This is a genomic window from Gillisia sp. JM1 (assembly GCF_000424645.1).
GTDB lineage: Bacteria > Bacteroidota > Bacteroidia > Flavobacteriales > Flavobacteriaceae > Gillisia.
On record NZ_AUKH01000007.1, the window covers coordinates 57672 to 115342 of the forward strand.

The following is a 57671-nucleotide window of genomic DNA, read 5'->3' on the forward strand; positions in this document are numbered from 1 at the left end:
AGAGACCAGATAATCTTCAATCTTAAAAAGCAAAACTTCAGCAAAGATGAACTTGCTGTAATCCAAGCTTTGTTATTAGGCCAGAGACAAGAATTATCTCCCGAGCTTCAGCAGAACTATGCAGCTGCGGGAGTTATACATATTCTAGCAGTTTCTGGGTTACATGTAGGGATTATCTTATTCCTGCTCAACTCGGCTTTGAATTTCATGGATAGATGGAAATACGGAAAATCCACTAAAACACTGTTCCTATTAATTTCTCTATGGGGATTTGCTTTGATTGCGGGTCTCTCACCCTCTGTAGTACGCGCTGTAAGCATGTTCTCCTTCGTGGCTATTGGAATGCAATTAAACAGAAGAACAAGCATTCTGAACACTTTATTTGCTTCACTACTAATCCTTCTGCTTATTAATCCTTTCTATCTGTTTCAGGTCGGGTTTCAATTAAGTTATTCCGCAGTTTTCGCAATTGTGGTTTTTCAGCCAGCAATTATGAGAATAATAAACACTAAAAATAAATTTTTTAGATATCTATGGAAAATAGTCTCGGTAACCCTGGCAGCGCAAATTGGGGTTTTGCCTTTAAGTTTATATTATTTTCATCAGTTCCCTGGTTTATTTCTTGTTTCCAATATTCTTATTCTACCATTTATGGGATTGATCTTGGCTGCAGGAATCATTTTAATTTTATTTGTCCTCATTGGATTAAATCCTATACTATTATCCAAAACCTATGCTTGGATGATTTCAGCTTTAAATAATTATGTAGCCTATATTGCTTCCAAAGACACATTTATAATTAGAGATATTTCATTTTCGCTGATGCTCTGTGTTGTATTCTTCGTTTTTCTAATCTCTATTTCCTTTCTTCTGAAAAAGAATAGTTTTAAAAACATAGTGTTTGTATTTAGCTCCATAATATTTATTCAACTTGTCTTCATTTATGAGAAATATCAAAAGCCGATAAATGAGTTTGTAATCTTTCATAGAGCACGAAACACAGATATTGGAATAACCCACAACAATACTTTTAACTATTACACTACCAATATTCAGCAAAAGCCATCTTTTATAAATGATTATGAAATTGGAAATAAACTAAAAGTGGACACTAGCTTTAAAGTTGAAAATATATATTCATTTACTGGAAAAGACATTTTAGTAATAGATAGTCTGGGAATTTATGATCTGCCTAACTTTTATCCGAAGCTTATCTTACTTACAAATTCTCCAAAAATAAATCTCGAGAGACTGATTATAGAGTTAAAGCCTGAACAAATAATTGCAGATGGAAGTAACTACAAAAACCTTATTGAGAAGTGGAGGCAAACAGCATTAAATAAAAAGCTCCCTTTTCACGCAACTGGCGAAAAGGGAGCTTTTATTATAAAATCTATCCTCACCCGGACCTACCGAAAATAGGAGCTACGATCTCTCTTAAGGAGAGGTAAATCGGAAACCCCGAGACAAAGTCACCGGGAATTTATTAAGATAAAAACTACTGAAGGTAACTAACTAACACTTAATCTTTAAAAGTTCCTTTGAACTCTTTTTCGTATTTACCCCAAGCATCTGCCGAGGTTAATTTTTTATAATCGTTATTCGCTATCATCTTAAGAAAGATCTCTAATTGCTCCGGAGTTCTATAACCTACAACTGGGGCAATTACATTAGATTTTTCATCAAAGAACACCAAACTAGGGTATCCACTAATTTTTAAGGCATTTGCTAAAAAATGCTGACTATTTCTACCTTTTCTATTAGGATCGTAATTAGGATTTGTATACTTGAAATCTTTATACACCACTTCTTCTGTACCCTCTGCATCAAATTTAACAGGATAGAAATGCTTGTTCACATAATTCACCACATCTTTATTGGTAAAGGTGTTTTTATCCATCAACTTACAAGGCCCACACCAAGTGGTATAAGCATCCATCAAGATCTTTTTTGGCTGCTTCTTCTGTGCTTCCAATGCTTCGTTCATACTCATCCATTTGATCTCCTGCGCTTGAATTCCAGTAAAGGTCAATAAGACAAGTAAACCAGTAAGTAATAATTTCATGTTTGCTATTTTTCTACACATTTTCAAATATCATTCCGAATTCGATCTTCAATAAGGATTAAATTTAATAAATATTGAAGACATTCAAAAATGAATTATTTAATCCATCATATCAGCATTTTATGTAATGGCTACAACATGATAATAAGTACTCCCGCTGCAGCCATAAATATAAAGATCAATAAAAAGAGGCCGAAAGAGATTTATCAACAGCCATGATTCTAATTAAACAAAATCTTTTTCACCAAGATCATACTGTTCTTGTTCTGGTAATTCCCTTTCATCATCTTCTGCACCATGTGTAAGTCTCTTAAGAGGTTTTAGCATGAATAAAACTATAGATGCAAAGATTACAGTAAAGATGGTTATTCCTAAGAAGGTTCTAAACTCCATTTCTGTTTGAACTTCATCAATTATTACAATTCCAGAATAATCCAATTGTTCATTAGACAATTCTTCATCATTATTTCTAAAGCTGAATACAGCATAGTAAGGATCTTCTTGAGTTACATTCTCTTCTTCTAGCAGTTTGACGATCTCATTCTCGCCATTTTCATTTTCGAATTTTACTAAATCTAAAACCGATTCATTTGTATTGAGGTCTATTGCCTTAAATTCTCCGTTTTCTGGATAAATTTTTGTCTTTATTTCAAAGTTTTCCCTGTTTTCCAGGATGCTATCGTTAGCATTTAAAAATGTGCTTAGTTCTCCGCTAGATGCAATCAATTCAATTTTCGTAGGTTCTCCTTGTGAAAATTCCCCTATTACTCCTGCAACTTTATTTCCTAAACCAGTAGCCGCAAAATAAACCCCCATCATTAAAGAGGCATATCTCATTGGTGCAAGTTTAGTAATGAAAGATAAAGCAACCGGTGAAGAACAAAGTTCTCCAATAGTGTGAAGTAAATAGGCCAATACTAGCCAATACATTGCTGCTGATCCATTAGATGCATATTCTTGAGAAGCAGCAGCCATAAATACAAACCCAAGTCCCATGATAATTACACCTGTTGCCATTTTGAAAATGGAAGAAGCTTCTTTGTTCTTAAGTTTTCGTTTCGCCCAATAATTAGCGACAATCACACCAAAGAGTATGATAAATAATGCATTTAAGGATTGAAAAAAGGAAGCTGGCACCTCATTTCCTATCAAGGGTAAGCTAAAAGGTAAGATCCTATCGGTCTTATCTAAGGCATAAATATTCATTAAACCACCCGCTTGTTCGAATGCACCCCAGAAAACAATTACCAAAGTAAAAGAAAGTAGCATTACCACATATCTATCTTTCATTACCTGGCTGGTAAGATCTTTATAAACCATTAGCATCATAGCTACTACTAAAGTCAAGAATATGAATAAAAGTCCATATCCAAATCCCCATGATAACCAACCCCAAATTGAAGCTCCAAGTAAAATAATTGAAATTATCAATTGAACTGGTGATCTAAATAACTCACTAAATAAATTCCCTAAAGAAGCTCCCTCATCAAGCTCTACTTTTGATAGGAGGTTTCCAACATTAGTAAGATATTTTTGCCCCCAAAGATATACTAGAAGACCTAAAGCCATTGCAATTCCTGCAAGTCCAAATCCGTAATGCCATCCAATATTTTCACCTACATAACCTACAATTAAACTGGAAAGAAAAGCTCCAAGATTGATCCCGATATAGAAAATCGTAAAACCTTTATCACGCCTAATATCACCTTCTTTGTAAAGGCCACCAACCATAGTAGAAATATTCGGTTTTAAAAGTCCAACCCCAGCTATAATTAAACCAAGGCCAGTATAAAATGCCCACATTTCCTCTACAGCAAGGATTCCATGTCCACAAACTAAAATAATACCTCCTATTAAAACGGCCTTTTTCTGGCCGAAGACTTTATCGGCTAAAATACCTCCCGGAATAGAAACAACATAAACTAACATTGTGTACCAACCATATAGAGCAAGAGCTTCCGTAGAAGTCCAACCCAAACCAGCATTACCGCCAGTTGTTGCACTTACTAGATATAGTACAAGAATAGCGCGCATCCCATAATAGGAAAAACGCTCCCACATTTCTGTGAAGAATAAGATATATAATCCTAGTGGATGCCCGAATAACTCTTTTTGATTCGCCGGAGGTGCAGTATTTGCCATAAAATTTTATTAGTTTATTGGTAAGATTATTATAAATTTTCTTTAATGAAGTTTGTCATCTTAGTGTACAAGTGCAATCTTGTATTCCCACCGTAAATCCCATGATTCCTGTCTGGATAGATCGCCCAATCGAACTGCTTGTTAGCTTGTACCAAAGCTTCGATCAATCTCATAGAATTTTGCACGTGCACATTATCATCTCCAGAACCATGAACCAAAAGATAATTCCCTTTTAATTTATCTACATGATTTATTGGAGAATTCTCATCATATCCACTAGCATTTTCTTGCGGAGTGGTCATATACCTTTCAGTATAAATAGTGTCATAAAATCTCCAGCTAGAAACAGGCGCTACAGCAATTGCCATTTTAAACACATCGTTTGCTTTTAAAATAGCATTTGTAGACATAAAGCCACCAAAGCTCCATCCCCAGATCCCTATTCTTTCTGAATCTATATATTCTAGCTCCCCTAATTTCTTAGCTGCTGCAATTTGATCTTCCAACTCAAATTTACCCAATTCATTTTGAGTTACTTTTTTAAATGCTGCTCCTTTAAATCCTGTACCTCTTCCATCTACTGAAACTATGATGTAACCCAGGTCTGCAAGCATCTGATACCAGTAATCATTGGCACCAAAATAAGAGTTAGAAACAGTTTGAGATCCCGGTCCAGAATACTGATACATTAAAAGTGGATATTTCTTTGTAGCATCAAAATATGAAGGCTTAATAGTCCACATATTCAACTCGTTCCCATTGATCTCTATAGTAGACAATTCTTTTGGAGAAAAATCAAAGGCTTTCTCTAATTCTAATAATTCTGAATTATCCTTGATCTTTCTTACCAGTTTACCGGACTTCGCATCATGAAGTGTATATTCATTTGGAGTGGCTGTACTATTATAAGTATTTATGAAATACGTGAAATCTGCACTAAAATCTGCATTATTTGTACCCGTCTTCTGTGTTAAACGTGTTTTTTTAGAACCATCTGTTTTAATAGAATACACATCTCTATTCACACTTCCATTTTCTGTGCTTTGGAAATAGATTCTCTTGGATTTAGGATTGAAACCATAGTAATTTGTTACTTCCCAATCTCCTTTTGTAATTCTATTCAGCAGCTTTCCATTTTTATCATAATGATAAATATGATTGTAGCCATCTTTCTCGCTGGTCCAGATAAAACTGTTATCAGCTAAAAAGGTCAGGTTATCGGTAACATCTACGTAGGCTGCGTCTTTCTCATTTAAAACGACCTTTACTTCGTTCGTTTTAGCATTTAAAAAAATAAGATCCAGATCATTCTGATGACGGTTAAGAACTTGTACACTTATCACATCAGGATTGTTGGTCCATTTAATTCTTGGAATATAAAAATCCTCATAATCCCCTAAGTTGATATCACTTGTTTTCGCAGTCGCTACATCATACATATGTAATGAAACAATAGCATTTGCTTCTCCCGCCTTAGGATATTTAAAAGTTGTTGCTGTAGGATATAAATCTTTCCCTATTATATCCATAGAGAATTCGGGAACGTCAATTTCATCAAATCTTAAAAAGGCTACTTTTGTTCCATCTGCATTCCAATCAAAACCTCTTACAAAAGCAAATTCCTCTTCATACACCCAGTCTGTAATTCCATTAATTACTTCATTTTTATTACCATCTGTAGTGATCTGAGTTTCTTTTCCTGAAGCTAAGTCCTTTACAAAAAGATTATTTTCAAAAACATAAGCTACTTTAGAATTATCAGGAGAAAATGTTGGCTCCTGAACTTTATTTTCACTTAATTTCTTTAGTTCTTTAGATTTTACATCGTAGACATAAAAGATCCCTTGAGAAGAATGACGATAGATCTGGTCTACATCTGTAGCCAATAAGATCATATTCTCATCCTGGCTAAGTTCATAAGATTGAAATCCGGACAACTCAGATAGATCTGAACTGTTTAAAAGACTGCCCTTTTTCTCTCCAGACTTATAATCGTAAACATCTATGCTAGAAGATCCAGCCTGTCTATCTTGGTTAAGAACGATATATTCTGTTCCGTTATTCAAAGATTTCAAAGATTCAAGTCGTTCCTGGCTAAAAGTGCCGCTCCATATATCTTCTAATGTAACTTGTTTTTCTTGTGCAAAAATCGCAGAAGTTCCCACCAAAAATAGGGTAAGGACAAATTTTGGTATTCTCATAAATGTATTAAATAAATTTTGTAGGCCAAGTTTACTAAAAATTCAGCAAAAAATGCTGTTTTAGGTTGTTAAATACTAATGGTATGTTAAATCTAAAAAAAACACCAAAGTCCATTTTTGCTATTTGTGACGACACTTGTTTCTTCAATAAGTGCAGTAATTGTATCTTTGAAGCACAAATCTATTATCTAATGATCACACCTATTACCGGTTTTTCTAAATTGAAGAAAGAAGAAAAAATTGACTGGTTGCTAAAAACATACCTACAGGATTCCGAGAATTCCAAAAAAATTCTAAAACAGTACTGGAATGAAGATGATGCAGTGCAACAACTGCATGAAGAATTTACGGAAAACACCCTGAGTAATTTTTATTTACCCTTCGGCATAGCCCCTAATTTTTTAATTAACGGGAAACTAATGGCAATTCCCATGACCACCGAAGAGAGCTCTGTAATTGCCGCCGCTAGTAAAGCCGCAAAATTCTGGCAAACTCGAGGTGGGTTTAAGGTGGAGGTTCTAAATACTACAAAAAACGGTCAAGTTCATTTTGTATTTAATGGAGATAAAGATAAATTAAAGAATTTCTTTAATGCCTCTAAAGAGTCTCTTATAGATTCTGTTAGTATTATTACAAAGAACATGCGTAAGCGTGGAGGTGGCGTTTTAGATATAGAACTGTTAGACAAGACCGAGTTGCTAGAGGGTTATTACCAGTTGCATTGCACTTTTGAAACTAAGGATTCTATGGGCGCTAATTTTATAAACTCCTGTTTAGAAAAATTTGCTGATACTTTAAAAGAAGAAGCTGTGAGTTTTCAGGATTTTAATACTGAAGAAAAACACTTGGAAGTGATCATGAGTATACTTTCCAATTATGTACCAGAATGTTTAGTTAGAGTTGAGGTTTCTTGTCCAGTTTCAGAATTATATGATGATAATAGCATAACTAATGAAGCATTTGCCGAAAAATTCGTAACAGCCATTAAGATCGCTGAAGTTGAACCCTATCGCGCGGTTACTCACAATAAAGGGATCATGAATGGAATAGATGCAGTGGTATTAGCCACAGGTAATGATTTTAGAGCAGTAGAAGCAGGAATTCATGCCTATGCTTGCAAAGACGGGTCTTATACTAGCTTAACGCATGCCAGTGTAGAAAATGGAGAATTTAAATTCTGGATGGAGATCCCATTAGCTCTAGGAACAGTAGGCGGACTTACAAATCTTCACCCACTTGTAAAAGTAGCATTAGAAATTCTTCAAAAGCCTTCTGCCAGAGAATTAATGGAGATCGTAGCCGTAGCAGGTTTGGCTCAAAATTTTGCCGCTGTGAAGTCTTTAGTAACAAATGGGATACAACAAGGACATATGAAAATGCATTTAATGAATATTCTAAATTCTCAGAAGGCAACTCCAACTGAAAAGCAGGAGCTTATCCAATATTTCACAAAACACACGGTTACCCACAGCACCGTTGCAGAACAATTAGAACGAATCAGAAATTAAGCTTTTGCATTTATGACTACTTTTAGAAGTAACGGGAAACTATTGATCACCGGAGAATATGTTGTTTTAGATGGAGCTGTTTCATTAGCGCTACCCACTAAATACGGCCAGAGTTTAAATGTTGAAAAGACACACAAGAGTGGAATACAATGGACTGCTTATGATAATGAGAATAAAATTTGGCTTAAGGTTTTTTTTAAAATTGATGAGTTATTCTTAAAACCCGCTGTTTCATCTTTATCAACTATTTCAGAAGAAGCCTCTCTCTTAAAAATATTACAAGCTGCACATTCATTAAACCTAAAACTGCTCCAGGAATCAGAGGGATTTAATATAACTACCAATCTAGATTTTCCGAAGATTTGGGGACTCGGCACCTCTTCAACATTGATAAATAATATAGCTCAGTGGTTTAATATAGATGCGTATAAATTGCTGGAGTTAACCTTCGGAGGTAGCGGATATGATATTGCCGCTGCACAACACAATAATGCCATTACGTATGAGCTATCCAGTGAGAAAAGCAATGTTTTGAATGTAGAGTTCGATCCTATTTTCAAAGAGGAGTTGTTTTTTGTGCATCTCAACCAGAAACAGAACAGTAGAGACTCTATCCAACATTATAGAGATCAGTCTAAGGCTGAATTACAAAACAATATCTCCAAGATATCTGGATTAACCAGCCAGTTTCTTACTTGCGAATCATTAAAAGAATTTGAACTATTAATAGAAATTCACGAAACCATTATTTCTAAAATAATAAATACTCCAAAAGTAAAGTCAGAGCTTTTTCAAGATTTTGACGGAGCTATTAAAAGTCTTGGAGGATGGGGAGGAGATTTTGTATTAGCAACAGGCGCAGAGTATGCTAAAAACTATTTTAGAGAAAAGGGATATAACACCATTATTCCATTTACTGAAATGGCTTTATAAACTAGTTTGTAATTATAATATCAATTGCCTTTTTACTTTCTAAATAGTGCATCAAAATAATTTGTAGTAGCCAGATATTCTAATCTCTCCTTTTTAAGATAATTTATAACCACTTCTCTATCCCCATATTTTGGATCTAAACAATCGTTCAATTTAGAATCTGATACCGTTAGAACTATATACCAGTTTCCAGTTCGTGAAAATTGATGCTCTTCCAATAATGGAGAAATCCCCTTGGACTCAAGTCCGGCATCAATCATAATTGGGACTAAGTTTATGGTTTTAGTTTGAATTTCAACTTCATGAAAAGAAAGAAAATATTCATATCCATTAATTAAAATAGGCACGTTATGTTCAACATTTTCATGATTTAAAACATACTTAGTGTTTATAAAATTATAAAATTCATCTTCATCTTTAGGGTCCTCGAAGACATAAGAGTGTTTCCTGGGAAGTGACCTTTTGAATTTTTTAGCGACTATAAGTTTTTCCTCCTTTATATTTGGTGCAATTCTCAATGGAATACAGGAAGTGAAAAGCATTAGAGAAAGCAAGAGTAAAAGTAATTTCATATGATTCTTGGTTAATCCTTTGCATTATCATCAAACAACGCGCCATTATTTTGTAACTAAACACCAAAAAGGGGTGTTAATCACCGTTTTGTTTTATTTTGGAGATCGAAAAAAACCTTTAGTCTAGAATAGATTTACTTATAAATCCTTAGTCCTTTTTGAATAAGTTCCCCCATCGCCGGGATCACAAGCTCTCTTGGTGCCTTTCTGAAAGATCCTTCGACAGGCTCAGGATGACATAGAGCTGTCACATTGAGCTTGTCGAAATGTGTGCTTAAGGTTGAATTCTTATATAGAATAATTTTTAAACAAAAAAAGCCCTTAACAGAGTCAAGGGCATTTTTATAAATATATAATTTATTCTCTAGTAGAAACGAGCTCTGTTATCCTCGATCTCTGCATTTTCCTTTAATGCTTGGAAAACTCTAGAAACTACTGCTTGTCTTCTTTGGGAAGCTTCTCTCATTGCATAACTCTTATAAGAATCCATTTCTGGTGCTGCATTCATTGCCGTCATCTCTACCACATAAACTCCTTTATCTCCAGAAATTGGCTTACTTACCGCTCCTGGCTTTAAAGAAAATGCAGCTCCTACAACTTCTGGCTCATTTCCAGCTCCAGCTAGTGTTGGATTATTTAAGTTAATAGCACTTGCAGTTTGAACACTTACATTATTATTTTTTGCGATCTCAGCTAAGGATGCTCCATTAGCTTTTTCTTTTAAAAGATTAGCTTTTTTCTCTTTCATCAAAATAGGTGATACTGTTGCAGATGCTTCTTCTGCAGACATTACGCCTTTCTTTTTAACAGCAGTAACTTGGGCAACAACATATCCTCCCTGAACTTCAAATCTTTTAATATCTCCTGCTTTCACATCATCCTCAAAAGACCATTGTACAATTCTTCTTTGTGCACCAACTCCAGGGATATTCTCCTCTAAAACTTTCATACCTCTTACGGTTTTCACTTCGTAATTATTGGCTTTTGCTACTTCAGTAAAATCTTTATCCTTGTCCTTAGCAGCTATTTCAAACTTTGTAACTTCAGTATAAAGATTATTCAATGATTCTTCTGAAGGCTCGATCTCTCTAGCAATAGTTGCAAGTTTAACTCCGCGCTCTTCAGCAGTTTTGTCTTCAATAGAAATTACATGGTATCCAAACTCAGACTCTACAACCCCGATATCTCCTTTGTTATTATTGAACACATAGTCGTTGAAATTCTTGATCATAGAACCAGGTCTAAAAAACCCAAGATCTCCTCCTTTATCTTTTGAAGCGGCATCTGCCGAATATTTAGCCGCTAAAGCTTCAAAACTTGCTTTATCTTTTCTTAAAACTCCAGCTATACTATCTGCTAAAACCTTTGCTTCTTCTTTTGTTCTTAAAGTTTCAGCAGCAGTTGGCAAACCCTCCCAAGAGATCATGATATGACTTGCTTGTGCAGAATCTGCAATTTGAACAGCTTCTAACATTTTAGTTACTTTCCAGTATCCTCCTTCTTTGTAAGGCCCATAAGTTTCACCTTCATTCAAATTGAAAATTTGATCGGCGAAAGATCCTTTTAAATCGCTTTTGAATAAAATTCTATCTTGATATTGAATGTCTGAATTCTGATTAACAAATGCTTCCACATCAGTTGCTTCCGTAAAACTCGGTAATGTATCATTCGAATTAGAACCTGAATTAAATTCTACTCTACTATTAAGAACACCCGCAACAACAGCTTTTGCTTCAGAATCATCTTCTGAAGATGCTTCTTCAGGGAAATACACAAATTGAATATCTCTGCTTTTCTCTACTTGAAATCTTTCTGAATGCTTCTTAACATAGTCTTTAATTTCATCTTTAGAAACACTCACTTCAGAATCTGCAATGCTAGAATACGGTAATTGTATAAATTTAAGATCGATATTATCGTTCTCCATTCTATAGGCTTGCTCCCCTTCTAATAAGGTAGCGCCAATTCCAGCTCTTACCATATTATAGTAGATATTCTCTTTTGCGTTCTCTGCAATAGAATTCTCGTAAGCAACCCATTGCTCATATGCTTGAGGAGAAGTAGCTTTTAAATTAGCTACATATTCCTGCAATTTGTTTTCATCGAACATCCCTACCTCGTTCACGAAGTTTGGATTTTGAGCCAATTGAAGACGAAGCAGTTGTCTAACCTGAGCTTCTCCAACATTAATTCCAAGCTTTTCAAACTCTTCTTGCAAAACAACTTCACGAAGTTTTAGATCCCAAACCTGACTTACAACCTGAGATGTAGTTGCATTAGGCCCCATGTTTTGCTGGTAAGCGTCTACCTGTCTGGCAAAATCTTCCCTACTTATATCTTCTCCATTAACGGTTGCAACCACATTTTGTGATTTCTGTGAGCTTAAGCCTCCATTACGAATCACATCGGCAAGAACGAATGAGAATAATGCCAATGCAATAATTACGATAAGGAAAACAGACCGTTGTCTAATTTTATTTAATACTGCCATTTGTAGTTGTTATTTATCTAATATAGTGGGCGAAAATAGTGTTTTTAACCTAATTATAAAACTTAATATTTGCAAAATATTAACGCAATTTATTTTTTAGATTTTGTCTTTTAGTTGAAACTCCACCAATTCAATTTTAGTGTTGGTAGCTTCAAGGATCTTAAAGTGGTAGTTATTGATCTTTACTTCTTCATCTATTTGCGGAATCTCCTCTGTGTGATTGGTAATAAAGCCACCTAGGGTTTCATAATTCTCACCTTCAGGAATATCCAATTTGTAGGTTTCATTTAGATAATCTACTTCCAATCTAGCAGAAAATTTATAATGATCTTCTCCAAGTTTTTCTTCTATAAGGATAACAGAATCATGTTCATCTTCTATTTCTCCAAATAATTCTTCTACAATATCTTCAAGTGTGATCATTCCACTGGTTCCTCCATATTCATCTATCACAACCGCAATACTTTTCCTTTTCTTGATCAAAATACTAAGTACATCCTTCACCCACATGGTTTCTGGAGCATAAACTACAGGAAGAAGAATAGATTTAAGGGTTTTAGGTTTTTTGAAGAGCTCGAAAGAGTGAATGTATCCAATGATATCATCTATCGTTTCATTATAAACAAGAATCTTAGACAAACCGGTTTCTGTGAAAATTTTCACCAGATCTTTAGGCTCCACATTCTGATCTACCGCCACGATCTCTGTCCTTGGCACCATAACCTCACGGGACTTGATATCTGAAAATTCCAAAGCATTTTGAAAGATCTGTATTTCTGAATCCACTTCGCCATCAGACTCTACGGTTTCCAGTTGCTCACTTATAAAATTCCCAAGTTCTAGTTTGCTGAAGGCTAATTGCACCTCGTCTCCTTCGGTTTTAAAGAAACGCTTCAGAATAACATCTGAGATCCAGATCACGAAGGAAGAAACAAAACTGAACAAGAAATAGAACAAATATGCAGGGATTGCAAAAATCTTTAAAAAAGAGTTTGCATAGATCTGAAAGAACACCTTCGGAAGAAATTCTGCTGTAAAAAGAATAACCAGTGTAGAAATTATAGTTTGAGTTATTAAACTAAAATCCGTAACAATAGCGGTTACAAATCCACTTTCCGATGGTAAGAGACCGAGTAGGAGCCTCATAATTAAATCTCCCATATAGAAACCATAAACTACCAATGCAATATTATTGCCGACCAACATGGTAGCAATAAACTTTGAAGGTTTTCTGGTTAATTTTTTAAGAACATTCGCAAGTATACCCGACTGCCTTTTTTCAATTTCAATAAAGATTTTATTGGAAGAAATGTATGCTATTTCCATTCCTGAGAAAAAGGCTGAAAGAATAAGACAACATACAATAATTAGAATTTCAACTTCCATAGTAATTAATGCTTGTCATTTTCTAGTTTCTGCCTAAAACGCCTTTTAAAAAAGAACATAAATATGGCAATAACTACAAAGAAAATAAAAAGATATGCGCGATTACGCTCCTCATTCCAAATCCTGAAAGCTTCGAAAAGAAAAAATGCTGCAATGAATAAATATGCATATTCAAAATATTTAAAAAACTTCATCATTCTTTTTTTCTTCTATTATTTGAATTCCCACGTTAGTACGGGAACGAAAATTAGTGAATTTTAAATCGGAATCAAAACCTTGTCCATCATTCCGGGCACCATTCGCAAACTGAATTGTATTGGGTTTATCGGTAAAGATCCATCCCGCTTTTTGATCCCAAAACAATTGTTCTGCTCTTAATTTAGTGCTGTCACTGGTAACTAAAACTACATTATCCTGAAGATCTATAAGTCCGGTTTCATCATATATGATCCCATAATCAGCAGTAACAGTACTCTTTTTTTTGTTTTCATCAAAAAATTCTACTTGTACTCCATCTGGGAACTCTCTATAGGGAAATTCCATATTTGTAAAATCCAGCATTTTCGGACTTTTAAGAGTAGCTACAACTCTTCCAGAGTCGGTGTATTTTAAATTTAATCCCACCCCAATTGCTTGCGGGTTCTCATCTGGCAAATTTAGAGCTCTAACACGGTTTAAATTACCTTCACATGAAAAAAGCATTGTCACGGTGATAGCCGTGACAATGCTTGTAATTATTTTTTTATATGTGATCATTGATTTACAATGAAGGTACTCTAACTGTTTCTCCAATCCAACATCCTATTCTCACGCTTTGACCTTCTTTTCCAGCTTGAAAAATGTCAGCTTTTTGTGGAGCTCTACCTTTATAAGCTGCAACTGTTTGGTTTGCAACACTACTTAAAGATGGGTCTACACGACCTGCTCTAGAAGCATAATCTGCAGCTAACCAATAAACAGCTCTCTTATCAAAAGTGGTTTCCCCACAGTTGTTTGCGCTTTTCGCAATCATATCTGCAATTTGTAAATATGCTCTACCTGCAGATGGCCTAGCAGCAAGTGCTTTATTGTAATAATTTCTTGCTTGTCCATAGCTACCTTTTCTCTTATAACCATCTGCCAACTTCATATATACTCTTGATTTATCTGAAGGATTTGTTTCCAATTCAGCAGACTCATTATAGTATTTCAAAGCTTGAGAAGCATTTCCTTTAGCTTCTGCTAGCTGTCCTAAATAAAGGGCAGATTTTGCAGAAGGTTCTGCTGTGTGTAATGCTTCAGATAATTTAAAGAAGATAGGGTCTTCAGTACAATCTTTAGCAGACAATCTTCCAGAGGCCACCTTTAACCAGGCTACATCTGTTTTTCTTTCAGCAAAATCTTTGTTGTATAAAGGAATCAAGTTATCACAATCTGCTCTCTGACCTAATTTACCATTTATACTACTTTTTACAGTACTATAAGCTTTAAGGTTAATTTCAGAATTACTAACAAGTACTTTTTCTTTTGCAGTTAATTCTTCTCCCGCATCTTGCTTAACTAAAAGCGGTGCAAGAAATTCTGCCATTTTATTTTCTTCTTCTTCTACTTTAGAGATCACTACATCGTAGTTTTCAAAAACATCTTCTAAGGTTCTTGTTCCTTCATCCTGAAGATCTACTAATAAAGAGAAATAAGCGTACAATGCTCTAGCACTAGTAAAACTTGCTTGGTCTGCTTTAAAAGCTGCATCAAAAGCTTCAAACTGCTCTTTTTTAGTTCCTATTCCATTATCGTACTTAAGCATTGCGATATCACCTTCCACTTCACCTGCACTTGTTTTAGCAGGGAAGTACTTTAAACGATCGTTCTTAAGATCTATCATCTTTTGAACCAAGGCGGTTTTATCCACACCTTCAGCTCTAGACATTTTATCTTTTAAAATACGATCTAAGTATTGGAAAGTTGCCAAACTATAAGTTGGGCATTTCTCTTTTACTTCCATTAAAGGAGCATATGCCTGCTCGTATCTTTGTGCTTTTGCATCATCATAAGCAAGCGCTGCTTTAGTAGCACAGTCTACGTTAGATTGAGCGTTAACTAGACCAGAGCTTAAAAGCACTCCTGATAATAGTAATATAATTTTAGTTTTCATTTTTCTTGTTTTTATAGTGGTTAATCAAATTTGCGTTGCACGAACCATTTATCATTTAAAGACAAACTTATTGAAAGTTTAAAAAAGTTCTCCTGTATTAAACCGGAATTTGTTGTACCGCGCTGTCCGTACTCAATCCCTATGTTTGCATTTGTGAAGTTTCGCCCTGCAGGTAATCCTACTCCAAAAGATATGCCAAACTCATTTATCCCCTCATTACTAAGGTTGAGACCAGTTTCTTCAAAACGCAAACCTGCGCGATAGACCACTCTACTAAAATAACTAGTTAAAGAATTATATTCTGGAATATAAAATCCTCCTAATCTATATTGGGAGGCATTGTCATATTGCACTTCTGCAAAAGAGTTTCCGGAATTAAAATTATAATCACTGGCAGATACTCTTCCGTACTCTGCCCCCATGAACCATTTGTTACTAGCACCAATTCCTGCACCAATTGTCAATTCTGATGGTAAGGAGAGGTCTCCTTGCGGAAATGTTATATCGTTCTCCTCAATCACCGATTCACTTCCGTCTGCCCTAAAAGTTACTGTAGCTAAATTGCTCATTTTCTCTGCAGTAATATCCATCTGTGGAGCATATGTAGCAACAGTATATAATTTAAGCTTTTCATTTAATTGTCTTTGGTAATCCAATCCAAAATTTAAACTAAACCCACGAAGATCCGTTCTATTGATCTGTCGAGAGCCCAATTGAACACCACTCTGAAACGTAGTAAATTTATTTTGAATATTCCCAAAATTGTAATTTACATCTACTCCAACACTCAAATTGTCGTTTACAGCATAACCTCCAGTTAAGAAAACTTTATTCATTCCACCACGACCGGTAAACCTATTTGAAGTTTGCTCATTGGTTTCCAATATTCTATACCCTACAGAAGTATATGGAATTAAACCAACTCCAAAATTCAATCTCCCAGTAGGAAGACCTATCGCCAAATAGTCTAATGAAGTTGTTCTGCTAGACTCGCTCTCATCATCCGTTTTTAACGCTGTACTTTGGTGGCTTCCCCCAACAGTGAAGGTGGTTAATTTAAGTCTACCGTAGGAACCAGGATTTCGTAAGTTTAAATGTATACTATCTGAGAACATACGAATTCCCCCCATAGACTGGTTTTCTACAGTACCTTTGAACTTGGTAAGGCCAATTCCGTAAAATGAATAAGGGGATGATGTTCCTTCTTGTGCAGCCGATGCAACCGTAGTTAATAAGGCCACGATTATTATAAATCGTTTAATCATTGAGATTTATTAAATTCTAAAATGTAATTCAACCCTTGAAGGAGGAAATTTGAGTTCGCAAAGATGCTATTTTTTAATCGTTTACACAAAAATTGTGAGTCCCCTCCTGTCAAAATTATTGTTAAATCTTTAAACTGAGAGTTATACATTGAAATTACCCCATCAATTTCCGATGTAATCCCAAAAATCACACCAGATTGCATACTTTTAATAGTGGTATTTCCAACCAGATCTACATCTTCCTCCGGTTCTAATAACGGTAAGTTCTCAGTAAACGTATTCATTGCCTGATATCGCATTTGCAAACCGGGAGAAATAGCGCCTCCCAGATACTCATTTTCGCTATTTATAATATCGAATGTAATACAGGTTCCAGCATCAATTACTAAAACGTTTTGAGAAGGATACAATTTACTGGCAGCAGAAACCAATGCAATTCTATCATTCCCTAAAGTTTTAGGAGTCGCATAGAGATTTGAGAATACCTGAGGCAGCTCGTTATCCAAAACATACATTTTATAGTCTTCCTGGAGTTTTTGCAACCACTTGGGAGGTGTTTTTGATACCGAAGAGACCAAAACATCCTTGATATCTGGAAAGCTTTGATCTAATTCTTCAAGATTTTTGAAAAAATTTTGTTTGAGTGCTGTTTTCTTTTTGATTAACACATCACCCTGAAATACAGCCATTTTCACAAGTGTATTTCCTATATCTACCACTAAATTCATAGATTAAAATTGAAAAAGCGAAGTTACAAAAGCATTTTTTTAAAATTTCCTTTGTGGGTTAATAAAAATGAAATTATATTTGCACCCGCTTGAAAGGCTTACTGCAAGTTTTAAAGCAACTGGTGCCTTAGCTCAGTTGGTAGAGCAAAGGACTGAAAATCCTTGTGTCCCTGGTTCGATTCCTGGAGGCACCACCCAAGAAACCCGTAACTATGTTGCGGGTTTTTTTGTTTTTATTCTTCTCAGCTCGCATTATTATTGAGTTTATGACATTGATAACTTAGCATTATCTGCCCTTACATTTTCGATTAAAATCAGTGCTGCTTCGTAATATACTCGAGTTTCCTTCGCAAGTATTACCAATTAAGACTTTCCAGAGATTCGCTATTTTTCTGAAAACTAAACCTGATGAAAAACTGAGAGCTGGGTAACATTAAACTTTATTCTCGTTAAACCATTATATTTGGTGGACTTAAAAGCTAGAAAAGTTTTGATTTATGAAAACCACTCCAAACCAAAAATTAAGCTATGAGAGAATCGTAGATGGGTTTCCTCAAAAATATAGGAATGAGTTGGTAATGTTATTGGAAACTACGGATTCTACTGAGGATTTTTTGAGGTTGAAAGTATTAGAATTACCAAATTCGGATCGATTAGGTTTCATTAACTATTTGCAAGATTTTATCAAGGATGAAGTTTATAGGATTTATTACTCAGCAAAATATGTAATTCCTCGAGCCCATATTAAAATATCCCGTAACACAAATGAAAGTCAACTTGAATTTGTGCATAGATATATAAGCCAGCGGCCTAAAAAGTATTCATATCTAGAGGACAAAGAGTTAGATTTGCTTTGTTGCAAATCAGAATCCATAAAACAGCAGATTGAGAATCCTTATACGGTAATCGATATTTCCGAACATTTCTATCCTCTTGAGCATCCTCAAATTGATTCATGGATACTCCTTAAAATTGAGGACTTTAGGAGAATCCCTCAAATATTGAATAACTTTTCGTTTGTGAGTAGTCATAATTTTTTGGTTGAAGAGACATCACTTAATTATCAATTCCCAGAGTATCTCGTTGATAATGAATTTAAGCACAATTTTGAGATTTCTGATAGAATACAGCTTGACCAATCTTTTGATGAGATTCTTAAAATTCACAGAAGACCTTTTCATTTTATAAAGCAGTTTTTAAATCCAAAAGATTTCACTGCCTTCATCTACAACACTTTTAATTTCAAGGGTAATCAAACTGAACTTCAGTTTTTAAATATTCCATTACGAAATAAAGTTACTATTTCCTTATTAAGAAATTATTTGTTTGACTTGTACGTGGATTTAGGGTTTGAAAAACCCAAGATTGGATTAATTCAACTGATTAACTTCAATTATGCGAGAAAAGATCTTTCAAATAAATTGAAAAACAATATTGATCAGAGTAAGGTGTTTAGAACCCATTATTTAAATATTTCAAAAAACAAAGTTAGTCTCATTCCAAAAGAGCTAGAAAAATTTGAAAAAAGAGCATCTATTTTTCCATTCAATGAATAATTGAAATACGTATAATACGCACAATACGCGATTAAGTACGTGAATATTAATCATCAGTTTTTAAAGGTTTAAATCCCATAACCTTACGTCGAATATAAAATTATATACGATGTATTTAGAAAAAAACACCTACCATTTCTCTCAAATTTGGGAGAATTTAAGACAAGAGCTTCGGGAAGACATAGATACTTCTATCAGCTCAGCGCTTCAGCAATTTAAACCTGTCAAACCTTCCTTTGAGGAGGAGGCTTTCCTCAATATTCGACAGGTCTGCTCAATCTTTAAGATTTCCAAAAGCCAAGTTTACAGTTTGAGAAGAATTCATAAGAACTTCCCTTATCATCAGATTGGCAAAGCCGTAAGGTACAAGCAATCTGAGATTCAATCATTTCTAAAAACTGTTCAAGATGGTAAATAGACTTGATTTAAAGAGTTATCTCCACGCACGAGACTTCGTTGCTCAGCTTGAAAAAGAAAACTTAGTCTTCTGGTATTATAAGAAAGGTTCGATCCATCTTAAATATTACATACTGATTCGGTTCATAAATAAGATTCTTGGAGTTTATCTGGTAGATATTTATGGCACAAAATATATGTGTGAAGTCACCAATAATAGAATTCAATTGATAGAGGGCACTGAGTTAAGCAAGTTAATTGTCAACTACGTCGAACAATATTTTCCAAATAGTTCAAATGAGTTTAATAGATATGATCTACTAGATATTATTACAGAAACTAGTAATATATCATTAGAAAAAAAAGCTTTAAGCTTTCTTCCTCAAATTACTGCTCCTACTAAGCATGATTCTAAAGATTATTGCAACTTATTTTATCAGGATCGCATCATTAGAATTACCGCATACAGTGTCCAATCTATTTGCTATGATAAATTTGATTCGATGGTTTTCGAAAGTAGTGTTCTTCCTAGATGCTACAGAAGAAAACTAAAGAGGAGCCGAGGTGAATTCAAACAGTTCGTTTGGAATATTTCTGGTAGTAAGAAGCAGCGTTACATGTCATTGATGGCTGCATTAGGATATCTAATGCATCAATATAAAGATCCTGCAAATCCCAGAATTATCGTGCTGATCGATCAAATTATTGGTGAGTTGGAAACTCACAATGGTGGAACGGGTAAAAGTCTATTGTTTGGAGCTTTAGCTCACATGAGAAATGTAGTTGAAATAAGTGGAAAAAGGAAGGGATCCGCTCGCTTCTTAATGCAAAGCGTTAATTCCTTTTCCGATATCATCTTTGTCAATGATGTTGGTAAGTACGAGTCTATTGAGAATTGGTACAATTATGCTTCAGATAAGTTTATTATTGAAAAAAAGTATAAGACTGAGATTGTGATACCCGCAGATCAATCTCCAAAAATCTGTATTACAACTAATCACATGATTAGACGTCCTGAAGGAAATAGTTCTTCAAGACGGTTAAGTGAGTATGAGGTATCCGATTATTACGGAGCTCAACGTAATCCACAAGATGAATTTGGTCATAGTTTGTTTTATGATTGGGACGAAGTTCAATGGGAACTTTTCGATGATTTCATGATTGACTGTGTTCAGCTATTTCTGCAAAACGGACTCATATCTCCTCCTAAGATTAACATTGAAAAGAGAAAGTTGCTATTGGAGGTTGGTACCGAACTTAAAGAGTTTCTAGATGAAAAGATGGCACAAGGGCAGAAAAAATTTCACAAAAAAGACACTTACGATGAATTTCGTAAAGGAGGCTTCATCAGCGGAAAATATCTTCCTATGCGGAATGCTTTTACACGAAAGGTAAAGAAGTATATGGAGTACAACCATATCTCCTACCGTGAGATCCCTTCAGACAGCAAGTTGTATGTCGAAATCATTACTGAAGATACCATTGAGAAAGAATCTGTGAAGTCGCTCAAGGATTTTGATACTGATTACAAATTAGTCGACACCGAAAATAAATTCAACCGAATGTCAAACTCCTTAAAAATCTAAAAAATGAAAAAATTATGCTTTGATTTAGAGACAACTGGTCTTGATGTACACACTTGCAGAATTCTCGGTATAGCCTTCTGCTGTATGCCATTAAAAGCTTTCTACGTGAGCTTTTCAGAGGATGAGCAGAAAACAAAAAAATATTTAGAAAGGCTTAGACCAATCTTCGAAGATGATTCAATTACTAAAATTGGTCACAACCTGAAATTCGATATGAATGTGCTGAGGTCTTATGGTATTAAAGTAAAGGGACCACTAATAGATACAATGGTAATGGACTATTTAATTCATCCAGATGATAAAAAGCATGGCCTAAAGAAATTGTCGCTTCAACATCTAAACTATCAACAATTAACATTTAATGATGTAGCAATGAATAGTAATAGAAATGAAAAAACCCTCGAGGGAGTTCATTCAAAAATAGTGACAAATTATGCTTGTGAAGATGCAGATCAAACCTTCCAGTTATATAATCATTTTAATCCATTAATAGGTAAGTACAAATTAGATACGGTTTATAAATTAGACTGCCAATTAGTTTCTGTGCTTGCTGACATGGAGTACAATGGTGTGTTGATCGATAAGAAAGAATTAAAAAAAATAGAGAAGGATGTAGAACTTAAAATTGGAGATGCTAAGCTGAGAATCGAGCAATTTACTAAAGGAACGGTCTTAATCTCTTCGCCTCCTCAGATAAGTATGTTTTTATTTGAGGAGCTTGCCCTAACTCCAATGGGTGAAAGGGGTGAAAATGGTCATTATAGTGTATCACAGAATGTTCTGCACAAGCTGGTAGGGGAACACCAAATTATAGGTGCCCTTCTGGATTACAGAGGGTCAAGTAAGGTCAAAACAACATTTATTAAGGCACTTAAAAATATAAATCCAAAGACAGGGAGATTGCATACTTCGTATAATCAAACAGTTGCTGCAACTGGACGGTTAAGTAGCTCAAAACCTAATCTTCAAAACATTCCTTCACAAACAATAGGGAAACAACTTCGAGCATGCTTTAAAACACCAAAGGGATATTCTTTAATTGGCGCAGATTATTCTAATATAGAATTGAGGGTTACGGCTCATTTAAGTCAGGATAAAAAGATGTTGAATGCATATAGAACAGATGTTGATTTGCACACTCTCACAACTAGTAAAATTTTCAACATACCATATGAAGAAGTAACTAAAGAGAAACGTGGTGTTGGAAAAACAGTAAATTTTGGTCTACTGTATGGAATGAGTGCGTTTGGTCTATCTGAAAAGCTTTCGCGTGAGGGAACTGGTTACACTATTGAGGAATGTACACAGTTCATTAATGATTTCTTTGAACTGTATGAGGGAGTAAAAAAGTTTAGTGATGATCTGATCTATAGAGCTACTACTAAGGGCTATGCTGAAACAATGATTGGTAGAAGGCGTCCACTCCCTGAGTTACAATCGAATGACACTTCAGAAAGAGAAGCAGGGAAACGTAAGGCTCTTAATACTCCGATTCAGGGAACTGCGGCAGATATTTTGAAGATTGCGATGGTCAGTATATACAATCGTCTTAAGAAGGAAGGCTTAAAATCAAAAATGCTATTACAAGTTCATGACGAGTTGCTGTTTGAAGTTCCCGATGGTGAAAAAAATATAATGAAAAAACTTATTCGTCTCGAAATGGTAAATGCTGTCCACCTCTCAATACCTCTCGAAGTGGATTTGAAAATCGGCAAGAGTTGGAAAGAAGCTCATTAATAGAAATCGTTGAAAATATTAAAAACTTAAATATTAAAATAATGTACCAATTAGATTTTATAAAATTAAAACTTAAGAAAGTTGAAAATATAAATATGGAGTTCTTGGCTCCCCACCCTACAATTAGAGATCGTTATAGATTGGATATACCTCAAAATAAATTTAAAGGAAGGAGTTATTTTGGGGAAAACATAGACATATATATCAGCAAGGACTCTTATTATCTTTCAACTAGTCTACCCTACCTACGATTCGGACATAATTTTACTGAATTTACCGCTTCCGATGTAGAACAGACTATAAGTGATCTATCTGAAATGTTGAAGGTGGATCTATTCGAATCAAAGGTGTTAATAAGAGAATTTGCTGTTCTCCGTAAAAGTAAACTACCATTTAGACAATTGGAGAGTGTAATTGCTGGAGTTAAAGGAATGACACTTCGCAAAAAATCTCCTAGTTTTTTATTGTTTGGTAAAACTGAAATCCAGTGTAAGATATATGAGGTCAAACCAAATCTATTGAAGAAAATTCATCCTTCTGTACGAAATGAATTTGGATTGGATAAGCTCAATGAAATTGTTAAGACAGAATTGAGATTCCTTAAAACATATAGCGAGAACGTGTCGGAGTATTTAAAAGTAGGGATGCTCAAGGATATTGAATTCCTAGAGGAGTTTATCAAAAAAAATATTACAATCTGTCCTTTCCGACTAGGTGGTAATAGTTTTGCGGATATACTATTAGAGGCTTTATTAAATATCGGAAGTACTTATTGTTCAGTTGATGTGGTATATAGCCAAATTCTGAAACAAATTGATTTAGCAGAGTTGACCTCAAGCCAGAAATCTGCACGAAGAAAAACATTGTTTGAAAAGCTAAATAATGTTTCATCAGAGCATGGCATTTTATTCTCAGATTTTTTTGAGCCTATGGAGGATCTCAACTCATTATCTGGGATCTTCCCAAAAGATAACTCACTAATATCTAAATCGTAATAATATGCCAACTATAAGATACTGCTTAATTCCAACTGCTGTACAGCGAGCAAATAAGGTTAGAGAGGCGCAACTCTTCCTAAGATATTCACACAGAAGTAAAATGGTACATTTCTACACAAAGAAAATTATACCCTTAGATTGTTGGGATAAGAGAAACCAACGAGTCAAACGTAATTACCCAGGGTATCTGAGCACGAATGTTTATTTAAGCAAATATAGTCAGCGAGTAGAGGATATTGTAAACACAGCTTTTATTGAAGAAGTGGATCCTACCGTATCTTTTGTAAAAGATCAATTCAATGGCAGATATAAATCGAAAACCGTTTTAGAGAGTCTGACTTTTTGGGATTTTGTAGATAAATTTATGGATAAAGCGGCCAAACGCTTAACTAAAAACACCAACAAGTCTTATAGAACAAGCTTTAAAAATTTAAAGAAGTTTGAGAAACATGCCAAAATGAAATTAGACTGGCAAAATATAGATATGGATTTCTATTATGATTATCAAGATTACTATTTAAATTTTCTTGATCTAAAAATGAATGGTTTCGGTAAAATAATTAAACTCCTTAAAACTGTTCTTAATGAAGCTACTGATCAAGGCTACAATACTAACAAAACCTATAAATCTAAAAATTTCAAAGTATTGAAAGAGGATGTGGACAACATCTACTTAAATGAATTGGAGTTGAAAATTTTATTAGACTTAGATCTTTCAGATGATAAGAAACTTGAAAAAGTGAGAGATCTCTTCATTGTTGGTTGTTACACAGGAGTACGTTTTAGCGATCTCGGACAATTAAACCATCAAAATATTAAGGGTGAAATGATCTATATAAAAGCCCAGAAAACTGGTAAGGATTTGGTGATACCTATTTTAGGAGAAACAAGGGCAATAATAGATAAGTACGATGGCTACTTGCCAAAACCCTTTACCAATCAAGTAATGAACCGCTATTTAAAAGAGTTGGGGGAATTGGCTGGTATTGATGGTGATTTTAACACTTATAACAATAAGGGTACGGAACGATTAAAACACATTCATAAGAAGTGGGAAATGATATCGACACATACTGCTCGTAGATCGTTTGCAACAAATATGTATTTGAGAGGATGGCCTTCTATACAGATTATGAGTATCACAGGTCATTCCAGTGAAAAAGTATTCATGACTTATATCAAAGTCTCTCAGGAGGAGAATGCCAGACTAATTTTAGAACTAAGTAAAAATCATTAAAATGAAAAATAGTGAAATTGTGAAAATTATCGATGACCGTATTGAAAATATGGGAACAAAAGGAGTTTATTATCCCAGAAGAATTAAACCGAAGTGGAATTCATTAACATCGGATAAGGAAAAATTGGAGCTATTTGAGAAATATGTTACTTCTAAAGAAGCCTCTATTGGTTTTCGGAGTCTGGTCAAAAAGAATTTATGCTCGAAAACCCTTGAAGCAATCCTTTTTGAGAATCCTGAAATTGTAGAAAGCTTGAACGAAAAAGATGTCATGACCATTTGTATGGATAAGTTTGAAAAATATAAGAATGGTGAAGCTTATCTAAAGCAAATGAAAGTTTCATCGAAACAAATAAATGGCTAAATAATGGTACTGCCTTTTGTTTTAAGCAGCTTTTAGAATTGTTTAGTACATTTACCGTCAGAAAATATTGAGATTAAGTAATAGCGTTAGCTATTTATACTTGTAGTTAGAAACCGCCAATTTTTAAATACGCACAAGTTAAATGGACAGACGCTCACGCTTCGGCGTGGGCTGTGTTTATTTGTGCGTAGGTGCTTGGCGGTACCTTAACTACGGTAAGCTGCAGTTCCACGCTTTTTATTTTATAAAAACTTCTATTTGGAACTGGTGGAATTAAAACTTTACCAATGAAAACCGGTCAATTTATACTCCTTCTTTGTATAGGTGTTTTACTAGCTTCCTTTATTACGAATCCCGACAGGGAAAAACACGCTGAAAATGCTACAGAAATGTTATTCCAATTAAATAAGGAAGAGGATAATTATGGGATTTTGGGAGGTTTAATTTCAACCTTCTCAAAGGAAACTGTGAAAGCGAATATTAAAATAAAGAACTACTACTTGTTTTCCAAATCATATATTTATTCCCCCTCTAGGGATAAAAGACTAGATCTTGGTCTGGGGATATTTGGTCAAGTAGTTCCACTATCCCACTCGGAAGAAATTGAATCTTTTCAGAAATTGCCAGCTAAAAGCACCTCCTCTAAAATTAATGAGAGTTCAGGGGTGGTTGAGAAGCCTAACAACTCAAAAATGGAAATTCTGAATGAAAATAAGAAACCTTCTCATGAATCCGAAGAAGCTATGGAGAGTCTTTTGAATGGTAGAGAAGTCGAAAATAGGGAAAACCCATCAGGTTATTACGACAATTAGGTTTAAGTAATAGTTTCTTTCAGTGCCTTTTTATTATAGAGGAACACACTCAAAGAAACTTAGGCTAATTAGCTTACTAAAGAAATACGACGTAACCTCTATTAAAGCTGCATTTTTAAATGCGCAAGTACTTGACGATTGTGAATTCCCTCCTAACAAATTAAATACGCAACAATTATCTACTTAATTTTATTTAATCATGTATAAAAACCTGCCGTATATCGTTAATCGCAGACTGGAAGACTTCCAACCTTATGAAAAAGAAGCCTACTTTGAAAGGTATCGAAAGAAGCGAAAATCTGTCTTCACAGGTTACCTACTCTTGATTATCTTGGGATGTCATTATTCATATATCGGAAATTGGAGAAACCAAATTTTATGTTGGATAACTTTTTGGGGATTGTTGCTTTGGTGGTTTGTCGATTGGTTCAGATTACCAGGTTTAATTAAAAGTTATAATGAAGATCTAGCTTGCGAGCTACTGAAAGAATTTAGTTGGGTTCAACAAAAGAAGATTAATAAAATAACATCTCAGAAAGATAATAATTTTTCTCAATGGAAGAAATCAAATCCTACTGGAACTTTAAATGATTATTACAAGTCCAACAGTAGATAAAGAAAAAAGATAACATAGTTGTATTTCTGGAATATTCGGCTGAATGTTATATAAACATTCAGAATCATGAGAACACTATCTATTGACAACACCTTAGAATTGTATAAAGCCTACAAGGATTTGAGGCGATCTAAACTAAGTGATCAACTTATCGCAGAACAATTAAAAATCGATGAAATACAGTTAGGCTATATCATTAGCCAGTATGAATTTCAATCTAATTTAGAATATCATATTGCAGAACAAGGTGGAACTTATTTCTTTGAAGGTGATTTCTACCTCAGCAAAGGAGTGATGAGTACTATTCCAACTAAGGAAATAGCAGAGATTTTAAACTTCACGAGGAAATTGGTCAAACAACATAGTGGAATTGATTATCTACAAACTTTCTACAGTATTGATCAGGATTGCAAGTTGTTCTTTATTGATAATTTGAATACAGAGATGATCCAATCAGGAGGATTTAGTGTTTCAGATAACTATGCTACTTTAATCCTTTCAAGCGAGTATTAATTTTATTTGAATAAACAAAAAAGTTTCACGGAAGTTGCGAAGCAACGAAGGTGGTACTTTTTTGTTATAATTACTTTTTTAAGAAGTATTCGACTTTAGTTGAATGCTTCTTTTATTATTTCTAGTTCAATCATTAGTTAGCTATTTAGTTATAAGTGTCTATTTGGTGGAAATGAAATGGCTGTATGGTGTAATTAGAATGGCTATTTGGGTTAATTAAAGAATTAAATTCTCTTCAAATAATGATTAAGAAAAAATTAGAGTGGCTATTTGGGGTTATTGATTAAAAGTGGGGAATGTTACACAAATAAAAAAGGGAGAGATTACTTTTAGCGTTGAAGTCTCTCCCCTATCAAACTTTCAGAATATGTGTAAACTTCATCCAAAAAATAATGGAAGGCAACTCAGCCTTGTAATTCCCTCAAAAATTTTATCAGAAACCTCTCTCACCTTCAACGATAAAATTCTGCTGGGTTTTGATTGTGCTCTTTCTAATAAACTCGGCTATAATAATTACACCAACAATCATTTAAGCTCTTTCCTTAATTTGCATATAAATAGTATTTCAAATTCCAGAAAAGCATTGGTGGAAAATGGATATCTATTTAAAACTGGAAGGAAATATCACTTATCAGAGAAATCATTGAAAATTTTAGAAGGCGATAATCAAATAATTTATCTTCCATTTGCAGTTTATAATCTCAAAACAATAAAATCAGGAGAGAAATTGTTGTGGGGTCTGTATAATTCAGTTAGTAGGGGTTTTAAAGACTATTTTGCTAAAAGGTTAACTACCGCAAATAACCTGTCTATGAGTGTAGAAACTGTAACAAAATATACTAAAGCACTAAATCAGGCTGGTCTTTTAAAATTGTATACGCACAATTCTGGTTACTGTTCGAATCAAACTGTCATAGTTACTTGTGAAGTATTTAATGGTGAAATATCTACTGAGTTAAATAGAACTAGAGATCATCGTGGAGATTGGATAAGATCTGCAAATTTTATAGAATTGAAAAAACGTTGAGGTTCACGACGAACCACAAATACATCTTGAATTAGCTTGTTTTAATTGGTGCTCCTTAACTAATTTAATATGCGCTCCAGATTATGCTAACGAATTATTATATATTAGCTTCACGAATATTCTCACCTCTGCCCTAATCCATTGAGTAGTGAAATAAAAAAATCTGTATGCTTAATGAGGCAAAAACAAGAAAAGAAATAATTGACCACCGTCTCAAACAAGCTGGATGGAACGTTACCGACCGAACTCAGGTTGTAGAAGAGTTTTATATTTCCGTTGAGAACAATTTTATAAGTGAACCAACGAAGTCATACAGTTCTGAATTCAGCGATTATGTTTTACTAGGGAAGAACGGTAAACCTCTTGCTATTGTTGAGGCAAAGAAATCAACTGTGGATGCAAGAATTGGAGAAGAACAAGCTAAACAATATTCTTACAATATTCAAAAGCAATATGATTGTGATTTACCCTTTTGTATGTACACAAATGGGAATGATATTTATTTTTGGGACCTACAGAATTATGCGCCAAGGAAAATATTTGCATTTCCGACAAGAGCAGATTTGGAACGAATGGTTTTCATTCGCAAAAACAAGAAACCTTTAGCTGATGAATTAATTAATACTAGTATTGCTGGCAGACCATATCAAATACAAGCCATCAGAGCTGTATTTGAAGCTATGGAAGAAAGGAAAAGAAAATTCCTTTTGATTATGGCAACAGGTACGGGCAAGACAAGAATTTGTATTGCAATGGTTGACGGTCTAATGCGAGCAGGTTGGATTTCAAGGGTTTTGTTTTTGGTTGACCGAATTGCATTGAGAGATCAAGCAATTGAAGCATTCAAAGAAAATGCACCACAATATTCTGTCTGGCCACATACTGACGAAACCAAATTAGCAACTGACAGACGGATTTATGTTTCAACATATCCGACGATGCTAAACATTATTGAAAATGAAAAAAAAGGTTTGTCGCCTCACTTTTTTGATTTAATTGTGATTGATGAAAGTCACCGTTCGATTTATAATGTTTATCAAAATGTACTGAACTACTTCAATACAATTATTCTTGGACTAACTGCTACTCCTACTGATGCAGTTGATCACAACACTTTTCAACTGTTTGAATGCGAAGATGGACTTCCAACCTTTGCTTACACGTTTGAAGATGCCGTGAACAATATACCTCCTTACTTGTCAAATTTTGAAGTAATGAAACTAACAACCAAGTTTCAGCAGGAAGGAATTCATCTTAATACTATAAATGAAGATGACCAAAGAAAATTAATTGCAGAAGGCAAAGACCCAATTGAGATAAACTTTGAAGGAACAGATATTGAAAAGGCTGTAACCAATAAGGGAACAAATGCTTTAATTGTTCGTGAATTTTGGGAGGAGTGCATAAAAGACCCAAACGGAGTTTTGCCTGGCAAAACTATTTTCTTCTGCATGACAATGAAACACGCTAGAAGGATCAAAGAAGTGTTTGATCAATTCTATCCGCAGGGTGCTGGAGAAATTGCCAAGGTAATCGTTTCAGACGACCCTCGAGTGTATGGCAAAGGTGGTTTGTTGGATCAATTTAAAAATAACGATTTCCCAAGAATTGCTATTAGCGTTGATATGCTAGACACTGGAATTGATATTCCAGAATTAGTAAATTTAGTTTTTGCAAAACCCGTTTTCTCTTACACCAAGTTTTGGCAAATGATTGGTAGAGGAACTAGAATATTAAATGCTAATCAACGAAAAAGTTGGTGTCACGATAAAGACAAATTCCTAGTCATTGACTGTTGGGATAATTTTGAATACTTCAAATTAAATCCGAAAGGTAAGGAGAATAAAACGCAAACAGCTTTACCCGTTCGTTTATTCAAAATGCGATTGGAAAAACTGAAAATTGCTCTCGAGCAAAGTTCTGAAATTGCAACCTCTGAAAAATTAGAGTTAGAAAAACTGATTAACTCTTTACCAAATAAAAATGTAGTTGTTCGAGACAATGCATCCGATTTGGAAAAGGTTTATGAAACAAACTTTTGGGATGAACTGAGTGAAGAGAAAATTCAATTCCTTGACCAAACTATAGCTCCTATTTTAAGAGCACTTTCATCCGTTGATTTCAAAGCAATGCGTTTTGAAAAAGACATTGTTGAGTTTTCTATTGCTCAACTAAATAGCGAAAGTCAAGACCTTGAAAATTTAAGAGAACTTATCGTCACCCAAATAGCCGAATTACCTTTAAATATTGGTGTTGTTGCCAAAGAAAAGGAAATCATCAACCGTGCATTGAAGAATAGTTTTTGGGCAAATCCAGCTGAAAGCGACCTTAAATTGATTATTGATAAAGTTGCTCCTTTAATGAGATACCGCCAACGTTTTGATGGTGGTGATGAACAGGAAAGTCTCAATCTAATAGATGTGACCTACAAAAAGGAAATGATTGAATTTGGACCAGAAAATGAATTGGTGAGTGTTAGCCGATACAAAGACATGGTTGAAGCAATGGTGCAAGAACTAGCTGAACAAAATCCAATTTTGAAAAAGATCAAATCTGGTGATAGAATTACAGAAGATGAGTTGAATGTACTGGCTCAAATGATGAACGAGAAAGACCCCTTCGTTACTGAAAAATTGTTACAACGTGTTTATGGCAATCAGCACGCCAAGTTCTTACAGTTTATCAAACACATTTTGCAAGTTGAAATAGTCCATTCATTTGAAGAAACCGTGACTTTAGCTTTTGACGAGTTTATCAAATTGCACAACAACCTTTCAAGCAATCAAATTGAATTTATGACGGTATTAAAAAAATACTTAATTGACAAAGGGAAAATTGAAAAGAAAGATTTGATAAATCCACCCTTTACACAATTGCACCCACAAGGTATATTAGGTGTGTTTTCACCACAAGAAATTGAAGAAATAATAACAGTTATTCAACGAATAGCAGCATAACAAATAATTATACAGACAAATGTTATCAAACGAATTAAAATCAAAAATCAATAAGCTTTGGGATAAGTTTTGGAGTAGAGGTATCACTAACCCTATTACTGCTATTGAGCAAATCTCTTATTTGCTTTTTATGAGGAGAATAGATGATGCAGATGCGCTGGAAAAAGCAAAAGCAATTTTCGCAGAGCAAGAGTATAAATCAATTTTTGATGACAAGGAAGATTGTCGTTGGTCGCATTTCTCTCAGCTCGACCCTGATACTATGTTGGAGGTAGTTTCTAACAAGGCATTTCCGTTTATAAAAAATCTCAATGACCCTTCTCAACCTTATTCAAGGTATATGGAGAATGCCATGTTTATCATCAACAATTCTGCACTGTTGGATGAAGCCGTTAAATCCATTGATGAACTTTTTCAAGACATAAAGCAACAGCAAGACGAAGGACAGCAATTTCAGGATACTCAAGGAGACTTGTATGAATACCTTATTGATGAAATGGGTTCTGGAGGTAAAAACGGTCAATTTCGTACTCCAAGACATTTGATCCAGTTAATGTGTGAAATTATTGACCCAGACTGGACAGATAAAATTTGTGACCCAGCCTGTGGAACAGGTGGTTTTTTGGTAGGTGCTTATCAACATGTTCTAACTAAATACACCAGCCCTAAAGAAATTATTGAAGATGAAAACGGTTTGAATCGATTCAGAAGATTTGGAGGAGATAAAATAAGTAAACAAGAAGTATGGGATAATCTCTGGGAAAAATCATTTTATGGTTTTGATGTGGATCAAACAATGGTTCGAATTGGTTTGATGAACTTAATGCTGCACGGCATCAAGGTTCCTCAAATTGAAAATACAGATTCACTTTCCAAAAAATATGACAAAGAATATAAGGATGGAGAATATTCGGTGATTTTGGCTAACCCACCATTTACAGGTAGAATTGATAAAGGCGGAATGAGTGATAAACTCAAAATTACGGGCACCAATAGTGAATTGCTCTTTCTGATACGTATTTCCAAAATGCTTCGCCCTGGAGGGAAAGCTGCCGTAATCATTCCTGAAGGGGTATTGTTTGGAGGTAGTACAGCACAAAAACAAACAAGAGAAATACTATTGAAGGATAACCAGCTAGAAGCCGTAATATCTCTGCCAAGTGGAGCCTTTAAACCCTATACTGGAGTTAAGACGTCCATTCTGGTTTTCACCAAAGCCGAAGAAGATAGCTCCAAATGGCATACCGAAAAAGTATGGTTTTATGATTTAAAAAATGATGGGTATAGCTTAGACGATAACAGGAGGAAATTGGCCGAAAATCCTCTGCCCATAGCAGTAGACGCCTATAAAAACAGGACAAACCAAACACCCATAGAAAGAACCAATCATTTTTATGTGCCATTATCCGAAATACAAGATAATGGACTCGACCTGAGTTACAACCGCTACAAAAAATTTGAATACCAAGAACAAACGTATGAGCCACCTCAAAAGATTCTGGAAGCGCTTTTTATTTTAGAAACGGAAATCGAAAAGGACATGAAAGAACTTAAAAATTTGATTGGATAATGGTAGGTGTTCTGAAAAATATTGCCAAAGTGACTGCTGGAAATTCAGCACCTCAAAAGGATAAATTCTCTGATGAAGGAATTCCATTTATTCGTGCAGGCAGCTTGGAATTTTTAGTTCGAGGAATACCTATTGATGAATGTGAAAAAATTGATCCTTTATTTGCTAAAGAGAAAAAAATGAGACTTTTTCCCAAAGGCTCTATTCTTTTTGCCAAGAGTGGTATGTCATCTAAAATGGGGCGAGTTTATGTTTTGCCTGAAGATGCTTATATAGTTAGCCATTTAGCAGTTGTCACAATTACAAGTAAGCATGTAAACAATGAATATGTTGCATTCTACTTTAATTACAGACCTCCATATCATTTGATCAAGGATGATGCATATCCATCTATCAGTGTTACAGATATAGAAAATGTTGAAATCCCTCTTCCCGACCTTGAGACCCAAAATAAAATTGTAGCCATTTTAGACAAGGCAAAAGCCATTTTAGATAAGAGAGCAGAAACTATAACCAAATATGATGAATTGCTGAGGGCTACTTTTTTGGAGATGTTTGGGGATGTTTCGAATAATCCTAAAGGATTTGATAAAAAGCCACTGAAAGACTTTGGCCAAATTATTACAGGAAATACACCTCCACGCAAAGACAAAAGCAACTACGATTCAAACTTTATAGAATGGATTAAAACTGACAATATTACAAGTCAAAGTCATTTTTTAACTCACGCTTCTGAGTATTTATCGGAAACTGGATTTGCAAAATCAAGATATGTCAATGAAAATGCACTGTTAGTTGCTTGTATAGCTGGTAGTATTAGTTCTATTGGTCGTTCGGCAATCACCGACAGACGAGTTGCTTTTAATCAGCAGATAAATGCAGTTGTTCCAGCGAAAGATGTTTCCATTTTTTTTCTGTATTGGATGTTCAAAGTTTCCGCTGAATATGTGCAATCCTATGCCACTGGCGGTATGAAAAGATTGCTTACAAAAGGAGAGTTTCAAAAGGTTCCATTTATAAAGCCTGACTACAATGAGCAACTACAATTTGAAGAAATCGCCAAAAACTACTCGGTTTTTCAACAAAAACTTTTACAACATCAAACGCAATCAGAAAATCTATTAAAGAGCCTATCACAACAAGTGTTCAATGAAAGAATAATTGTGGACGTAGATGCTGAATTAGAAGCCTTAATTAATTCCATTGATTTAGATAAGAATGATGAAGAAAACATGATTAGCAGTGTTGTCAATGATATCACTTTTATTCAACGATTAATTGACCGTCTAAATGAACAGGAATTTGAGGATAAATCTCAATATGATAAAGCTAAGTACATTCTTTTTAAAGTTATGAAGGAAGAAGAAAATTTAGTGAAGCAATTATTTAAGGATAACAAAATACAATTGACCTTGCAAAATGAAACTACTTAAACTCAAAATAGAGAATGAAGACGGTTTCAGAAGCTTGCAGCAAGGTTTTGAAATCAATTTTCATTCGTTAGCTGATACTGAAGCAATGGAACAATTTCGTCCATTCTGCTTTGCAGGTTTAAATGGTAGCGGAAAATCCAATGTGCTAGAGGCATTGGCAAATATTTTCTACCATTTAGAGGTTTGTGTTGCTAAGTATTTACCCGAAAGTATTAAAGACCCCAAGAATTTTAATCGCAATGATTGCACCCCAGATGCATTTACATTAGAGTATTTGATTGGGCAGCACAACAGAAAACAATACACCCTTTTTTACTTTGATAAAGTTGTAATATCAAAAAAAGCAGGAGAAGAGCCTGGTATAAGAGTTTATGGATATCCTTTTAAGGAAGAAAGCATAATAATACCTAATCCTGAAACTACTAAACAAGACAAAAAGAATGGCATAGTAAATTCATCAGGTAAAATACTTGAAGAGCAAGATAAAATGTACCTACCTGCTTATATCATTGGCTATTCTTCAGGTGAGAACGAAATTTTAAGTTTACCATTTATAAAAAGTCGTTTATTACATTTAGACGAATATAAGCAAGCAACAAAAAATGAACATCCCTCATTTGATGAGCCTGAAAACAGCTTGATTTATATCGACAATAACATGAGTCAGGCAGTGCTATTGGCATGTTTACTTTTTGAAAATGAAGAAACGCTTGCCCCATTAAGACATATAGACAATACCGGGATTTTAGGGCTGAGAAGTTTCAGAATGAATATTCGCCTACACGATTTTGAGTTTCAAGATGAAGAAACCAAAAAGCCGACTAAAGCTGCAATTCTTAAGCTGCTTGAGCAAAATCAACTGGATGATCTTAAAAAATGCGCTACCTCTTGGTTTTTAGATCATAAAACAAAAACACTTTGGTTAGATTTTTATATAAGTGAAGCAACTAAAGATGCTTTCAAAGAGTATTTTCATAGCAACTCTTTAGAGTGCTTTCAATTTTTCAGGCTGCTTTATGAATTGAACAATCATTTTGTTGATGAAGAAACGAAAGTTGATGTATATCGCTCCAAAGGGGTTTACACTGACGGGAAATTGCCAGCCGGTAGTCCCCGTCAAGATGTATTTCACTTTTTAGATTTCTATATCACCAAAGAACTTAGAACAGGTAAAGTCAAAGATTTGCTTCTGAGAAGTTTTTCAGATGGAGAACATCAGTTTATTCATACTATGGGAATTTGTTTATTGCTCAAAGACAAGCGTTCTCTTTTGCTTTTAGACGAACCAGAAACACACTTTAATCCTAGTTGGAGAGCCAAATTTGTCAAAGTCTTGAATGATAGTATTTCATCAGGAACCCCAAAAGGTCTACCCAATGGAGACTTCAATGTTCATCTGCTCAAAGACGTTTTACTGACTTCTCATTCACCATTCATTATTTCAGATTGCTTGCCTGATAATGTTGTGCTTTTTGAGAAGGATGAAAGTGGAGATACGACGGCGAAGAAAGCAAGTGAATTAGGGATTGACACTTATGGAACATCTGTAAATCTTCTAACTAATAGAATCTTTAAAAACAAAGAGACAATTGGCACTTACGCTATGTCAAAAATGACGGAATTCAAAAAACGTTTCGATAGTGAAGAAAAAACAGAAGATTTAATTGAAGAATTGAACAATGAATTTGGTGATTCAATTGAAAAGCTAATGCTAATTAAGGAAGTTACAGATAAGAAGTAGGTAAATGATAAAACCATATAATTATTCATATTCCAAAATTCAGAAGGTACAGTCATTTGTTAATCACGTTATGCTTGATGTGATTTTTAATGCTAAGAATATTGGAGCACCAACATTCAGTTCTGCACTAGTATTGCAGAAGTATAGGAATCTTATTGATGGCATCAATACAGATTATGTTTTAACTCCATTATCAGAGGCTTACATAATTTGTAAAACACTTGATCGTAGGCAAATTAAACTGTTAAAGACCGCAGTTCACAACAACAATAAAATTAGAGAGTTGTGTAATGGAGATATTCAGCCTGTAAAATACTGTCACATTGAAGCCGTAGATATCAATCTCAAAAAAGCAATAAAAACCTTTTGTAATTGTCTTTATGAACATTGTATAAAGCTCGCACCATTTTACAATGTATATGAAGACATAAACACATATTACAAAACAGTAGTCAAAAAATCTTCAGTTTGTAAATGTTGTGGCATCAATAAAATACTAACCCAATTTCATACTCACAGAAGTGCATTAGACCACTACTTACCTAGAAAACATTATCCTTTTAATTCTTTGAATTTTAAAAACCTGATTCCTATTTGTGACAATTGTAATGGAAAGTACAAACTTAGTGAGGACACTCTCTATATTACAAACAATAAAGGCAAAAGGAATGAAAGCAAAACAAGGACAGTTGCTTTTTATCCATATAGCAGAACAACGCACGATATTGAAATTGATATAACATTTAATAAACCGTTTGATTCAACAATAGAACCTGAAGACATTGAAATCGACCTTACAAGTGCTGGCAATACAGACAAAGTAACTTCTTGGGACAGAGTATTTGGAATAAAGGAGAACTTTAAAGCAGAGTGTTGTACTGACGAAATGAGGATGTACTATGAAGAACAATATATTGCTGATATGAATTTTGGCAAAACGCACGAACAGTACATTGATATATTAGAGAGAAATAAATATGGTGATATGAATTTTTTGAAAATACCTTTTCTAGAGGCAATTAATAAATAACGGAATGAGGGGAAGATCATATATTAGATGAATTCCAAATTTTAGATAAATAATTATTAATTTTTCAAATTACCTTTTTAGAGTAAGCTTCTCATAGTACCACAAATTTTCTCTGGGATTTAAAGTATACTGCCGTTTTTCAATGTAATATAATTTAGAAGCTATAGAATACGCTCTAGTTTTCTTGAGACAGAAGCTAGAAATTGTATGTAAACCGAATATAAATTGATTAAAAGTCTATATTGATATTAATATAACATTTTGAGTATATTGCTAAAAAACAAAGCTATGAGCAAAGAAGATTTTGTGCAAGGTTCTCTGTTTGAAGAGGATTATTTATTGAGAACTCTAGGGGGACTTGCAACTTCTGCTGAGATTGCTCTTACTGAGTTAGTCGCCAATGCTTGGGATGCAGGAGCAACTATTGTCGATATTTATATTCCAAATGAATTAGGAGAGGATTTAATAATTGAGGATAATGGAGTTGGTTTGACGAAAGCCGAGTTTTATTCACGGTGGATGAAACTTGGATATAACAGATTAAAGCATCAAGGCAGAAAAGTTACTTTTCCAACAAATGTGGATTTGCAAAGATATGCTTATGGTAGAAATGGCGTAGGAAGACATGGTATGCTTTGCTTCAACAATGAATATAGAGTAATAACATCAAGTAATGGTAAAAAATCAACATTTACTATTACAACAAAAAGCGAAAAAGAACCATTCATAATTAAATCTGAGAGTTTTGAAAAAGCAAAAAAATCTGGGACTAAATTAATTGTGGAGATACATAAGAATTTACCAAAATCTGAACATATTTTAGAAGTGATATCTGCAAGATTTCTACATGATCCTAAATTTAAAGTTTCAATAAATAAACAAAATATTCAATTGGAGGAACATAAAGGATTGATCTTTTCCAGAGAAATTGAAGTGGATAAGATCAAGCTGAAAATTCATTTAATTGATGCAAAAAAATCTAGAAAATCTACTATATATCAAGGAATTGCATTTTGGCAAGCAGGTCGATTGGTCGGAGAACCATCTTGGATTGTGGGTAAAAATATGGTTTTGGATGGCAGAACGAAACAAGCTAAGAGATATTCCGTAGTTGTGGAAACGAAAGATTTAGCTGAATTTATTAGAGAAGACTGGACTGGATTTAAAAACCAAAATTCTCTGGATAATATTTTCGATAAAGTAGATGAAGTAGTGCAAGAAATGTTTTCAGAAATTGCTCGGGACAATATAGGTGAAACAACAAAACAAATTAAAAAAGAATATAAAACTGAATACCAAGCTCTGAGTCCATTAGGAAAATATGAATTTGATGAAGCAATTGAGCATTTAACCATTAGCAATCCAACTGCTCGTCAAGAATCTGTAAACTTAGCGGTAGAAACCGTCCTGAATCTTGAAAAAACTAGGAGCGGAAGTGAATTGTTACAAAAAATTTCTCTTTTCACAGATGAAGATATAGATGGACTAAATCAATTATTAGATAAATGGTCAGTAAAAGATGCGTTAACTGTATTAGATGAAATTGACAAGAGAATTTCAGTTATTGAGGCTATTAGAAAATTAGGGAATGATAAATCAGTAGATGAATTACAGGTTCTACATCCATTAATTGCGAGTGCGAGATGGATTTTCGGACCTGAGTTTGACTCTCCGGAATACGCATCTAATAATCAATTACATACGACAGTTGAGAAGGTTTTTGGTAAACAAATAGATAAAACACTGTTCAACAATCATAGAAAAAGACCGGATATAGTAATCAAAGGAAATTCTACTTTTTCAATTACTGGAACTCAAACTTATGATGTCGAAAGTGGATTAAATACAACCGACAAAATTTTAATTATAGAATTGAAACGTGGTGGCTTTACTTTAGGAAGATCAGAGAGAGATCAGGCCGTGGGTTATGTTGAAGATTTTATGAATTGTGGAACAATTATCGGCACTCCTAATATTAATGCGTTTATTGTAGGGGAAACTTTTAATGCAAAGATTCAGCCTATCCATACGATAAAAAATGAAAATGGAGTAGAGAAAGGTAAAGTTCAAATATGTTTATTCTCACAAATTGTAGATTCTGCAGAATCTAGACTATTCAACTTGCGAAAAAGACTTAATGAAAGATATGAAGATATTACTGGAATAGAACTATATAATAGGCAAGAAAAATTAGCTATGTAGTTAAGCACTATTCCCAACGTTGGTTACCTAAAATAAAGCTCAATCTAGTAAAAAGTGAAGTTTTAAACAAAATAACTAAATTGCAAAAACGTATCCATAGTTTACGCTAATTGTCATTAATCATACCCTTAGCAACAAGCAAATGAAACACATAGATAACATCGAAGAATTAGAACAGAATCTGGAAACAGTTGAGTTTTATCTATCAGAAGGAACAAATTCTGAAAATGATAAAACAATAAAACTAATTCGTGCTGGAGCTTGTTTTGTAGCTTACAAAATTAGCGACGAACTAAGGTTTGCACCAAGTAGATTTGTGGGTTATAAAAACAATAAATTAGAACAACACCTAAATTCGGAAAAAGACGGGCGTGAGACAAATGTTGTTATCGAAAGATTGATGGACAACAAACTCGGAACGAATGAGAAGTTGGAAATTTCATTTCAGAAATATTGTCTAAATCTCGGAATAGAACCGCACAAAAAAAAGAGAAAATATTGGAAACACAATTTATCTCAAGAGTTTAAAGCGAATGTGAACTTAGATGGTGAATTTCCCGAGGGAAAAATATCTGAACGAAAACATAAATATCGTGAGCGGAATTCAAAGGTTGCTCAGATTGCAAAGCAGAATTTTAAGAACCAAAATGGTCGTTTGTTTTGCCAAGTTTGTGAATTTGACTTTGAGCAGGAATACGGAGAAATTGGTGCAGATTTTATAGAAGCCCATCACACGATTCCAGTTAGCGAAATGCAACCAGGGCATATAACCAAAATTGAGGATCTTGCAATGCTTTGTCCGAATTGTCACAGAATGGCACATAAAAAAAGACCTTGGTTGAAAATGACGGAATTGAAACAATTGCGTAAAAATGCTAATGGTAATATAAATTAATAAAAAAGCTGGCTATCAAATAAAAATTCTCAATTAGGTAATATGTATCAAGAAAATCAGACGATAAGAAAAAGTTCCAGTATTCAAGTATTTTAAAATAGAGAAAATCTTAATAATCGTATTTACTTTAGAATACGCTTAAGTTTTTTCAAGTTCAGTGAATTACAGTGATGATTTTTTCTTAGAATCCTAATATTTAAATAGTGCTATTTACTCCAAATTACTATGAAGCAGTCTAAATTGATTAGCTTCTGGAGGCACCACCTTAAAACCCCCTGACATTTGTCTCGGTGTTTTTTAATTTGTGCATTATCCATATATTATTATCTCGTTTAAATGAAAGAAAGATACATCGAAAATAGACTAACAATCTACAATTACAATAATGGAGATATTGAGTGTCTTGACTCTACCTTAAATCTTGCTTATATTTAAAATAAAAAAGACTTATGAGTGTGAAATTTACTTTTGGCAGCTTTTGCTGCACAGCCGGCAAAGATTGCAGTAGAGTTAATTGTAACATCCCTTTCCGAAGCTCGCTAAGAAACAAGTATACTATCTTTATATCTATTTATGCTTGCCACAGCCTAGGCTCGTACTTTGGGGTATAGTTTTGTTATAATTTAAAGTTGACCGCTTAAGGAAAAAAGTCTATTTTTTCGAAAAGTTTTGATCTTTAACGGGCGAGAGCCTTATCAGCTCCCCTTCTTTATAATCTGTAAGTAAATATACCGAACCATCCGGAGCTTGAATAACATCTCTAATTCTCCGGTGAAGCCATATACGTTCTTCTTCACTTACGTTATTGCTAACGATATTTAATACCACGAGTGCCTCCGAGTTAAAGCTTCCTAGAAGTGCATTTCCATACCAATCTTTAAAGAGCTTGCCTGTATAGAAAATAAGCCCTGATGGTGAAATTGCTGGATGCCAATAATATATAGGCTTTTCATACTGCGGCTGAGTATCATGATGTGGTATGGGACTTAAATTGTAGTGATATCCATTACTCACTATAGGCCAGCCATAGTTTTTCCCTGGTAAAATAATATTTAATTCATCACCATGATGTGCACCCATTTCATGGCTAAATAGTTGATTTGTAAAAGGGTGGAAGACAACTCCAAGCGGATTGCGGTTTCCATAGGACCATATTTCAGTCTGAACACCTTTGCTGCCTACAAATGGATTGTCATTTGGAATGCTTCCGTCTGAATTAATTCTAATTATCTTACCTAAATTAGTAGATAAATCCTGAGCAGGTTCTGAACGCTGACGTTCGCCTGAAGTAATAATTAGCTTGCCATCTGGAGCAAATAAAAGCCGACCGCCAAAATGCCCTCTTCCAATGGTCTTTGGCACTTGTCGCCAAATAACCTCTAGGTTTTGTATTTCATTGCCCACTAGTTTGCCCCGTGCAACAGCACCCCCTTTTAGAACAGAATCACTAAAATCATTAAATTTTCCAAGTCGTAGATCACCCTCATCTCTTTCTATGTTTGGTTGCTTTTCAGCTGCTTCTGAATAGGAGATATAAATAAGATTGTTTTTAATAAAATCAGGATCAAGCTTTACGTCCAATAACCCACCCTGTGCATGATATTCAACTGTGGGTAAACCTTTTACAGACTCTAATAATTTGCCCTTAGAATAAATTCTTAAACGTCCTGGTTTTTCTGTGATAAGCAAACGATTGTCTGGAAGCCACGTCATACCCCACGGTTCTGCCAATGTGGCAAGATGCTCAACTTTAATGTCTCCAGATTTTGATTTTATAATTTCAACAGTATCTTTTCTGCTAGCCTGAGCAAAAATATCATTGCTTGTACAGATAATCATAAACATACATATTATGAGTGTAAATACATTTTTCCTGCTTGCACTTTTATCCTGACTGTTTAACATATTTTATACGTGTTAGATGAATTGATTAGTATCAAAAATTAAATTGCTTCCACTGGAGCATGTATAATTATCATTTGAAATTATTATTGTTCGAGATCAATAGAGTCCCAAGCGTTTAACAAATAGAAAGATGGTTTTGTATCTCAAGGTTATTTGAGGTGGCTAAATAACCAATAAACCTTTCACTTATTTCAAATGTAACGCTGTATCCCAAATTATCTCCAAGCTTGGCTGTTAAGTTTTTAATAAAATTAATAAACAAAAACAAGCAGCTAAACATCAAAAAGGCTTTAATAATTGGACCCATTTGGTCTCAAGGTTATGCTGTCAGGTGGTAAAAAGTCAGTATGCGGGCGATATCAACAAGAGATTATGTTCCGTCCCTGGCAATCTTAACTATTTAAGCATACAAATGACCCTTAAAAAACCACACTCAGTTAGTAGAACAAGAGATGGGACTGGCAAGTTTGGGACAGCCAAGACTCAATTTGAAGTATCCCAAATTTCCGCACCGCATTCTCGATAAACTGCATTTAACTTGGATTACGTTTTTTAAGTTCTGGTTTCTTTTTGAACCTCCTTTCGTAACGGATAACCATGCTTTCCAGTTTCTTACTTTCAACCGCCACTAGTTGATCTGCTATGATAACACCTCCCTTTGCTGTAGCACCTATAACGATACCTGCAGATATAAGGATAAAGTTTTTGATGATGTACTGACCCAAAAGGGTGGGAACCAAGAGATTTCCCTGAAAGGTCATTTCAGGGAAAAGGATTAATGGGGTTAGAGTACCCACCATCTGAAAATAAAGGAGAAGGAGCGTAAAGGAAAGAAATTTTTTAGTGATCAGACCAAAACCAATCAAGCATTCCCAAACCGCTAAGATTTTCATAGATATAGCTGGCTCTAAAAACCCGAAGGTCAACTTTAAAATAGTATTACCTCCCAAGGTTTCCGCAGCACTCAAATCAGGAAGAAATTTAAGCGCACCAAACCAGATAAAGATAATCCCCAAGGAAATGCGCAGAAACATTATTCCGTGCCGCGCTATCCATTTTATGGAATCTTCCTCTATGGTTCTGATAAGATTAATAAATTTGATTACCATGATTTATATTTATTGATTTGTTTCAGGAAATATAAGAGCCACCGCAGCTCAAGGTTTTTAAGACTTAGTTAAAGTTTGTTAATCGGTAGGCTCTTCAATATTAAATGATTTTAACAGTGTCTTAAACGATTGGAAAAAGAGACCCGACTAAGAGTAAATGGCCTTACAAGAAACTGATTATTAAAAAGAAAAGCAAAACACAATTAGAGGACTGAAGCTAAAACAGCGGATTGAAAAGTGTACATGATTATGGATTAGATAGTGAGTTTGGTATTGAAAAGTATGCAAAAGCAAGGCGCAATCACAATATTTATCATTAACCTAAAAAAAACCCTTAAATTAGAAGGATAATGCAGATTATCAAATTATAACTTTTTAGAACGAACAGGTCCTCCAAAGTTTTAATAGGAAATAAAAGTTTTACAAAAATAGATTTGAATAAAAAAAGCGATTAAATAAAAATCAAAGTTTTTTTAATTTTCTACACTATGCATTATCTCTATATTATTTATTCTGAAAAACTTAATAAATATTACTCGGGAGAAATTTGATTAAGTGATATTTATTGGATCAAGTCCAAAAGTTGTGGGATTTCGAGATTAAACTAGAGGCTAAAATGAATACAAAGCCCTAAAAATCTATTTTCGATGCTTATCGGTGATCTCCTTTAATTTTTCTACATTTAAAGGTTTGCTCAAAAAACCTGACACTTCTTTATAAGATTCAGCTTTATCTCTATCTGAGTAAGCAATGGAAGATGTAACTATATAAATGATAGTTTCTTTAAATAAATTTGGCCTGTATGGAATTAAACTATCTAAGAATTGCCAACCATCCATTTGTGGCATATTAATATCCAGAAGAATGATTTCTGGGAGCTTTTTGTCTGAATTCTTAAACTCCTTAAAAGCCTCTATCGCATCGTTGTAAAAGTAAATTAAATCAAACTCCGTAGTTCGTTCTATCACTTTTTTAATAATAAGCTGATAAATTTTATCATCGTCTATTACGCAAATGCTCTTTTTCATTTAAAATATATTTTAAATACACTTTCTACGCCAACTTCACTTTCCACTGCTAAACTACCTCCAAAGCTTGTATCCACCTCTCAAGAATTTGGAATTTGGGAGATGTTTTATACAAACCGAAAATATTGTCAGCCTTCCGCTCCAAAACTATCCCATCTCCAGAATTGTACTATTATTTACTACTTAATAGAGCTCCTCTAAAATATGATTGAAAGTTTCAGTAGTAAAAACACTTGAAAATGAAGCCCGAGAGTGTAAGGCTAAGCTGCACAACCAAGATTGAAGCCGGATTTGGATCAGCTCTTTGAACTCAAGTAAGATTTAAGATCCTGGAGTCCTTTTTCCCAACCCTCACGATGTACTACCAAAGCTTCTTCATCCATCAGGTTTTTCTGATTGACGTGGATACGGCTTCCGTTGGAAGTTTCAGAAAATTTCACCTCCAACTTGTACAGGCTATCCTCTACAGCATTTTTCGGCAAATTAAAGTTCCAGCTATAAACTAGCAGCTCATCATCAATCACTTTCTCGTATTTCCCCTTGATAAGAAGGATTGGTTCTTCCCCTTCTACGCCTGCTTCATAAAGGACTGAACCGCCGGGAGTGACATCGTTCTCCACTTTAGTAAGGAGATTACCCATAGGCTTCCACCACTGTTTCAATGACTTGGGATCTATCCAGGCCTTATACAACTCCTTCACCGGCACCTCAAATTCCTTCTCAACCTCAAATGATAATTCCTTATTCTTATCCATAATTTTTAATTTAATTAATTTTTTTGCTGTTTTTTTTTTACTCCTTTTTAACTGTTTACCAATCCCGCCAAAATTGGCCATGATCGCACCCTTTTTTGGTTCAGGTAAGTGCAAGTCTTTCTCTAAGCGTATAAAGCAAACTATTAGAGAAGTGCAATATTAATGGTTTCAGCATATCACCAATTGCTTCGAGAACCATATTCTAGTTACTAGTCGAATTACCCGCGTCGACAGCTTATTTCCGCTCATCTATACCTTTAATAAATAATGTTTGAGCAAGGTGAATCAATTCTCTTAAAATTAAAGAAATCAAACTTTTAATAAGTTATCGATATGTTAAATTACCTGTGAAAAACAAATATTAAGAATTGTTTATATCTATAATTAAACAAGATCAGTGAAATTTTCAGTTATCAACACTAAATTCTCAGAAGGAAATATTGACGATGAATTTGTTTTTTTATCCGATGCCATGATCATTTGAGAAAAATTTTATCGCTGAATATAAACTATGCCGCACTTATTAGCGGAACAATTTTATAAGCAGAGAAATATGCTTGATTTAGAGAACAACTTAGAATTGTATATATAAGAGAAGAAAGCGCAGAGCCAGCATTGAAAATAGTTATCCTGTGAAATTTAAAAAAGACTAAACAAGCTTCTATCTATACTTATTAATTATTTTTTTAAGACAGTCTGCACTTACAGGCTTGCTTAAAAACCCAGATATCTCATCAAAAGAATTTGCTTTCTCTCTGTCGGAATTAGCTATAGAGGAAGTAACTACATAAATAATTGTTTCATTCTCAAAATTGGGCCTTAGTTCTATTAAACTTTCTAAAAACTGCCAGCCATCCATTTGTGGCATATTGATATCTAATAAAATTAATTCCGGCAGGACAACATCAGGATCTTTGAAATCTTCTAACGCATAGATCCCATCATTATAGAATTTGATGGTTTCAAACTGAGCTGTTCGTTCAATGATCTTCTTTATGATCATCTGATAGATCATATCGTCGTCTATTACACAAATGCTCTTTTTCATTTAAAATATATTTTAAATACACTTCCTACGCCTACTTCACTTTCCACTGCTACGCGGCCTCCCATAGCTTCTATTTGATTGCGGGTAATAAACAATCCAACTCCTCGAGAATTGGGAATTTGAGTAAATGTTTTATACAAGCCGAAAATCTTGTCGCCATGACGCTCCAAATCTATTCCAACTCCATTATCGGCAATCTCTAAAATCCAATCTCCGTTCTCTTTATAGCCAAGAATTGAAATTTCCAATTTCCTTTTTTGCTCCCGGTATCTTATTGCATTTGTGAGAAAGTTTAAAAGCACACTTTCCAGATAGGCTGCATTAAATTTAACGATCATTTCATCTGGGACATCCCTTTTAATTATAGCACCTTTGTCGCTAATTTGCATTTCTAAAAGGTCTATTGTTTTATTTAAAAAGGCATTGATTTGTAACGGATCTATATTCAGGTCGAGATTAGTACTGATAGATACAACTTCATTGAGATCTTCTAAAGTATGATTTAAAGCATTCCCTACTTTTGAGAGTAAGCCTATATAGTTTAGCTTCTCTTCTTCCAGCGTTGTTGTATTATACAAGTTTAAGATTGCCTGAATATTACTGGAATGAGACCTTAAATTATGTGAAACTATATAAGAGAAATTTAATAGCCGCCTATTTTGCTCCATTACCATTTGGTAAGATTTATTCAAATTTATCTCGGCTTCTTTTTTCTCACTTACATCTCTAAAATTCCCTACAAATCCTTTTACGGAAGAATCTTCCAGCAAATTTGTGATCGTGGACTCAGTCCATCTCCATTCTCCTTTTTTGTTCTTTGCCCGAATTGTAAAACCAGAAATGGGTTTAGATGGAAATTTTATGGCTTCTAAAATTTGCTTATCCAATTCTGCAATATCTTTAGGGTGGATTAAGGAACTAAGATTTACTGAGTTTATTTCTGCTTCAGAATAACCTGCTATTTTTTGGATTGCAGGGGAAGAATAGATCGCTTTCCCTTTTCTATTGAAAATAGTAACAACTTCACCCCCATTTTCTACTAATGCACGATACCTTTTTTCGTTTTTCATTAGCTCATTCTGTGCAACTACTCGTTCTGAAATATCTTCAATAATTGCAATATGGGTATTCCCAGAAGTATCCTTTTTCCAAAGTGGAGAAACCGAAAGTTTAACCCAAAGAATATTACCGCTTTTTTGAATAAAACGCTTTTCTAGACTGTATTCTCTTATATCTCCATTTAATAATTGCTTTATTAACACTAAATTCTTATTAATTTCAGAAGGATGAGAAATCTCTCTAAAATTCATTCCATTTAGTTCTGATGCACTATAACCACTTAGCTCTCTAAATCTTTGATTAGTCTCCAAAAATTTTCCGGTTGCAGTTTCCACTCTTACCATTCCAACAGCTGCTTGGTTAAAAATTGTCCTAAACTTTAATTCACTTGCAGCCAACTCCCCAGCTTGAGAATTTACCAAGGCCTGTAGTCTAATAGGTTGTTTAAATAGGAGAGTTACCACCCATCCCAACCAACTGGCGATTAAAAGAATAAAAAATGCCATTGGTATAAGCTCGTAGAATGCTTCTTTTGGGTTTTTAAGCGCTATATAAAATTTCCAATCTCCGTCTGGCAGAAGAATGGTTTCTGAAATATTATATTCTATATCTAAATCATTCTGAAGGAAGAATTGTTCCTCATTAGATTCTGGGTTTATTTTAGAGAATTGAAAAATATATTTCTCTCCAGCCAGTTTATTTAATTCTGCCTGCTCTAATAAACTTTCAAGCTTTATAATGACTGCCGAAAAGCCCCAAAACTTATTATTCTTAAAAACAGGTAACCTACCAACAACTGCTGTCCCTCCTTGCAATAGATCAAAAGGACCTGCAAAATACATTTTTCCAACATCTATTGCCTTAAGTGCTTCTTTTCGAGTTTTAGGATCTTTTAAAATATCGTATCCTATAACTGCCTTATTTGCTTGATATGGATAAACTTTACGAATCACCCCTCCCGGAACCATTTGGACTACATCTATCACAGGATATTGCTCTAATAAAAGTGGAGCATATTGTTCGAAATCTCTAATGTTTCCCTCGTCATCTATAATTAAGCCCATACTTAATGCAACAGAATAACTATCCTTTAAAGAATTATTCAGGTTCTTTTCCACAAGGTCCATCACATTAATCATTTCCCTTGCTTCAGACTCTCTTATAATCTGATAACTCTGGAAAAGAAGAAAAAAACCTAATAAAAAAAGAAAGACAAACGAAAAAACACCTGCCAGAATTGGCCGGGAAAGGAAATTGTTTTTGAAACTGAAAGAACCCTTATTGCGGCTCATCTATAGTAGGGTATGTTTTTTTATAAATCTCGATAAATATATATATTTAAAAACTATAACGGTTAGTTATAGTTAATTAATGAAGAGGTCAATAAGTATGCCTATTTAGACATCACTTTTTGAGGATTTTAAAAAATATTTTGGATTTACTCCATACTTTTCTTTGAAGATCTTAGAAAAATAACTCCTATTGTTCAACCCAATGGCAATAACGATCTCTGAGATGTTTTTTTCAGAATTCATCAACATATCCTTTGCAGCCTCTAACTTTATATTTTGAATATACTTATTTACTGTAAGATCGTACACATATTTAAATCCTTCCTGAAGCTTATTCACATTAGTACCCGCTTCCTTTGCTAAATTCTCTACTGTTAAATTACTGGCTAAATCACCAGCTATCCTTTTAGTAACATAATCTACTTTTTGAATATCAGACTTTCTTAATATTTTAGGTAATTTATCCTCAGCTTCATCATCCTGATATTGCGCGATCTGTACAACCAACATCTGGAAAGATTTTCCTTCCAGAAACAGCGATCTTAAAAATCCTGAATATTCCCTATTTTCCATATCCTCCATAAGGTCTGCAGCTTTAATGCTGTAATTCCCTTGATAAAAAAATGGGATTTTTGAGACCTCATCTCTAAAAAGTGCTTTTAAAGTATCGTCCAGATCTTGAAAATCATAATTTGTTCTATGAGAAAATGTAGCTCTTATTATTTCTAAACTAGATACATGCGTTTGCACATTCGCTTTAAAATAAAGTACATGTCCATTGTATCCACTGCTGGAAACAATAATATTTTGATAGGCTTCAATACTGTTCAGTTTCTCTGTGTCTTGAAATGAATGCGAAACTTCCCCTACAGAGCAAAAAATAAATTTTAACGGATGAACACTGTTTAAAGTAAAATGAATTTCTACATCTTCATAAAATTTGCAATTATAAGAGATCACCCCAATCCCAGAATCAAAACTTGAAGCATTTATAGTGCCCTCGCCAAATTCTTTTGGAATATTTAAAATTTGTTCGCTACCATCCACATCTAGAGAAGCATTTAAAAATTCAGAAATATCCTGTATGATCTGATTAACCGGTAAGGTTTTTACTGCAATTTTCATAAAAAGTAATATTCTAAATTAAAGGTCAAAATTTTATATTATAATAAACTTAACCTCAAGGTATATCTCTTTGTGATTTTAAAGGCAACCAAAAATAAGTCAAGGTTTCAGATAATACAATGTAATTAACAAATAACAGCAAGATTAATGAGAATAACGTTATTCATAAAATTATTAGCCTAAAAACTAAAATTGTTAAGAAAAGTTAATTTATTCAGGATTAGCGTTAATTTTTTTTGCAAAAACGTCCATAACTCAGCTTTATTAAATCCAACTTCGCTCCACTAATAAATTCTTATATAGAATTATCCATTTACTTATAACTTTTATATGACCACAGTATTTATCTTATTAGCATTGGAAGTTTTACTTGTTGTATTTGTAACCATCGTATTAATTCGTAAAAACAATTAAACCTTTCTTAAAATTACCATTTAACAGTTATTTGGTCATAATTACTTCATAATCTTATTTCATAATTTTTTTATCCACTTATTTTTTAAATACCTTGTTGCGAAAGTTTATTGATAAGGTCACCAATAAAAGTTTAGACCCACAGAAGTCTCAAATCATTAATTTAATTTTAAAATTGCCAATTGGCTTATTTCAGAATAATTATAGATATCACTGAGCTTTTAAAATCCTAATTCCTTTAATTGAAACCAATGTTACCAAAAACTCGTAAGTATATCGTAGCCTTTACGATTAATTAAACATGCTATAAAATATAAATATGTCTAAAACCTATTATGATCCTGCCGACTTAAGAAAATTTGGAAATATTTCCGAATGGAATGAAGAGTTAGGCACTAAATTTTTCGATTATTATGGAAAAGTTTTTGAAGAAGGCGCTCTTTCTGCTCGTGAAAAATCTTTAATTGCTTTAGCTGTTTCCCATGTAGTGCAATGCCCTTACTGTATAGATGCTTATACAAAGGACGGTTTGCAAAGAGGTATAGATAAAAAAGAAATGATGGAAGCTGTGCACGTTGGAGCTGCAATTAAAAGTGGCGCCACCTTGGTTCATGGGGTTCAAATGATGAATAAATACGATAAACTTAGCATGTAATTTGCTGTGTACAGCATTTTAATTATTCCTACCAGTTTGCTTTTTTATAATACTGAATTAAAAAATATATGGCTTTATTAAAATCATTGGCAGCGAGAGAAGACGATCTTTCTAACCCTGCCAACCAATTAAAATTTTTAAGCAACGGAATCTTCAAAAAAGGAGAATTGCCTTTGTTTAAAGATAAAATAGCCGAAACAAATCTCTTCCCCTTAAAACCTAAAAAACTGGAAATTCTCCAGTTAAATTTAGGCTATATGTGTAATCAAGTATGTTCCCATTGTCACGTAGATGCTGGCCCAGATCGCAAAGAGATCATGACTATAGAAACTATGGAGCAATGTCTTGAGGTTATTAGAAATACAGGAGCGCATACACTAGATCTTACTGGAGGTGCCCCGGAAATGAATCCTAATTTTAGATGGTTTGTAGAAGAAGCTTCAAAAGCAGGGATCAAAGATTTTATTGTAAGATCCAACCTTACCATTATTTTGGCCAATAAGAAATATCACGATCTGCCAGAATTTTTCAAAAAGCACAAAGTTCATGTGGCATCTTCACTTCCTTTTTATAAAAGAGATAAGACAGACAAGCAACGTGGAGAGGGTGTTTTTGATAAATCCATAAAAGCTTTACAAATGCTTAACGCTGTTGGATATGCTCAAGAAGGAACTGGTTTAAAGTTAGATTTGGTTTATAATCCTTCAGGAGCGTTTTTGCCAACAAATCAAGAAGCCTTACAAAATGACTTTAAAGTTGCGTTAAAAGAAGATTTCAATATAGATTTTAATAGTTTATTCGCAATTACTAATCTTCCTATCAGTAGATTTTTGGAATATCTAATAGCTTCAGAAAATTATGAAGATTATATGTATGCACTTGTTGAAGCCTACAACCCCACCGCTGTAGAAAATGTAATGTGCACCAATACTATTTCTATTAGTTGGGATGGTTGGTTATATGATTGTGATTTCAACCAGATGTTAGGTCTAAAAGTGGACAGTAAAGTTCAACATATCAGCGATTATAATGAAGATCTTTTAAATGATAGAAATATCATTATTTCCCAACACTGCTATGGCTGTACTGCAGGTGCAGGAAGCAGTTGTCAAGGAACAGTAACCGATTAAAAACGAGGTGTAAAATCAAGGACTTCAGGACAAGCCCATGAGTTATGTCCTGATAATTCGGGAGGAAAATAATTTTAATATTCGAGGAAAACCTCGGCGATTTAAACCCTCAATGAGGGATTATATTTACAAAAGGGAGTAACCAACCTATGATTCAACAAAAAACCGCGGTTTTAATTTTCGCCAATTCTCCGGGAACTGAAGGGATTAACAAAAGCTTTTCTTTTGGATCTGATCTCTTTGCTTCGCTGAATGATCGGACAATAAAAATGGTCGAGAAGACTGGACTTCCTTATTTCCGCTTTTCAGAAAAAGATCAAATTGGAAACTGTTTTGGAGATCGCTTTACAAATGCTATCCAAAGCGTTATAGAAATGGGTTATGAGAATGTTATTACTGTTGGTAATGATACACCTTCCCTTTCAAAAAAACATATAATTGAAGCCGCAGCAGGTATAGATAAATTCCAAATTGTCCTTGGACCTTCACAGGATGGTGGATTTTACCTGATGGGTCTTCATAGATCCCAATTTAACACAGAAATTTTTAAGACTTTACCTTGGCAAACATCAAGACTTAATAATGCTCTGGAAAACCATTTTCTAAACAAAAGAAAAGTTAAGATCAAAAAGCTGGAAATGCTTTTTGATATTGATTCTTTAGGTGATCTAAAAAACATCCAAGAGAAGATAAATCAATTTTCTGTAAGGCTTAAGACGGCCATTTTAAAATTACTTTTTTCCACATTACATAGTTTCTCACTTTACAACTTTCACTTCCTTCAAGTAGAAAGAACACTTATTTTTAATAAAGGTTCTCCCAGTATTTCTTCACATTAGATTAGCGAGCTGATTTATTTCAGAAAATATTTGAATCAAAAACTTCTTGGCATGCCTAAGAGGGGTTAAAAATAATTATTTAGATGAAGATACTATTACTTTGTCTGGCCTTCTGTGTATCATTTGCAGGCCTGGCACAAACAATTATTACAGGAAAAGTTACAGATAGCAATGGAAATGCAATTCCATTTGCAAACGTTATCCTAAAAAATACATCAACCGGAACTACCACAAACGAAAACGGAAATTATTCCCTTGAAATTTCAGACCCTACGGGAACTCTCGAATTTTCGTCCATAGGATATATTATAATTTCCCTACCAATCAATAATCAAACAATTCTTAATGTTAGCCTTCAGGATTCTGAAACTGGATTAAATGAAGTAGTTATCACCGCATTGGGTTTTAAACGTGAAACCAAAGAATTGGGTTATACGGTACAATCCATCCAGTCCGCGGAGATTTCCGAAGTTAAGTCGGTGAATTTTTTAGATAATCTTGCCGGCAAATTAGCCGGAGTAACCATTTCTCAGGGAGCAACAGGAGTAGGTTCTTCTTCTAAAATCAATATAAGGGGAGAATCATCGTTTTCCAATAACAATCCCTTGTTCGTGGTAGACGGAACTCCTATTAATAATTCAACCGTTTTTAATTTTACCAATGAAGCCGCAGCCGGATTCCAAGAAATAGATTTTGGAAATGGAGCTATGGAGGTAAATCCAGATGATATAGAGTCTGTTACAGTCTTGAAAGGACCTACCGCTGCCGCATTATATGGCACACGAGCATCCAATGGGGTTATTGTGATTGAAACAAAAAATGGTTCCAATAAAAAAGGATTGGGGATTAGTATTAACAGTTCTCTGTTTGTGGATACGGCTTTTCAGTTGCCAGAATTTCAGAATGAATTTGGACAGGGTAATTCCGGTCAATTTGAATATGTAAATGGTCTTGGCGGTGGTATTAACGATAATATTACCTATTCCTGGGGCCCTAGACTAGATGTGGGGAATCTAATACCTCAATTCGACAGCCCGGTGGTTTTACCAAATGGCAATGTAGTTCGTGGAGGGGACACTTCCTTGTATGATGGATTACCTATTACTCCCACTCCTTTTAATTCTCATCCAGATAATCTTAAGGATTTTTACAACACTGGGGTTACTACTATAAACAACGCTTCTGTTTCAAGCGGATTCGATAAAGGAAACTACCGCTTTTCCTTTACAGATCTAAGAAGCGAATCTATTATTCCCGGAGTTAATCTAGACAGGCAAACTGCGGCAGTAAAACTCAATTTTTCGCCTACTGAAAAAACTGAAATTAGTTCCAGCATAAGTTATATGAATTCCAAAAGTGACAATCGTCCTTCTAATGGTTATGGAAGCGAAAATGTGAATTATTCTCTGGTAGCATGGGGTCCACGTTCATTAAATATTGAAAACTTAAAAGATTACTGGCAACCGGGACTGGAAGATGTGCAGCAAATTTCCTATAACTATACCTTCTTCGACAACCCATATTTTATACTTTTTGAAAATCGAAATTCTTTTAATAGAGACAGGGTTTTCGGAAATATTAGGGTAAAACAGGATCTTCTTGAAAATTTAAGCATCTCCATTGGTACTGGGATGGATTACTCTAATGAAACCAGAAAACTGCGCCGTGCTTTTAGTTCTAATCGTTTTAAAAATGGGGGTTATGCAGAGCATGATGTCTTGTTTAGGGAGATAAACACTAATCTTTTAATCAATTATAACAATATCTATGGTGATTTTACCTTAGATATTTCTGTAGGTGGAAACAGGCTGGATCAGTTTGCGAGTACCAAGCAGGTTCAGACTACAAATTTGGCACAACCTGGCATTTACAACCTAAACAATGCAGCCTCTCCAATTGAAGCATTTCAGTTTGAATCTGAAAAACGGATAAATTCTTTCTACGGAATTTCAAAATTTGGATATAAAGGATATCTGTTTTTAGATATTACAGGAAGGAATGACTGGTCTAGTGCTTTGGCAACTCCTTTTTCTGTAGATGGGACTTCATTTTTCTATCCTTCGGCTTCAACCAGTTTAGTAGTTTCCAACCTGTACAAACTTCCTACAGTAATATCCTTTGCCCAACTAAGAGCAAGTGTTGCCCAGGTAGGAAATGATACCAATCCTTACCAAACTTCAGGTGCTTTTGTTTCGAGAACTCCTTTCAACGGACAGCCAACTTTCAGCAATCAAAATTTTATACCCAACGCAAATCTGAAACCGGAACAAACCACATCATTTGAAATTGGAACAGATATCAGGTTTTTTAAGGACCGACTAAATTTTGACATTACTTATTATAATTCTTTAACTACAAATCAAATCACATCCTTACCTATTGCTATATCTTCCGGTTATAAACAACAGGTGATCAATGGCGGAAAAGTAAGAAGTCAAGGACTCGAAGTTGTAGCCTTGATCGTACCGATACAAAATGAAAACTTTAGATGGAATTCCACCTTTAACTTTAGCACCAATAAATCTATTGTAGAAAGTCTTCCGCAGGATGAAGGAAGGTTAACACTGGGTTTCAGTAGAATTTATGACAGTGCTAATCAAACAGTTTGGTTCCAAGTGGACAAAGGAGGTCAAATTGGAGATATTTACGGTACAGGATATCTTCGAAACGAAAACGGAGATTTTATAATTAATAACAATGGACGATATATCGCGAATAACGAATTACAAAAATTAGGCAATTACAATCCCGATTTTATTTTAGGCTGGAACAATGATTTTAAATATAAAAACTGGAATGCTGGTTTTCTTTTTGACTGGCGCCAGGGAGGAGAAATTGTTTCAAGAACTCGTGCTTTGGGGAACGTAGGAGGGCAATTAGCCGAAACCTCTTTTAGACCAGAAGAGGGAATTGTAGCAGAAGGAGTTGTAAATACGGGCACTGTAGAAAATCCACAATATACTCCTAACACGACTGCTGTTTCAGCAGAAAGCTATTACCGCCAGTTTTACGATAGGAATCACGAAGAAAATAATGTTTACGATGCTTCTTATTTAAAATTGAGACAGGCGTCCTTAGGCTACAGCTTTTCTACCAAGCAAAATTTTCTTGGATTAAAAGAGGGAATGGATATCTCTCTTGCACTAATAGGCAAAAATTTATTTGCCATTACTGAAAATCCACATTTTGATCCTGAGCAACTTGCAGTGCAGGGAAATGGATTTATTAGTGGTGTGGAAGATATGAGCTATGCTACAAGCCGGAGCATTGGCTTTAAAGCCGGATTTAATTTTTGATCCATAAGGGTTCAATCGTCAATTTAAAAAAAATAATAAGCAAAATTTTAAGATTGTGAAAAACATAATATACATATCGAGCATCTTGTGCCTATTTATCTTAAGCAGTTGTACACAGGATTTTGAGGAAATTAATACCAATCCCAATTCCCCGAACAGTGTACAACCCGAATTATTGTTGAGGCAGGTTATTTACGATTTTGGAGAACAAATGAGCTATGAGGGCTTTGTAGCCGGCGATCTGCTTTCGCAACATCGTACCGCCATCGACTTTAATTTATTTGACCGTCATGCCTTAAAATCGCCGCAATTAGGTGGGAATCCATGGCCGATATTTTACACTAACCTAAGGGATAATGAGATTTTACTCAATAAGTCCAGAACTCTGGAAACCTTTAAAGTATATGAAGGTCCTGCGTTAATTCTGAAAGCATATATGGCAGCAGGACTCACCGATCTTTTCGGAGATGTACCCTATTCTGAAGCCTTTAATGGGGTAAATGGAACGGTAACCCCAAAATATGATCTTCAGGAAGATATTTATATGAAAGATGATGGTATCCTGGATAACCTCAATAAAGGAATCGCTGCTATTTCAGCCTATAACGATGTAATTCCTTTGGAAGGGGATATTCTCTTTAACGGAAACTTAGATGGATGGGTCAAATTTGCAAACTCTCTAAAGATCAAACACCTTCTTCGTATTTCTAATAAAGTAGATGTTTCTTCAGAATTGCAAACCATTTACAACAGCGACAATTATTTAAAGACCAACGCTGAAAATGCAATTTTCAATTTTACCAATTCAAACCCTAATAGCTTCCGATTGGCGCAGCTTCGGGTAGGAGATTTTAATAATTTCGTGTTATCTGAGACTATGGAAGATATTCTGTTCGATTTAAATGACACTCGTATCGCAACTTTTTTCAGACCCCTTGCCAATTCCACTTCAGCAGAATTCAATGGTTTAATAAATGGTATTGATGCATCCCAGACTTCCATAGAACTATCAAATTATTCGCTTTCAGGAACAATTTTCAGAGAAAATACTTCAACACTTGATGCAAATTTTTTAACAGCTTGGGAAACGTATTTCAATCTTGCGGAGGCTGCCGAAAGAGGGCTTATCACCGCAGATGCACAAATGCTATATGAAACAGGTGTGGCTTTGGCTTTTGAGTACTGGAACACAGCACTCCCTGCCAATTATTTATCTGGTTCGGCAGCTTACAATGCTCCAGGAACGAGTCCAATTCAACAGATCGTAACACAAAAATGGATTGCAAATATTATTAACGGCTATGAAGGTTGGGTAGATTATAGAAGAACAGATTTTCCTGAATTTAAGCCAGTTGCCGCCAGTCTAAATGATGGTTTAATACCGGTTCGTCTTCCCTATCCAGCAGAAGAAGAAGCTTTAAATGCAGAGAATTACGAAGAAGCAGCTTCGGCAACAAACGGCAATAGTATCAATAGCCCTGTTTGGTGGGATGAAGAATAAAAAAGTAATAGTAACTTATGAGTATTTATATATGGCAATGGGGATTAATTATCGTATCAAGTTTGATACTCTTTTTTATTTCCCCTTTGGCAAAAAGCACCGATCAGTTTTTTAAAGCAACGCATTTAAAGAAAGCGCCCAATGCTTTTATGCTTACCGGAAGTTTAATTATTTCATGGATTTTTGCTAAAAGCATTACCAATGCCGCTAATCTAGGGCTAGAGTTCGGAATTGTGGGAGGCGTGGCCTATGCGGGCTATTATCTTTCATTTGCGGTAGCTGGTATTCTTATTTATCAGATTCGTGTAAAAGGAGGCTTTACAAGTATCCACGAATTCTTAATCACAAGATTTGGAAAAGGTGCTATGGCGCTCTTTTCAGTATTGATTGCTATTAGACTGTTTAATGAGGTTTGGAGCA

General features: G+C 34.4%; 44 protein-coding genes and 1 tRNA gene (2 of these 45 cut by a window edge). 28 read left to right on the forward strand and 17 right to left on the reverse strand.

Annotated features, from left to right (window positions below; genetic code table 11):
* Positions 1-1422, forward strand: partial view of a ComEC/Rec2 family competence protein gene (locus H033_RS19240; protein ID WP_231367530.1) — the 3' portion only. 576 nt of this gene lie to the left of the window's left edge; 1422 of the gene's 1998 nt are visible here — the last part of the coding sequence; its start codon lies beyond the left edge, outside the window; the stop codon is at positions 1420-1422.
* 100 nt (positions 1423-1522) lie between these two features.
* On the opposite strand, the gene H033_RS0100245 is transcribed toward H033_RS19240, so the two are convergent.
* The 3 genes from H033_RS0100245 to H033_RS0100255 form a co-directional block, all read right to left on the reverse strand.
* Positions 1523-2065 (reverse strand): thioredoxin family protein, encoded by a 543-nt coding sequence (locus tag H033_RS0100245; RefSeq protein WP_026836520.1) that lies wholly within the window; start codon positions 2063-2065, stop codon positions 1523-1525.
* 225 nt (positions 2066-2290) lie between these two features.
* Positions 2291-4207, reverse strand: coding sequence for a peptide MFS transporter (locus H033_RS0100250; RefSeq protein ID WP_026836521.1), 1917 nt, complete (start codon positions 4205-4207; stop codon positions 2291-2293).
* 29 nt (positions 4208-4236) lie between these two features.
* Positions 4237-6408 (reverse strand): S9 family peptidase, encoded by a 2172-nt coding sequence (locus tag H033_RS0100255; protein WP_026836522.1) that lies wholly within the window; start codon positions 6406-6408, stop codon positions 4237-4239.
* An 83-nt stretch (positions 6409-6491) separates the two neighbouring features.
* Between H033_RS0100255 and H033_RS0100260 the strand changes: the two genes are divergently transcribed.
* Both H033_RS0100260 and H033_RS0100265 read left to right on the forward strand, forming a co-directional pair.
* The gene (locus H033_RS0100260; protein WP_081661784.1) at positions 6492-7916 is read left to right on the forward strand and encodes a hydroxymethylglutaryl-CoA reductase, degradative; all 1425 of its coding nucleotides are present in this window, start codon (positions 6492-6494) and stop codon (positions 7914-7916) included.
* Positions 7917-7928: 12 nt separating this feature from the next.
* On the forward strand, positions 7929-8849 hold the full coding sequence (locus H033_RS0100265; protein ID WP_026836524.1) for a GYDIA family GHMP kinase: 921 nt from the start codon (positions 7929-7931) through the stop codon (positions 8847-8849).
* Positions 8850-8881: 32 nt separating this feature from the next.
* On the opposite strand, the gene H033_RS0100270 is transcribed toward H033_RS0100265, so the two are convergent.
* The 7 genes from H033_RS0100270 to H033_RS0100305 all read right to left on the reverse strand — a co-directional run bounded on the left by H033_RS0100270 (position 8882) and on the right by H033_RS0100305 (position 17425).
* Entirely contained in the window at positions 8882-9421 is a 540-nt protein-coding gene (locus H033_RS0100270) for a hypothetical protein (protein WP_155827661.1), read from the reverse strand.
* Positions 9422-9785: 364 nt separating this feature from the next.
* Positions 9786-11912 (reverse strand): peptidylprolyl isomerase, encoded by a 2127-nt coding sequence (locus H033_RS0100275; protein ID WP_026836526.1) that lies wholly within the window; start codon positions 11910-11912, stop codon positions 9786-9788.
* A gap of 96 nt (positions 11913-12008) precedes the next feature.
* Positions 12009-13298: a hemolysin family protein gene (locus H033_RS0100280; protein ID WP_026836527.1), complete on the reverse strand. Its 1290-nt coding sequence runs from the start codon at positions 13296-13298 to the stop codon at positions 12009-12011.
* Between the two features lie 180 nt (positions 13299-13478).
* A complete protein-coding gene (gene lptC, locus H033_RS0100290; RefSeq protein WP_026836529.1) occupies positions 13479-14054 on the reverse strand; it encodes an LPS export ABC transporter periplasmic protein LptC in 576 nt (191 codons plus the stop codon).
* A gap of 4 nt (positions 14055-14058) precedes the next feature.
* Positions 14059-15432: a tetratricopeptide repeat protein gene (locus H033_RS0100295; RefSeq protein WP_026836530.1), complete on the reverse strand. Its 1374-nt coding sequence runs from the start codon at positions 15430-15432 to the stop codon at positions 14059-14061.
* A 20-nt stretch (positions 15433-15452) separates the two neighbouring features.
* Positions 15453-16697, reverse strand: coding sequence for a membrane protein (locus H033_RS0100300; protein WP_026836531.1), 1245 nt, complete (start codon positions 16695-16697; stop codon positions 15453-15455).
* A complete protein-coding gene (locus tag H033_RS0100305; protein ID WP_026836532.1) occupies positions 16694-17425 on the reverse strand; it encodes a type III pantothenate kinase in 732 nt (243 codons plus the stop codon). The genes H033_RS0100300 and H033_RS0100305 overlap by 4 nt, the downstream gene beginning before the upstream one ends.
* A 121-nt stretch (positions 17426-17546) precedes the next feature.
* On the opposite strand from H033_RS0100305, the gene H033_RS0100310 reads away from it, so the two are divergent.
* From H033_RS0100310 to H033_RS0100395, 19 genes are all read left to right on the forward strand, one after another.
* A tRNA-Phe gene (locus tag H033_RS0100310) sits at positions 17547-17619 on the forward strand.
* A 384-nt stretch (positions 17620-18003) separates the two neighbouring features.
* Entirely contained in the window at positions 18004-18981 is a 978-nt protein-coding gene (locus H033_RS0100315; RefSeq protein WP_155827663.1) for a hypothetical protein, read from the forward strand.
* Positions 18982-19090: 109 nt separating this feature from the next.
* On the forward strand, positions 19091-19399 hold the full coding sequence (locus H033_RS0100320) for a helix-turn-helix transcriptional regulator (protein WP_026836534.1): 309 nt from the start codon (positions 19091-19093) through the stop codon (positions 19397-19399).
* The gene (locus H033_RS19245; RefSeq protein ID WP_034885971.1) at positions 19389-20963 is read left to right on the forward strand and encodes a primase-helicase family protein; all 1575 of its coding nucleotides are present in this window, start codon (positions 19389-19391) and stop codon (positions 20961-20963) included. The genes H033_RS0100320 and H033_RS19245 overlap by 11 nt, the downstream gene beginning before the upstream one ends.
* A gap of 3 nt (positions 20964-20966) precedes the next feature.
* Positions 20967-22700: a DNA polymerase gene (locus H033_RS19250; RefSeq protein WP_081661786.1), complete on the forward strand. Its 1734-nt coding sequence runs from the start codon at positions 20967-20969 to the stop codon at positions 22698-22700.
* Between the two features lie 41 nt (positions 22701-22741).
* A complete protein-coding gene (locus tag H033_RS0100330) occupies positions 22742-23695 on the forward strand; it encodes a hypothetical protein (protein WP_155827665.1) in 954 nt (317 codons plus the stop codon).
* Between the two features lie 4 nt (positions 23696-23699).
* The gene (locus H033_RS19255) at positions 23700-24935 is read left to right on the forward strand and encodes a site-specific integrase (protein WP_081661787.1); all 1236 of its coding nucleotides are present in this window, start codon (positions 23700-23702) and stop codon (positions 24933-24935) included.
* Position 24936: 1 nt separating this feature from the next.
* Positions 24937-25299, forward strand: coding sequence for a hypothetical protein (locus H033_RS0100340; RefSeq protein WP_026836536.1), 363 nt, complete (start codon positions 24937-24939; stop codon positions 25297-25299).
* A 287-nt stretch (positions 25300-25586) separates the two neighbouring features.
* The gene (locus H033_RS0100345) at positions 25587-26111 is read left to right on the forward strand and encodes a hypothetical protein (RefSeq protein WP_026836537.1); all 525 of its coding nucleotides are present in this window, start codon (positions 25587-25589) and stop codon (positions 26109-26111) included.
* A gap of 199 nt (positions 26112-26310) precedes the next feature.
* A complete protein-coding gene (locus H033_RS19260; RefSeq protein WP_034885972.1) occupies positions 26311-26727 on the forward strand; it encodes a TM2 domain-containing protein in 417 nt (138 codons plus the stop codon).
* A gap of 66 nt (positions 26728-26793) precedes the next feature.
* Positions 26794-27240, forward strand: a complete 447-nt coding sequence (locus H033_RS0100355) for a hypothetical protein (protein ID WP_026836538.1) — start codon at positions 26794-26796, stop codon at positions 27238-27240.
* 367 nt (positions 27241-27607) lie between these two features.
* Positions 27608-28267: a hypothetical protein gene (locus H033_RS0100360; protein WP_026836539.1), complete on the forward strand. Its 660-nt coding sequence runs from the start codon at positions 27608-27610 to the stop codon at positions 28265-28267.
* Positions 28268-28434: 167 nt separating this feature from the next.
* Positions 28435-31224: a DEAD/DEAH box helicase family protein gene (locus H033_RS0100365; protein WP_026836540.1), complete on the forward strand. Its 2790-nt coding sequence runs from the start codon at positions 28435-28437 to the stop codon at positions 31222-31224.
* Positions 31225-31243: 19 nt separating this feature from the next.
* Complete coding sequence (locus H033_RS0100370) at positions 31244-32794, forward strand: class I SAM-dependent DNA methyltransferase (protein ID WP_026836541.1); 1551 nt, start codon at positions 31244-31246, stop codon at positions 32792-32794.
* On the forward strand, positions 32794-34227 hold the full coding sequence (locus tag H033_RS20775; RefSeq protein ID WP_051227705.1) for a restriction endonuclease subunit S: 1434 nt from the start codon (positions 32794-32796) through the stop codon (positions 34225-34227). Before H033_RS0100370 ends, H033_RS20775 begins: the two co-directional genes overlap by 1 nt.
* A complete protein-coding gene (locus H033_RS0100380) occupies positions 34214-35968 on the forward strand; it encodes a restriction system-associated AAA family ATPase (RefSeq protein ID WP_026836542.1) in 1755 nt (584 codons plus the stop codon). Before H033_RS20775 ends, H033_RS0100380 begins: the two co-directional genes overlap by 14 nt.
* A gap of 4 nt (positions 35969-35972) precedes the next feature.
* Positions 35973-36998, forward strand: a complete 1026-nt coding sequence (locus H033_RS0100385; protein ID WP_026836543.1) for a hypothetical protein — start codon at positions 35973-35975, stop codon at positions 36996-36998.
* 288 nt (positions 36999-37286) lie between these two features.
* Complete coding sequence (locus H033_RS19270) at positions 37287-39200, forward strand: ATP-binding protein (RefSeq protein WP_034885979.1); 1914 nt, start codon at positions 37287-37289, stop codon at positions 39198-39200.
* Between the two features lie 142 nt (positions 39201-39342).
* Complete coding sequence (locus tag H033_RS0100395; RefSeq protein WP_026836544.1) at positions 39343-40095, forward strand: HNH endonuclease; 753 nt, start codon at positions 39343-39345, stop codon at positions 40093-40095.
* Between the two features lie 651 nt (positions 40096-40746).
* On the opposite strand, the gene H033_RS0100400 is transcribed toward H033_RS0100395, so the two are convergent.
* The 7 genes from H033_RS0100400 to H033_RS0100435 form a co-directional block, all read right to left on the reverse strand.
* The gene (locus H033_RS0100400; RefSeq protein WP_081661788.1) at positions 40747-42000 is read right to left on the reverse strand and encodes a PQQ-dependent sugar dehydrogenase; all 1254 of its coding nucleotides are present in this window, start codon (positions 41998-42000) and stop codon (positions 40747-40749) included.
* Positions 42001-42533: 533 nt separating this feature from the next.
* Positions 42534-43109, reverse strand: a complete 576-nt coding sequence (locus H033_RS19275) for a hypothetical protein (RefSeq protein ID WP_051227708.1) — start codon at positions 43107-43109, stop codon at positions 42534-42536.
* A 638-nt stretch (positions 43110-43747) separates the two neighbouring features.
* A complete protein-coding gene (locus tag H033_RS0100415; RefSeq protein WP_026836547.1) occupies positions 43748-44137 on the reverse strand; it encodes a response regulator in 390 nt (129 codons plus the stop codon).
* Positions 44138-44433: 296 nt separating this feature from the next.
* Positions 44434-44892 (reverse strand): SRPBCC domain-containing protein, encoded by a 459-nt coding sequence (locus tag H033_RS0100420; protein ID WP_196809404.1) that lies wholly within the window; start codon positions 44890-44892, stop codon positions 44434-44436.
* A gap of 661 nt (positions 44893-45553) precedes the next feature.
* Positions 45554-45940, reverse strand: a complete 387-nt coding sequence (locus H033_RS0100425; protein ID WP_026836549.1) for a response regulator — start codon at positions 45938-45940, stop codon at positions 45554-45556.
* On the reverse strand, positions 45937-48291 hold the full coding sequence (locus H033_RS0100430) for a PAS domain S-box protein (protein ID WP_026836550.1): 2355 nt from the start codon (positions 48289-48291) through the stop codon (positions 45937-45939). Before H033_RS0100430 ends, H033_RS0100425 begins: the two co-directional genes overlap by 4 nt.
* A 105-nt stretch (positions 48292-48396) precedes the next feature.
* Positions 48397-49416: a helix-turn-helix domain-containing protein gene (locus H033_RS0100435; RefSeq protein WP_026836551.1), complete on the reverse strand. Its 1020-nt coding sequence runs from the start codon at positions 49414-49416 to the stop codon at positions 48397-48399.
* A 733-nt stretch (positions 49417-50149) separates the two neighbouring features.
* Here H033_RS0100435 and H033_RS0100440 point away from each other — a divergent pair.
* The 6 genes from H033_RS0100440 to H033_RS0100465 all read left to right on the forward strand — a co-directional run.
* Positions 50150-50485 carry an arsenosugar biosynthesis-associated peroxidase-like protein gene (locus H033_RS0100440; protein ID WP_026836552.1) on the forward strand — a complete coding sequence of 112 codons (336 nt, stop codon included), beginning with the start codon at positions 50150-50152 and terminating at the stop codon, positions 50483-50485.
* Positions 50486-50553: 68 nt separating this feature from the next.
* Positions 50554-51615 carry an arsenosugar biosynthesis radical SAM (seleno)protein ArsS gene (gene arsS / locus H033_RS0100445; protein WP_026836553.1) on the forward strand — a complete coding sequence of 354 codons (1062 nt, stop codon included), beginning with the start codon at positions 50554-50556 and terminating at the stop codon, positions 51613-51615.
* A 149-nt stretch (positions 51616-51764) separates the two neighbouring features.
* Complete coding sequence (locus H033_RS0100450) at positions 51765-52454, forward strand: DUF2064 domain-containing protein (protein WP_026836554.1); 690 nt, start codon at positions 51765-51767, stop codon at positions 52452-52454.
* 83 nt (positions 52455-52537) lie between these two features.
* The gene (locus H033_RS0100455) at positions 52538-55750 is read left to right on the forward strand and encodes a SusC/RagA family TonB-linked outer membrane protein (protein ID WP_026836555.1); all 3213 of its coding nucleotides are present in this window, start codon (positions 52538-52540) and stop codon (positions 55748-55750) included.
* A gap of 55 nt (positions 55751-55805) precedes the next feature.
* Positions 55806-57251, forward strand: coding sequence for a SusD/RagB family nutrient-binding outer membrane lipoprotein (locus H033_RS0100460; RefSeq protein WP_026836556.1), 1446 nt, complete (start codon positions 55806-55808; stop codon positions 57249-57251).
* A gap of 17 nt (positions 57252-57268) precedes the next feature.
* A protein-coding gene (locus tag H033_RS0100465; RefSeq protein ID WP_026836557.1) for a sodium:solute symporter family transporter crosses the window boundary here: on the forward strand, positions 57269-57671 show its start. It continues 941 nt past the right edge of the window; 403 of the gene's 1344 nt are visible here — the first part of the coding sequence; the start codon lies at positions 57269-57271; its stop codon lies beyond the right edge, outside the window.

Excerpts from the sequence above, each read along its gene's own strand:
- H033_RS0100360 (WP_026836539.1), top strand. The coding sequence starts at position 27,608 with ATGTGTAAACTTCATCCAAAAAATAATGGAAGGCAACTCAGCCTTGTA.
- H033_RS0100315 (WP_155827663.1), top strand. The coding sequence starts at position 18,004 with ATGTTATTGGAAACTACGGATTCTACTGAGGATTTTTTGAGGTTGAAA.
- H033_RS19275 (WP_051227708.1), bottom strand. The coding sequence starts at position 43,109 with ATGGTAATCAAATTTATTAATCTTATCAGAACCATAGAGGAAGATTCC.
- H033_RS0100450 (WP_026836554.1), top strand. The coding sequence starts at position 51,765 with ATGATTCAACAAAAAACCGCGGTTTTAATTTTCGCCAATTCTCCGGGA.
- H033_RS0100320 (WP_026836534.1), top strand. The coding sequence starts at position 19,091 with ATGTATTTAGAAAAAAACACCTACCATTTCTCTCAAATTTGGGAGAAT.
- H033_RS19260 (WP_034885972.1), top strand. The coding sequence starts at position 26,311 with ATGTATAAAAACCTGCCGTATATCGTTAATCGCAGACTGGAAGACTTC.
- H033_RS0100355 (WP_026836538.1), top strand. The coding sequence starts at position 26,794 with ATGAGAACACTATCTATTGACAACACCTTAGAATTGTATAAAGCCTAC.
- H033_RS0100305 (WP_026836532.1), bottom strand. The coding sequence starts at position 17,425 with ATGAATTTAGTGGTAGATATAGGAAATACACTTGTGAAAATGGCTGTA.
- H033_RS0100265 (WP_026836524.1), top strand. The coding sequence starts at position 7,929 with ATGACTACTTTTAGAAGTAACGGGAAACTATTGATCACCGGAGAATAT.
- H033_RS0100370 (WP_026836541.1), top strand. The coding sequence starts at position 31,244 with ATGTTATCAAACGAATTAAAATCAAAAATCAATAAGCTTTGGGATAAG.
- H033_RS0100400 (WP_081661788.1), bottom strand. The coding sequence starts at position 42,000 with ATGTTAAACAGTCAGGATAAAAGTGCAAGCAGGAAAAATGTATTTACA.
- H033_RS0100420 (WP_196809404.1), bottom strand. The coding sequence starts at position 44,892 with ATGGATAAGAATAAGGAATTATCATTTGAGGTTGAGAAGGAATTTGAG.
- H033_RS0100425 (WP_026836549.1), bottom strand. The coding sequence starts at position 45,940 with ATGAAAAAGAGCATTTGTGTAATAGACGACGATATGATCTATCAGATG.
- H033_RS0100345 (WP_026836537.1), top strand. The coding sequence starts at position 25,587 with ATGAAAACCGGTCAATTTATACTCCTTCTTTGTATAGGTGTTTTACTA.
- H033_RS0100435 (WP_026836551.1), bottom strand. The coding sequence starts at position 49,416 with ATGAAAATTGCAGTAAAAACCTTACCGGTTAATCAGATCATACAGGAT.
- H033_RS0100245 (WP_026836520.1), bottom strand. The coding sequence starts at position 2,065 with ATGAAATTATTACTTACTGGTTTACTTGTCTTATTGACCTTTACTGGA.
- H033_RS0100380 (WP_026836542.1), top strand. The coding sequence starts at position 34,214 with ATGAAACTACTTAAACTCAAAATAGAGAATGAAGACGGTTTCAGAAGC.
- H033_RS0100280 (WP_026836527.1), bottom strand. The coding sequence starts at position 13,298 with ATGGAAGTTGAAATTCTAATTATTGTATGTTGTCTTATTCTTTCAGCC.
- H033_RS0100270 (WP_155827661.1), bottom strand. The coding sequence starts at position 9,421 with ATGAAATTACTTTTACTCTTGCTTTCTCTAATGCTTTTCACTTCCTGT.
- H033_RS0100300 (WP_026836531.1), bottom strand. The coding sequence starts at position 16,697 with ATGATTAAACGATTTATAATAATCGTGGCCTTATTAACTACGGTTGCA.
- H033_RS19245 (WP_034885971.1), top strand. The coding sequence starts at position 19,389 with ATGGTAAATAGACTTGATTTAAAGAGTTATCTCCACGCACGAGACTTC.
- H033_RS19250 (WP_081661786.1), top strand. The coding sequence starts at position 20,967 with ATGAAAAAATTATGCTTTGATTTAGAGACAACTGGTCTTGATGTACAC.
- H033_RS0100385 (WP_026836543.1), top strand. The coding sequence starts at position 35,973 with ATGATAAAACCATATAATTATTCATATTCCAAAATTCAGAAGGTACAG.
- H033_RS0100260 (WP_081661784.1), top strand. The coding sequence starts at position 6,492 with ATGTTAAATCTAAAAAAAACACCAAAGTCCATTTTTGCTATTTGTGAC.
- H033_RS19270 (WP_034885979.1), top strand. The coding sequence starts at position 37,287 with ATGAGCAAAGAAGATTTTGTGCAAGGTTCTCTGTTTGAAGAGGATTAT.
- H033_RS0100455 (WP_026836555.1), top strand. The coding sequence starts at position 52,538 with ATGAAGATACTATTACTTTGTCTGGCCTTCTGTGTATCATTTGCAGGC.
- H033_RS20775 (WP_051227705.1), top strand. The coding sequence starts at position 32,794 with ATGGTAGGTGTTCTGAAAAATATTGCCAAAGTGACTGCTGGAAATTCA.
- H033_RS0100275 (WP_026836526.1), bottom strand. The coding sequence starts at position 11,912 with ATGGCAGTATTAAATAAAATTAGACAACGGTCTGTTTTCCTTATCGTA.
- H033_RS0100430 (WP_026836550.1), bottom strand. The coding sequence starts at position 48,291 with ATGAGCCGCAATAAGGGTTCTTTCAGTTTCAAAAACAATTTCCTTTCC.
- H033_RS19255 (WP_081661787.1), top strand. The coding sequence starts at position 23,700 with ATGCCAACTATAAGATACTGCTTAATTCCAACTGCTGTACAGCGAGCA.
- arsS (WP_026836553.1), top strand. The coding sequence starts at position 50,554 with ATGGCTTTATTAAAATCATTGGCAGCGAGAGAAGACGATCTTTCTAAC.
- H033_RS0100440 (WP_026836552.1), top strand. The coding sequence starts at position 50,150 with ATGTCTAAAACCTATTATGATCCTGCCGACTTAAGAAAATTTGGAAAT.
- H033_RS0100255 (WP_026836522.1), bottom strand. The coding sequence starts at position 6,408 with ATGAGAATACCAAAATTTGTCCTTACCCTATTTTTGGTGGGAACTTCT.
- H033_RS0100250 (WP_026836521.1), bottom strand. The coding sequence starts at position 4,207 with ATGGCAAATACTGCACCTCCGGCGAATCAAAAAGAGTTATTCGGGCAT.
- H033_RS0100395 (WP_026836544.1), top strand. The coding sequence starts at position 39,343 with ATGAAACACATAGATAACATCGAAGAATTAGAACAGAATCTGGAAACA.
- lptC (WP_026836529.1), bottom strand. The coding sequence starts at position 14,054 with ATGATCACATATAAAAAAATAATTACAAGCATTGTCACGGCTATCACC.
- H033_RS0100330 (WP_155827665.1), top strand. The coding sequence starts at position 22,742 with ATGTACCAATTAGATTTTATAAAATTAAAACTTAAGAAAGTTGAAAAT.
- H033_RS0100415 (WP_026836547.1), bottom strand. The coding sequence starts at position 44,137 with ATGAAAAAGAGCATTTGCGTAATAGACGATGATAAAATTTATCAGCTT.
- H033_RS0100295 (WP_026836530.1), bottom strand. The coding sequence starts at position 15,432 with ATGAAAACTAAAATTATATTACTATTATCAGGAGTGCTTTTAAGCTCT.
- H033_RS0100365 (WP_026836540.1), top strand. The coding sequence starts at position 28,435 with ATGCTTAATGAGGCAAAAACAAGAAAAGAAATAATTGACCACCGTCTC.
- H033_RS0100340 (WP_026836536.1), top strand. The coding sequence starts at position 24,937 with ATGAAAAATAGTGAAATTGTGAAAATTATCGATGACCGTATTGAAAAT.